Source organism: Allobosea sp. RIT-PG3_2 (assembly GCF_057321085.1).
Window position 1 is genome coordinate 172,065 of the sequence record NZ_JBXWCA010000002.1, and the last position, 56,661, is coordinate 228,725.

A 56,661-nucleotide genomic window follows, 5' to 3' on the forward strand; every position below is an offset into this window, starting at 1 on the left:
CGAGGCGATCTGCGCCGCGGTCGCCGCCGGTGCAGGCGCCACCGCGATCTCCCGCCTCGTCGCCGCCAACGCCATCGCGGCCGGGCGGCTCGCCACTGTCGCCTTGCCGCTGCCGAAGCGCCGCTTCCTCGCGCTGCGCCACAAGGAGCGCTACCTGGCCAAGGCGGCCGCGGCATTCCTGGCGCTGACGGCGGCGCAGCACATACCGGCCTGACACCCCCTCAACCACGATGCATCGGCAGAGAGCTGCCAGACGAACGGCGGTTGACATTCAAGTAATGTTATAATGTAACAAATTATCTTTCATCAGACCGGACCTTTCCGATGGCCAACCCCTCCCTCCTCGTCGATCGGCGCCTGCCGGTCACGGTCCTCTCGGGCTTTCTCGGCGCCGGCAAGACCACGCTGCTCAACCACATCCTCAACAATCGCGAGGGCAAGCGCGTCGCCGTGATCGTCAACGACATGAGCGAGGTCAACATCGACGCCGATCTCGTGCGCGAGGGCGGCGCCAACCTCTCCAAGACCGAGGAGAGCCTGGTCGAGATGAGCAATGGCTGCATCTGCTGCACGTTGCGCGATGACCTTCTGACCGAGGTTCGTCGCCTCGCCGAGGAGAGGAAGTTCGACTACCTGCTGATCGAGGGCACCGGCATCGCCGAGCCGCTGCCAATCGCCGCGACCTTCTCGTTCCGCGACGAAGAGGACCGCTCGCTCGACGATGTCGCGCGGCTGGACACGATGGTCACAGTCGTCGACGCGCTCAATCTGCTCGATGATTATGACAGCCGCGACTTCCTCGGCGATCGCGGCGAGACTGCCGGCGAAGGCGATGCGCGCACGCTGGTCGACCTACTGGTCGAGCAGATCGAGTTCGCCGATGTCGTGGTCGTCAACAAGGCGGGCGAGGTCTCGCCGCAGAAGCTCGAGAAGGTCAGGCAGGTGGTGCGCGGGCTCAATGCCGACGCCCGCATCGTCGACGCCGATTTCGGCCGCGTGCCGCTCGACGAGGTGCTGGATACCAAGCTCTACAGCGAGGAGAGGTCGCAGACCCATCCGCTCTGGCACAAGGAACTCTACGGCTTCCGCGACCATGTGCCGGAGACCGAGGAATACGGCATCCGCTCCTTCGTCTACCGGGCACGCAGGCCGTTCCACCCGCTGAAGCTCCACGATTTCATGGGCAAGCGCCTGCCCGGCGTGATCCGGGCCAAGGGGCATTTCTGGCTGGCGAGCCGGCCATACTGGGTCGGCGAATATTCGCTGGCGGGCCGCATCACCCGCACCGAGGGCATGGGGCGCTGGTGGGCCGCCGTGCCCAGGGAGCGCTGGCCGGGTTCGGAGGAGTTCCTGTCGATGATGCGCAAGCATTGGTCAACGGCCTGGGGCGACCGGCGCCAAGAGCTGGTCTTCATCGGCGGGCCGGAGATGGACGAGGCGGCGATCCGCGCCGAGCTCGACGCCTGCCTGACCGGGAACACGGCAACGGGGATGACGCAGTCGATGCTGAGGCTGGAAGACCCCTTCCCGAGCTGGGACCGCCAGGCGGCCTGAGCTTTCCGTCATCGCCGCAAAGCCGGCGCCCTCCCTGCCCAATCGAGATATCAGATGACCCAGCCTCGCTTCCGGCCGCGCCATGCCGCGCGCCTTGCCACTCGCCTTGTCGCCCACCTTGCAGCCGGCACGGCCTTCGGCTCTCTCCTGTCCTCGGGCGCGCTGGCACAAGGCGCGATCGTTCTCCCGGAAATCACCGTCACCGCGCCGAGCCCGATCCAGCCGCGCGTGCTGCCGGATGCCGCGCAGGCAGGCGGGGACACCGTGCCCCTCAACCGCAGCTTCTCGTCGGTGACAGTGCTGACCGCGCCGGACATCCTGCGCAATGGCGGGCGCACGCTCGGCGACCAGCTCGCCAACGAGCCCGGCATTACCAATTCCGGCTTCGCGCCGGGCGGCGCCGACCGGCCGGTGATCCGCGGCCTCGATAATGTCCGGGTGCGCATCCAGGAAAACGGCATCGGCTCGCAGGACGTCTCCGACCTCGGCGAGGACCATGGCGTGCCGATCGACCCGCTGGCGGCGCAGCGCATCGAGGTGATCCGCGGCCCCGGCACGCTGCGCTACGGCTCGGAGGCGATCGGCGGAGTCGTGAGTGTCGAGAACAACCGCATTCCCTCCATGCTGATCGCTCCGGGCTTCCATGCCGAGACGCGCTCGTCGGTCTCCTCCGTCGACAACGGCTTCGAGAATTCGGCGCTGATCGATGCCCGCTCCGGCCAGTTCGTCATCCATGGCGACATCTATCACCGCAATGCCGAGGACTACCGCATTCCCGGCGGCCGGCAGTTCAACAGCTTCTCCCGCTCGCACGGGCAGGCGATCGGCGGCACCTATTTCCTGCAGAACGGCTTCATCGGCTTCTCGCTCTCGCATTTCACCAGCCTCTACGGCATTCCCGGCAACGACGCCGCCCAGAGCCGCACCCGCATCGATCTCGAGCAGACGCGGCTGGCCAGCAAGGGCGAGTTCCAAATCGACGGCGGCTTCATCGACACGATCCGCTACTGGGTGGGCGCTCGGTCTATCGCCATGACGAGAAAGGCCTGAACGGCGACGGCCTGTTCGAGACCGCGGCGACCTTCAAGAACCGCGAGGTCGAGGGCCGCGTCGAGGCGCAGCTCAAGCCGGTCGATATCGGGATCGGCCGCCTGACCTCCGCCTTCGGCGTGCAGTTCGGTCGGCAGGAGATCGGCACGGCGGGCGAGGCCGGCGGCCTGCTGCTGCCGGCGACGACGCAGACCGCCGCGCTCTACAACTTCAACGAGCTTCAGCTTCTGCCGGGCACCAAGCTGCAGGCGGCCGGGCGCATCGACTATGCCCGCGTCTCGGGCACCGGCGCGATCTTCCCCGCCGATCTGCTCGGTGCTTCCGGCGACCCGACGGACGATCCGCGCACGCGCCGTTTCGTGCCGCTCAGCGCCAGCATCGGCCTGCTGCAGGACCTGCCCTATGGCTTCGTGGCGAGCCTCACCGGCTCCTATATCGAGCGCGCCCCGAAGGCGGCCGAGCTGTTCTCGCGCGGCGCCCATGATGCGCCCGGCACCTTCGAGATCGGCGATCCCAACCTGAGGAAGGAGGCGGCCAAGACGGTGGAACTCGGCTTGCGCCGCAGCGCCGGCCCGTGGCGCTTCGACGCCTCCCTCTATGCGACGCGCTATGAGGGCTTCATCTACCGGCATGTCACCGGCACCCGCTGCGACGACGAGTTCGCGAGTTGCGGCACCGGCGACGAGCTGACCCAGGTCATCTACAGCCAGCGCAACGCGACCTTCCTCGGCGGCGAACTGAAGACGCAGTACGACCTCTTCGCCATCGGCCCGCACGTCTTCGGCATCGAAGGACAATACGACATCGTGCGCGCGAAGTTCTCCGGCGGCGAGAACGTGCCGCGCATTCCGCCGCAGCGGCTCGGCGGCGGCCTGTTCTGGCGCGGCGGAGAAAACTGGCAGGCCCGCGTCACCCTGCTGCACGCCTTCTCGCAGAAGCGCACCGCGCCCGAGGAAACCACGACCGACGGCTACAACCTGCTGAACGCCGAGCTGAGCTATCGCTTCAAGATCAAGGAGAGTCCGCTTGGCCCGGTGGAGCTGACGGCCGGCGTCAACGGCACGAACCTGCTCAACGAGACGATCCGCAACGCCGTCTCGTTCCGCAAGGACGAGGTGGTGCTGCCAGGCCGCGGGGTCAGGGCCTTCCTGAGCGCGAAGTTCTGAACCTCGCTCTCAGGCCGCGACCACGGCGCTCGGCGCGGCGCGCATCAGCATGCCGAAGAGGTCGCGCGGATCGTCGGGATCCGCGATCAGGTCGAGGTCGACATAGGTGCCGGCCTCGCGGATGCGCTCATAAACGTAGCGCAGCGCCGAGAAATCCTCGATGGCGAAGCCGACCGAGTCGAACATCGTGATCTGCCCGGCGTCGCTGCGGCCCGGCGCGACGCCGGCGATGACCTTCCAGAGTTCCTCGACAGGGTGATCGGCATCGAGTTGCTGGATATCGCCCTCGATGCGGGTCTGCGGGGGGTATTCGACGAAGATCGAGGAGCGCAGCAGCACATCGCGGTGGATCTCGGTCTTGCCCGGGCAGTCGCCGCCGACGGCGTTGATGTGGACGCCGGCGCCGACCATGTTGTCGGTCAGGATCGTCGCATACTGCTTGTCGGCGGTGACGGTGGTGACGATCTCCGCGCCCTCGACTGCCTCCATCGCCGTGGCGCAGCGGGTGATCCTGAAGCCGTGGCGCGCAAGATTGCGGGCGCATTTCTCGGTCGCTGCCGGGTCGACGTCGTAAAGGCGCAGATTGTCGATGCCGAGCAGCGCCCGGAAGGCGAAGGCCTGGAACTCGGACTGCGCGCCATTGCCGATGATCGCCATCGTCGCGGCGTTCTTCGGCGCGAGGTGCTTCGCCGCCACCGCCGACATCGCCGCTGTGCGCAGCGCCGTCAGCAGGGTCATCTCCGAGAGCAGCACGGGATAGCCGGTCGCGACGTCGGAGAGCAGGCCGAAGGCGGTGACGGTCTGCAGCCCGGCCTTCATGTTCTTGGGGTGGCCGTTGACGTATTTGAAGCCGTAGAGCTTGCCGTCGCTGGTCGGCATCAACTCGATCACGCCTTCGAGGCTGTGCGAGGCGATGCGCGGCGTCTTGTCGAAAATCTCCCAGCGCCGGAAATCGTCCTCGATATAGCCGGCGATATCGGACAGCACGCGTTCGATGCCGATAGCATGGACCAGCTTCATCATGTGGTCGACGCTGACGAAAGGCACGACGTTGAGCTGCTGAATCATGGGTCCCCGCGCTGTTCTTATGAAAGACCCATTGTCCGCGTTTTGAGCGGCAGGCGATAGAAGCCAGATTGACCTGATCGATGCCAAGATTGATCGGATCGGCAAAGGTGATTATCCAATATGGACAATGGACGATATCGATCAGCGCCTCATCACCCTGCTGCGCCATGACGGGCGCCGCAGCATCTCGGACCTCGCGGCCGATCTCGGCCTGACGCGGGCGACGGTGCGCTCGCGGCTGGAGAAGCTGGAACAGTCGGGCGAGATCATCGGGTTCACAGTGATCCTGCGATCGGACGCGATCGACCTGCCGGTGCGCGGCATCACCATGATCGAGATCGCCGGCCAGGCGGCGGACGCGGTCACCACAGCGCTGAGCGGCTTCAGCGAGGTCTCCAGCATCCACACCACCAACGGCAACTGGGACCTCGTGGTCGAGCTCGGCACCTCCGACCTGATCGCCTTCGACCAAGTGCTCAGGCGCATCCGCTTGATCCCCGGCGTCACCAACAGCGAGACCAGCCTGCTGCTGGCGACGCCGCGCAGCGTCAAGGCGCGGCTGTAGGCGCTATGGGCAGTTCGTCGCCGGCCTGTCGTGGCTCCCCCGTCATTCCGGGGCGTCGCGCCAGCGAAGAGCCCGGAACCCAGAACCGATACGGTCTCCACGAAGGCGCTGTTGGGTCACCGATCAAATGAATAACGGCATCGGTTCTGGGTTCCGGTCTCAGGCCTGCGGCCTGCCCCGGAATGACGGCTGAGGCTCCGGCAACATCATCTCTGGAAGCTGCCCACACCACCCAGCACTTTCGACAAGGATCGCCGCTGCATGGCCGCCATCCGCAAATGCGACACGGCGCCCCGTGACAGGCGCGCGCCGCCCCCCTAACGTGCCACCTGTCAGACGAAGGCGTCGATGGCGGCCGGCGATGCATGATCGCGCAAGGCCGCCCGTTCGCGTCCGGCATCGACAGTTCCTTGCTCAGGGCATGGACGAACGGCCGCTTCCCGGCCGGGTTCGCGCGCCTTGAGCCAAGACACGATCAGGGAGACCAGACCATGTCGCATGAGCTCGAATTCTACATCGATGGCCAGTGGGTGCAGCCCTCCGGCAAGCGCACGCTGGGCGTCGTCGATCCGTCCAACGAGGAGGTTTTCGCCACCATCGCGCTCGGCGAGCAGGCCGATGTCGACAAGGCCGTCGCCGCAGCCCGCGCCGCCTTCCCGGCCTTCGCCGCGACCTCGAAGGCCGAGCGCCTCGCGCTGATGCGCCGCCTCGCAGAGGCCTACAAGAAGCGCTACGACGACATCGCCGACGCGCTCTCGCGCGAAATGGGCGCGCCGAAGGAGCTGGCGCATCGCGCGCAGGCCGCGATGGGCACCGCCCATCTCGCCAAGATGATCGAGACGCTCGAGAATTTCGAGTTCGAGGAGCTGCGCGGCACCACCCTGATCGCCAAGGAGGCGATCGGCGTCGTCGGCATGATCACGCCGTGGAACTGGCCGCTCAACCAGATCATGTGCAAGGTCGCGCCGGCGCTGGCCGCCGGCTGCACCATGGTGCTGAAGCCCTCCGAGATCGCGCCGCTCAACGCCATCATCTTCGCGGAAGCCATGCATGAGGCCGGCGTGCCGAAGGGCGTGTTCAACCTCGTCAACGGCGACGGCCCGACGGTCGGCGAGGCGATCTCGCGCCATCCGGGCGTCGACATGGTTTCCTTCACGGGCTCGACCCGCGCCGGCATCCTCGTCGCCAAGGCGGCGGCGGATACCGTCAAGCGCGTGCATCAGGAGCTCGGCGGCAAGTCGGCCAACATCATCCTCGACGACGCCGACCTGAAGAAGTCGGTGAAGCTCGGCGTGGAGAGCGTGATGCGCAACTCCGGCCAGTCCTGCAATGCGCCGACCCGGATGTTCGTGCCGGAGAAGCTGCATGAGGAGGCGCTCGCCATCGCCAAGCAGGTCGCCGAGCCGCTCAAGGTCGGCGCTCCCTCGGCGGACGGCGTCTTCCTCGGCCCGGTCGTCAGCGAGGTGCAGTACGAGAAGATCCAGCGCCTGATCGAGGCCGGCATCAAGGAAGGTGCGACGCTGGTCACCGGCGGCCCCGGCCGACCGGAAGGTCTGAACCGCGGCTACTATGTCCGCCCAACGGTCTTCGGCGGCGTCACCGACGAGATGACGATCGCGCGCGAGGAGATCTTCGGACCCGTGCTCTCGATCCTGCCCTACAAGAGCGACGACGAGGTGGTGGAGCGCGCCAACGACACGCCCTACGGCCTCGCTTCCTATGTCCAGTCTGGCTCGCAGGATCGCGCCCGCAAGATCGCGGCGCAGATGCGCTCGGGCAACGTCTATATCAACTATCCGGCCTGGGACGCGGGCGCGCCCTTCGGCGGCTACAAGCAGTCCGGCAACGGCCGCGAATACGCCGATTTCGGCCTCGAGGAGTTCCTTGAGATCAAGGGCACGGTCGGCTACGCCGCGGCCTGATCGGATAGCGACCTGACAGACGCAAGGCCCGGTGGACGCAAAGCCACCGGGCCTTCATCTTATCGACCATTCAATCGATTGAGAGAGACAGGCCATGGCCAATCCGAACCGCTATGACGCGATGCGCTATAATCGCTGCGGCCGCAGCGGGCTGCAGTTGCCGGCGCTCTCGCTCGGCCTCTGGCAGAATTTCGGCGAGACCGGCAGCCGCACCAACATGCGCGAGATCTGCCGCACGGCCTTCGATCTCGGCATCACCCATTTCGACCTCGCCAATAATTACGGCCCCCCGCCCGGCTCGGCAGAGACCGCCTTCGGCGAGATCCTCGCCCAAGATTTCGCTGATTATCGCGACGAGCTGTTGATCTCGACCAAGGCCGGCTACCGGATGTGGCCCGGCCCCTATGGCGAATGGGGCAGCCGCAAATACCTGATCTCCAGCCTCGACCAGAGCCTGAAGCGGATGAAGCTCGACTATGTCGACATCTTCTATTCGCACCGCTTCGACCCGAACACGCCGCTGGAAGAAACGATGGGTGCGCTCGACGCCATCGTCCGCCAGGGCAAGGCGCTCTATGTCGGGCTCTCCTCCTACAATTCGAAGCGGACGCAGGAAGCGGTCGCGATCCTGCGCCGGCTCGGCACGCCCTGCCTGATCCACCAACCGAGCTATTCGATGCTCAACCGCTGGATCGAGCAGGACGGGCTGCTCGACACGCTCGATGCGGAGGGCATCGGCTCGATCGTGTTCTCGCCGCTGGCGCAGGGCATGCTGACCGACAAGTACCTCAAGGGCGTGCCGGCCGGCAGCCGTGCCGACAAGAAGGCGCCTTCCTTCCGCGAAGGTTTCCTCAGCGAGGACAATCTCAGGAGCATCGCGGCGCTGAACGAGATCGCCAACGCGCGCGGCCAGAGCCTCGCCCAGATGGCGATCGCCTGGGTGCTGCGCGGCGGACGCGTGACATCGGCGCTGATCGGCGCGAGCCGGCCGGAGCAGGTGAGCGATTGCGTCGCGGCGCTGAAGAACCCGGAATTTTCCGCCGACGAGCTGGCGGCGATCGACAGGCACGCCGTCGATGGCGGCATCAACATCTGGGCGGCTTCGGCAGAGCGGTAGAACAGCCGCCATCGTCATTCCGGGGCTTCGCGCAGCGAAGAGCCCGGAACCCAGAACCGATGCATCTTATCGAGAGCGCAGCAGTCGCGCCGCTTCATTTAGATCCGGTATCGGTTCTGGGTTCCGGGCTCATGCCGATGGCATGCCCCGGAATGACGATGTGTTTCTCCGCCCGTCCGACTCCCCTCAATCCTCCTCAGCCACTGCCGCGATCGGCAGGGCGCTGGAGCGCTTGACCTGGCCCAACGCGAAGCTCGACTCGATCGAGGCGACGCCGTCGAGGCGGGTGAGTTTGTCCTTGAGGAAGCGCTCATAGGCCGGCAGGTCGCGCACGACGATGCGCAGGAGATAGTCGCGCTGCCCGGTCATCAGATAACAGTCGACCACCTCCGGCCAGCGCGCCACGGCCTGCGAGAAACGGTCTAGCTCGTCCTCGCGCTGGCGCTCCAGCTTGACCGAGGCGAAGACGCTGATCGGCAGGCCGACCTTGGTCTGGTCGATGATCGCGGCATAGCCCTGAATGACGCCGGCCTCCTCCAGCATGCGGATGCGCCGCGCGCAGGGCGAGGCCGATAGACCGATGCGCTGGGCGAGATCCTGCACCGAAAGGCGCGAATTGATCTGCAGTTCCGCGATGATCTTGCGGTCGAGCGCATCGAGGCGCAGGCGTGCCATTCCCTGTCTCCGTCTCGGCTGACATCGCCCTTTTACAGGAGCCGCCGTTGATCGCCATGGGCATCACCGTGGGAAGAGCGCGACACGATACAACTGGCGCGAAGGCGCCGGTCGCGCTAAGCGATACCTACAATCCCGCGAATGTATGGAAGCCCGCGCTGCGATGGCCGAAGGCGATGAAGCGATCCGCTGGATCAGCCGGCTCGATCCGGCGGCAGGGCCACGATACCTGCAGATCGTCGCGCAGCTCGAACAGGCCGTGACCAAGGGGCTACTCCGGCCGGGGGACCGGCTGCCGCCGCAACGCAAGCTGGCCGAACACCTCGCCGTCGATCTCACCACGGTGACCCGCGCCTTCGGCGAGGCACGCGAACGCGGGCTGATCGACGCCGTGACCGGGCGCGGTTCCTTCATCTCGGTCCGGCAGGAGCAGGAAGGGCCGGCGCTCGACCTCAGCATGACGATCCCGCCGGCGCCGAAGGGGCTGCGACTGGGCGAGCTGATGCAGCGCGGCATCGCCGAGATCCTGGCGCGCAGCGATGCCGACCAGCTGATGAACTATCATGGCGGGGCCGGATCATTGGCCGAACGCGCGGCCGGAGCCGCCTGGCTCGCACCGCTGATGGGCGCGCTTGCGCCGCAGCGCATCGCCGTCGTGCCGGGAGCGCAGACGGGGCTGAACGCCCTCCTCTCGCTGCTGGCCCGGCCCGGCGATACGGTCCTGACGGAACCGCTGGCCTATCCCGGCCTGATTGGCGCGGCCCGGCAACATGGGCTTACCATGGCTCCTGTCGCGAGCGATGCCGACGGCCCGCTCCCGGACGCGCTCGACGAGGCTGCCATCCGCTACGGAGCGCGGCTGTTCGCGCTGACACCGACGCTGCAAAATCCGACCTGCATCACGATCAGCGAACAGCGCCGCCGCGAACTCGTCGCCGTCGCCCGCCGACGCGACCTCGTGCTGATCGAGGACGATCCCTACAGCCTGCTCGCCGGGGATGCGCCCCCGCCGCTCGCTGCGCTGGCGCCGGAGCGGACCTGGCATGTCGCGACCTTGTCGAAGGTGCTGACGCCCGGCCTGCGCACGGCCTTCATCGTCATGCCCGAGGGAGCCGACGATGCGCCCTTCCTCGCCGCACTGCGCGCGACAGCCCTGATGCCCGCGCCATTGATGACGGCACTTGCCGCGCACTGGATCAGGATCGGCGTGGCCAAGGATTTGCTGGAGGGCGTGCGGCGCGAAGCGGTCGAGCGGCAAATACTGGCGAGAGGGATTTTGCCCGAGACGATGCAGGGCCATCCCTATGCGCTGCATGTCTGGCAGCCGCTGCCCGCGCATTGGGAGCGCAGCCGCCTGATCGAGCGTGCCCGGATGGCCGGGCTCGGCGTCATGGCGGCAGATGCGTTCAGCACGGGGGGCCAGGCTCCGGACGCGATCCGGATCGCACTGGGGGCGATACCGGAACGGGCGCGGCTGGCCGAAGCGCTCCGGCTTCTAGCGAAGCTCATCGCAGGCAATGAAATGGAGCGACAAGAGGCGCGCCGAACACTCTGAAACCGGGTAGAGGCGTTGCCTTTTTGCGGAAACGCGGGTCGTCCCGGCCGGAGCGAAGCGGAGAGCCGGGATCCATGCCTGAACCTCGACCGGAAGCGCTCCGGCATGGATCCCGGGTCAAGCCGGGGATGACGCCGTGGTTCCGTCGCAGATCAGCAGCTGTTGAAACAGCCTTGTCAGGATCAGGCCGCCGGCTTGTCCTGCGGCGTCGGGCGGGCGAGCCGGCCTTCCTCGGCCTTGTGGAAGAATTGCGAGGCGACGAGCCAGCCCTTCAGCGGCTGGAGCGGCGGAATGCAAGTCAGCAGGATCAGCGGCAGCGTGGTGACGAGATGCACCCAGGTCGGCGGGTTGTAGGTCAGCTCCAGCCAAAGCGGAAAGGCCGCGGCCGGGATGCAGACGAACATCATCACGAAGAAGGCCGGTCCATCCGCCGGGTCGGCGAAGGAATAATCGAGGCCGCAGACCTCGCATTTCGGCTTCAGCTTCAGGAAGCTCTCGAACATCTTGCCCTGCCCGCAACGCGGGCAGCGGCCGCGCAGGCCGGTCTGGAGCGGAGAGAGTGGCGGCCAGTGCTCGCCGGACATGGAATGTCTCCTCGGGACGGCGCCGTTCGATCGGCGTCGCCCCTCAGATCAGCCTCGATACAGACAATGTCAATATTGTATGCATCTTAGCTGGCTGCCTGCGCGGATCGGTCGCGGGGCGTTTTCAGATGTGCAGCGCGTGTCCCAGCGCTTTCATCGCGGCCTCCGGGAAGGCCTCGCCGAGGGTCGGATGGGCGTGGATCGTGCCGGCGATGTCCTGCAGCGTCGCCCCCATCTCAATGGCGAGGCCGAAGGCGGCCGAGAGTTCCGAAACGCCCTGCCCGACCGCCTGGATGCCGAGCACCAATTCGCTGCCGGCCTGCGCGACGACGCGGACGAAGCCCGCCTCGGCATGGCGGGTCATGGCGCGGCCATTGGCGGCGAAGGGGAACTGGCCGATCTTGAGCTCATGGCCGGCGCGCTTCGCCTCGTCAGGGGAAAGGCCGACCGAGACGATCTCGGGATCGGTGAAGCAGATCGCCGCGATGCCGCGCTTGTCCCAGGCCCGCGGCAGGCCGGCAACGATCTCCGCCACCATCTCGCCCTGCGCCATGGCGCGATGCGCCAGCATCGGCTCTCCGGTCACGTCGCCGATGGCGTAGATGCCGCGCATCGCGGTCTCGCAGCGCTCGCCGATACGGATGAAGCGGCCGTCCCTGTCGAGAACGAGGTTCTCAAGCCCGAGATCGTCGGTGACCGGCTTGCGGCCGACCGTGACTAGGATCTTGTCGGCCGGCAGCGCACGCTCGGTGCCATCGGCCGTCTCGATGCGCAGCCCGTCGCCCTTCGGCGTTGCCCCAAGCGCCTTGGCGCCCGTGAGCACCTCGACGCCGAGCGCAGTCAGGCGCTTCGAGACCGGGCCCGTCAGTTCGGTGTCGTAGAGCGGCAGGATGCGCTCCTGCGCCTCCACCACCGTGACCTTGCTGCCGAGCTTGGCGAAGGCGGTGCCGAGTTCGAGCCCGATATAGCCGCCGCCGACCACGACGAGGCGCTTCGGCAATTCGGTCAGCGCCAGCGCGCCTGTCGAGGAGATGACGTTGCCACTGAGCGGCAGGAAGGGCAGTTCCACCGGCGCGGAGCCGGTGGCGATGACGATCGCCTCCGCCCTGATCGTGCGCGGGCCGGTCTCGGTTTCGACCACGACGGTCTTGCCGTCGCGGAAACGCGCCTTGCCGTGGACGATCTTGACCTTGGCCTTGCGCAGCAGCGCGGCGACGCCGTTGTTGAGGCGCTGGACGATGCCGTCCTTCCAGGCGACGGCCTGCTTCAGGTCGAGCTTAGGCTCCGCGGCGGTCAGGCCGAAGGGCGTCTTGCCGGCGGCTGCTTCCGCCGCCTTCTCGAACTCCTCGGCGACATGGATCATCGCCTTGGAGGGAATGCAGCCGACATTGAGGCAGCTGCCGCCGAGCTTCGTGCTCTCGACGATGACGGTGTCGATGCCGAGCTGGCCGGCGCGGATGGCGCAGACATAGCCGCCGGGCCCGGCACCGATGACGAGGAGCTTGCAGGTGATCTCGGTCATGCGCGGTCCTCACCACAACGGGTCGGAATCATGCGGTGGAACCTCGCCGTCATCCCGGCTGGAGCGAAGCGGAATGCCGGGATCCATCGTAGAGCACCGCGTTCTACGATGGATCCCGGAGCTGCGCCGCTGACGCGGCTCGTCCGGGATGACGCGGTGTTTCCTCGCCCCATCACGTCACAGATCCACGAAGAGCGTGGCCGGGTTTTCCAGCAGTTCCTTCAGCCGCTGCACGAAGACGGCGGCGTCCCAGCCGTCGATGACGCGGTGGTCGAAGCTGGAGGAGAGGTTCATCATCTTGCGCGGCACGAAAGTCGTGCCGTCCCAGACCGGGCGTACGACCATCTTGTTGACGCCGACGATGGCGACCTCCGGATAGTTGATCACCGGCGTCGTGGCGATGCCGCCGAGCGCGCCGAGCGAGGTGATGGTGATGGTCGAGCCGGTCAGTTCGTCGCGGGTCGCGGTGCCGTCGCGAGCGCGCTCGGCGAGCCGGTTGAGCTCGATGCCGCAGCCCCAGAGATCGCGCGCCTCGGCGTGCTTCACCACCGGCACGACGAGGCCGGACGGCGTCTGCGTGGCAATGCCGATATTGATCGCGGCATGCTGGTGCACGACCCCGGCATCGTCTTCGTAGAGCGCGTTGAGCGCCGGCTGCTCGGCCAGCGCCTTGACCATGGCGCGCATCAGGAAGGGCAGCATCGTCAGCTTCGGCCGTTCCGGCGTCGGCTTCTTGTTCAGCGTCGCGCGCAGGTCTTCCAGCGGCGAAACGTTGATCTCCTCGACGATGGTGATGTGCGGGATACGCGACTTCGACAGCGCCATCTTCTCGGCGATGCGCCGGCGCAGGCCGACGACCTTGATGTCGGTGACCGCATTCTGCTCGACCAGCCCGCCGCCACGGACCGGCTCGGGGCCGCGCAGCAGGAAGGCGTCGATATCCTCATGGCTGATGCGGCCGGCCGGTCCGGTGCCCTGGACCTGCCGCAGATCGACGCCGGCCTCACGCGCCTTGAGGCGAACGGCCGGCGAGGCGAGCGGTTTCTCGCCCGGCGCACGGCGCTGGGCCGGCGTGGTACCGACGCGCGCCGGCTTCGGCGGCGGCGGGGCAGCCGGTTTAGCAACGGAACCACCGCCGTCATTCCGGGACTTCGCGCCAGCGAAGGGCCCGGAACCCAGAGCCGCTGGGTTGTCGGAGGTTGTCGCCCCGCCACCGGCGCCCTTGCGAGGAGACGCATCGGTTCTAGGTTCCGGGCTCAGGCCTTCGGCCTGCCCCGGAATGACGGACTGGCTCCCTGCGACATCGTCGCTCTCCGCGCCATCCGCACCCGCAATCTTGAGCTTCACGATCGGTGAGCCGATCGCGACGGTGTCGCCGACCTCCGCGCCGACCCAGGTGACCTCGCCCTCGACGGGAGAAGGAATTTCGACCGTCGCCTTGTCGGTCATCACGGCGGCGAGCAGATCGTCTTCGCGGACGATGTCGCCGACCTTGACGTGCCACTCGACGAGTTCCGCCTCGGCGATGCCCTCGCCGACATCCGGCAGCTTGATGATGCGCTCGGCCATCAGCGTGCCTCCATGATGTCGCGCAACGCCTGTCCGAGGCGGGCGGGACCGGGGAAGTAGTCCCATTCCTGTGCATGCGGATAGGGCGTGTCCCAACCGGTGACGCGCATCACCGGCGCCTCCAGATGGTAGAAGCAGTGCTCCTGCACCAGCGAGGCCAGCTCGCCGCCGAAGCCGGAGGTCAGCGTCGCCTCGTGCAGCACGATGCAGCGGCCGGTCTTCTCGACCGAGGCGATGATCGCCTCCAGATCGAGCGGGACCAGCGTGCGCAGATCGATGACCTCGGCGTCGATGCCGGTATCCTCGGCGGCCGCGAGGGCGACATGCACCATGGTGCCATAGGCGATGATGGTGACGGCACTACCCTCGCGCCGCGTCACCGCCTTGCCCAGCGGCACGGTGTAATGGCCGTCCGGCACCTCGGAGAGCTCGTGCTTCGACCAGGCCGTTACGGGTCTGTCGTGATGGCCGTCGAAGGGGCCGTTATAGAGCCGCTTCGGCTCGAGGAAGATCACCGGGTCCGGGTCCTCGATAGCGGCGATCAGCAGGCCTTTGGCGTCGTAGGGGTTGGATGGGACGACCGTCTTCAGGCCGGAGACATGGGTGAAGAGCGCTTCCGGGCTCTGGCTATGGGTCTGGCCGCCGAAGATGCCGCCGCCGGTCGGCATGCGGATCACCATCGGGCAGGTGAAATCGCCGGCCGAACGGTAGCGCAGGCGCGCGGCTTCGGAGACGATCTGGTCATAGGCCGGATACATGTAGTCGGCGAACTGGATCTCGACGCAGGGGCGAAGGCCATAGGCGGCCATGCCGACCGCGGTGCCGACGATGCCCAGTTCGTTGATCGGCGCATCGAAGCAGCGCGAGACGCCGTATTTCTGCTGGAGCCCATGCGTGCAGCGGAAGACGCCGCCGAAGAAGCCGACATCCTCGCCGAAGACCACGACATTGTCGTCGCGGCCCATGGAGACATCCATGGCGGAGCGGATCGCCTCGATCATCGTCATGCGGGACATCAGCCGAGCCCTCCGAAGTGCTCAACCCGTCTTTCCGGGGCGCCCCGCAGGGGCGAGCCCGGAACCCAGAACCGATGCCGGGAGCAAAGGAAGCGCGGCGGCGCAGCACTCATTTCTTCAACGCCTGCGGTTCTGGGTTCCGGGCTCATCGCTGCGCGATGCCCCGGAATGACGGAGAGGTTCTCGTGCGAGATAGGCATGATCTCACACCCCGATCTGCTGGCGCTGGCGGCGCAGATGCGGCGGCAGCTCGGCATAGACATCCTCGAAGATGTCGCGTGCCGAGGGCTTGCCGCCGGAATGCAGCGTGCCGAAGCTCTCGGCCTCCTTCTGCGCGGCGATGACGGTGGCGAGGATCTCGGCCTCCGCCTGCTTGTGGCGCTCCTCCGTCCAGGCGCCGACCGCAATCAGATGCTGCTTCAGCCGGATCAGCGGGTCTCCGAGCGGCCAGTCGTCGGATTCGTGCTTGGGGCGGTAGGCGGAAGGGTCGTCCGAGGTGGAATGCGCGCCGGCGCGGTAGGTGACGTATTCGACCAGCGTCGGCCCGAGATTGCGGCGGGCCCGCTCGATCGCCCATTGCGCCACGGCATAGGTGGCGAGGTAGTCGTTGCCGTCCACACGCAGGGCCGGGATGCCGAAGCCGAGGCCGCGCGCCGCGAAGGTGCCGGAGCCGCCGCGCGCGATGCCCTGGAAGGTCGAGATCGCCCACTGGTTGTTGACGACGTTGAGGACGACCGGGGCCTTGTAGGTCGAGGCGAAGACCAGCGCGGCGTGGAAATCCGATTCCGCCGTCGAGCCGTCGCCGATCCAGGCCGCGGCGATGCGGGTGTCGTTCTTGATCGCCGAGGCCATCGCCCAGCCGACGGCCTGGACGAACTGCGTCGCGAGATTGCCGGAGATCGAGAAGAAGCCGTGATCCTTCGACGAGTACATGATCGGCAATTGCCGGCCGCGTAGCGGATCGCGCTCGTTCGAGTAGATCTGGCACATCATGTCGACGAGCGGATAGTCGTTCGCGATCAGGAGCCCGGCCTGGCGATAGGTCGGGAAGTTCATGTCGCCGGGCTGGAGCGCGATGCGGAAGGCGCAGCTCACAGCCTCCTCGCCCGTGTGCTGCATGTAGAAGGAGGTCTTGCCCTGCCGCTGCGCCATCTGCATGCGCGCATCGAAGGTGCGCAGCGTCATCATGTGGCGCAGGCCGCGGACGAGATCGTCCTTGCCGAGATCGGGCGCCCACGGGCCTACCGCCTCGCCCTCGCGGTTCAGCACGCGGATGATCGAATAGGCGAGATCGCGGATATCCTTGGGGTCGACATCGACAGGCGGCCGCGCGACCGAGCCCGCCTGCGGGATCACGACATGGGAGAAGTCGGGCTTCTCGCCAGGCCGGCTCGCCGGCTTCGGGACATGGAACTTCAGCGGCTGGACCGTCGCCGACGCATTGTCGGCCTTGTCGCTGCTCATGAGCGTCTCCATCCCTGTCGCCACCAGCATTCCGCCTTCGCGTGCATCCGGCAAGGCGCCTCTCGTCGGCGCCGCCATGCACAGCAACCGCAGCCGGCCCGCGATCGTTCCCCTTGCAACCAACGCTAACGCTGCGCGGCCGGAGGTTCCTTCCGAATTTGCGGACGTCCTCGATATAAGGCAGAAGATACTGCTGCCTTTGTTGAAGAACGCAGAATGATCTCCCGGTGAATAAAAAGAGCCAGAACGGTCCTGCTCTCGATCTGATCGATCGCAAGATTCTCGCTGCGTTGCGGGAGGATGGGCGATTGACGACGCAGGCGCTGGCCGAAAAGGTCGGCCTCTCGCCTTCCCCCTGCTGGACGCGGGTGAAGCGGCTGGAGGAATCCGGCACGATCGAGAAATACGTCGCGCTGCTCGACCACAAAGCGCTCGGCTATAATAACGTCGTCTTCGTCGAAATCACGCTCGACAAGCATGACGACAAGGTGCTCGACCAGTTCGGCGAGGCGCTGGTCCGGGCGCCGGAGGTGGTCGAGGCCCATCTGGTCACCGGCGAATACGACTATCTCGCCAAGGTCGTGGTCAGCGGCACCGACCATTACGAACGCTTCCTGCGCGAGACGATCTACCGCATCCCGGGCGTGCGCCAGACGCGCACGACCTTCGGGCTGAGGGCGCTTAAGCGGACGCTCTCGGTCGATCCGTTGAAGGTGGTGGGGTGAGCAAGCTGCAGGAACAGCCGTCATGCTCGGGCCTGACCCGAGCATCTCCTGCCGAAAGAGGCTCCTTGAGCCTCATCCTGCCTGAGATTCTCGGGTCTACGCTTCGCTTCGCCCGAGAATGACGGCCTTTGCGAACGCTCTACGCCAGCATCCCCCGCACCATCGGCACGACCTTCTCGCCATAGAGCCTGATGCATTCCATCATCCGTTCATGCGCCAGGGCGCCGGCGCTGTACTTCAGCTGGAAGCGGGCGATGCCCAGTCCCTTCACCGTCGCGGCGATCTTGCGCGCCACCGTCTCGGGCGAGCCGAGATAGAGCGAGCCGCGCGCGACCTCCTGCTCGAACTCGTCTCGGCCCATCGGCGGCCAGCCGCGCTCGGCGCCGATGCGGTCCCGCATCTGCTTGTAGGCCGGGAAGAACTCTTCCCGGGCCTGCTCGTCGGTGGCCGCGACATAGCCCGGCGAATGCACGCCGACCGGCTTCGCCGGCTTGCCGAGCTGGCCATAGGCGCGGTGGTAGAGATCGACGAAGGGTTTGAAGCGCAGCGGATCGCCGCCGATGATGGCAAGCATCATCGGGAGATCGTAGCGCGCCGCCCGCACCACCGATTCCGGGCTGCCGCCGACGCCGATCCAGGTCTTGAGCGGCCCGTGCTCCACCGGCGGGTAGACCAGCTGGTCCTTCAGCGGCGGACGGATCGAGCCCTGCCAGGTCAACGGCTCCTGCGGCAGCAGCGCGGCGAAGAGATCGAGCTTCTCCTCGAAGAGCTTTTCATAGTCGCGCAGGTCGAAGCCGAAGAGCGGGAAGGATTCGGTGAAGGAGCCGCGCCCGAGAATGACCTCGGCACGCCCGTTCGAGAGCGCGTCCACCGTCGAGAAGCGCTGGAAGACGCGGATCGGATCGTCCGAGCTCAGCACGGTGACCGCGGAACCCAGCTTGATGCGGCTGGTGCGCGCGGCCATCGCCGCCAGCACGGTCTCGGGCGACGAAACTGCGAAATCGGCGCGATGATGCTCGCCGACGCCGATGAAGTCGATGCCGACCCTGTCTGCCAGCACGGCTTCCTCGACGAGGTTGCGGATCACCTGCGCATGCGGCAACGGCTTGCCGTCCGCCCCATGGGTGACGTCGCCGAAGGTGTCGAGCCCGAATTCCAGTTCCTGCGCCATGATCATCCCCAGGCCTGCTACGGCCCGTTGTTTGCCGGCCATCCCGGCCAGACGCAGTTAGGAGCGCCATTGCCCGGGCGCAATTCTCCGGGTGTTGCCGCTGCAGCAACAGCCTGTTTGCACGGCTGCAACCGCAGCGCTTGCAAGCGGCGCCGGCTATGCCGATGCTCGGCGGCCGCGGCGACATCAGCCGCATCCGAAACGACGCCATGATCATCCGCCAGCTTGTCTATCTCGACGCGCTCGCCCGCGAGAAGCATTTCCGCCGCGCGGCCGAGGCCTGCCATGTTTCGCAGCCGACTCTGTCAGCGGCGATCGTGCAGCTCGAGGAGGAGCTCGGCGTGATGATCGTCGAGCGCGGCCGGCGCTTCCAGGGCTTCACCAAGGAGGGCGAGGTCGTGCTCGCCCATGCGCGCCGCATCCTGGCCGAAGCCGAGATCATGAAGGACTCCATCGCCGAGCTGCGCGAGGGCGTGTCCGGGCGCATCCGGCTCGGCGCGATCCCGACCGCGCTGCCGATGATCGCGCACATCACCGCGCCATTCTCGGAGCGCTATCCGGCGGTTTCGCTGACCGTGCTGTCGCTGACCTCGCAGGAGATCCAGGAGGGCATCGACAATTTCGAGCTCGATGTCGGGCTGACCTATCTCGACAACGAGCCGCTCGACCGGGTGATCTCGAAGCCGATCTACCAGGAATCCTATGTGCTGCTGACCCGCGAGGACGGCCCGCTCGGCCCGCGCGACACCATCAGCTGGGCCGAGGCGGCCGAGCACAAGCTCTGCCTGCTCACCGGCGACATGCAGAACCGGCGCATCATCGACGGCATTTTCCGCTCGGTCGGCACCGCGCCGCGGCCGATGATCGAGACCAACTCGATCTTCAATCTCTGCTCCCATGCCGGCATCCAGGGCGTCGCCAGCATCGTCTCGCTGCAGTTGCTCGAATTCTTCGGCGTGCCGCTCGGAACGAAAGCACTGTCGCTGGTCGAGCCCGAGGCGCAACGGACGATCGGCCTGATCGTCGCCGACCGGCAGCCCGTCGCGCCGCTCGCCCGCAACCTGCTGATGATGACGAAGCCGGTGACGGATGCGCGGCTGCCGCGACGAACGATCGTGCGATAGTCTCAACCTATCGTCTTAGAGCCCGCATCGAATTGTGCAGCGCAAAACGGCTCCGCCGCGAAACTTTCGGACTGCCTCTCCGGCGCAGGCGGCCATCCCACTCCGCTTGCAAGCGAGTTTGATAGGCCCAGACTATCATGCAGTTGAAACAAACGATTTGAAATCATTCCAGGATAGACCACCTTTTCCTCAAGATGTGCCCGGTGAACCGGGCCGGATGGAGGAAAGATGGCCGGATACCCCGCCTGGAATCAGGAGAGCGCGCGCTCGATCATCGCGGGCCTCGCGCATCTGGAAGGCGCGACCCTGCCGATCCTGCACGCCCTGCAGGAGGAGTTCGGTCATGTCGACGCGCAGGCGGTGCCGCTGATCGCCGAGGCGCTGAACCTCTCCCGCGCCGAAATCCATGGCGCGATCTCGTTCTATCATGATTTCAGGGCCGCCCCGCCGCCGCAGCGGGTGATCAAGCTCTGCCGGGCCGAGGCCTGCCAGGCGCTCGGCTGCGAGGCGCTGGTCGAAGAGCTCGCCCATGAGCACGGCATCGCCGTCGATGGCGGGCCTGCCGACGACGCCGTGGTCGAAACGGTGTATTGTCTGGGCAATTGCGCGCTCGGGCCAGCAGCCCTGGTCGATGGCGAACTGATCGGGCGCGTCGACGCCGCCCGCATCGCCGGGCTCTGCCAGCACGGAAGGGCGCAATCATGAGCGCCGCACCCGTCAGGATCTTCGTGCCGATCGATGCGGCCGCGCTTTCGGTGGGGGCCGAGGCGGTCGCCCAGGCCGTCGCGCGCGAGGTCGGGGAGCGCGGCCTCTCCGCCGAGATCGTCCGCAACGGTTCGCGCGGCATGCTCTGGCTGGAGCCGCTGGTCGAGGTCGAGACAGCGGAAGGCCGCATCGCCTACGGGCCGGTCGCGGCAAAGGACGTGCCGGCGCTGTTCGATGCCGGGCTTGCGACAGGCGGCGCCCATCCGCTGCGCCTCGGCAAGACCGAGGAACTCGACTGGATGAAGCGCCAGCAGCGGCTGACTTTCGAGCGCGTCGGCGTCATCGACCCACTCTCGATCGCCGATTATCGCGCCCATGGCGGCTTTGCGGGCCTGCAAAAGGCGTTTTCGCTCACCGGCCAGGACATCGTGCAGACCGTCAAGGCCTCCGGCCTGCGCGGGCGCGGCGGCGCCGGCTTCCCGACCGGCATCAAATGGCAGACGGTCCACGATGCCAGGGCCGATCAGAAATACATCGTCTGCAACGCCGACGAGGGCGATAGCGGCACTTTCGCCGACCGCATGCTGTTCGAGGGCGACCCCTACCTCGTGATCGAGGGCATGGCGATCGCGGCCATCGCAGTCGGTGCGACGCGCGGCTACATCTATCTGCGCTCGGAATATCCGCACGCGTTCCGCACGCTGCAGCGCGCGATCCTCAAGGCGGAAGCGGCCGGCATGATCGGCGCCTCCGTTCTCGGCAGCGGGCACGCCTTCCATCTCGAGGTCCGGCTCGGCGCCGGCGCCTATATCTGCGGCGAGGAGACCTCGCTGCTCGAAAGCCTGGAAGGCAAGCGCGCCATCGTCCGCGCCAAGCCGCCGCTGCCCGCCTTGCAGGGCCTGTTCGGCAAGCCGACGATCGTCAACAACGTGCTCTCCTTCGCCGCCGTGCCGTGGATTCTCGACCATGGCGCGCAGGCCTATGCGGATTACGGCATGGGCCGCTCGCGCGGCACGCTGCCGATCCAGCTCGGCGGCAACGTCAGGCGCGGCGGGCTGATCGAACTCGCCTTCGGCATCTCGCTGCGCGAGATCATCGAGGATATGGGCGGCGGCACACTCTCGGGGAGGCCGATCCGGGCCGTGCAGGTCGGCGGGCCGCTCGGCGCCTACCTGACCGCCGGGCAGCTCGACGTGCAGATGGATTACGAGGCATTGGCCGCGATGCGCGCCATGCTCGGCCATGGCGGCATCGTCGTCTTCGACGACAGCGTCGACATGGCCAAACAGGCGCGCTTCGCCTTCGAATTCTGCGCCAAGGAAAGCTGCGGCAAGTGCACACCCTGCCGCATCGGCGCGACGCGCGGCGTCGAGGTGATGGACCGCATCATCGCGGGTGCCGAAGTGCCGAAGAACATTGCCGTGCTGCGCGATCTCTCGAAGCTGATGACCGACGCCTCGCTCTGCGCGATGGGCGGGCTGACGCCGATGCCGGTGATGAGCGCGCTCAACCATTTCCCCGAGGATTTCGACCGTCCTCCCAGCCCACTGCAAGAAATTGCGATGGCAGCCGAGTGAGGAGGCAGCGATGAGCCTGATCAAGGAAATCGACTACGGCACGCCGATCCGGCTTTCCGAGAAGACGGTGACGCTGACCATCGACGGCCAGAGCGTGACGGTGCCGGCCGGCACCTCGGTGATGGCTGCGGCGATGAGCCTGGGAACCAAGATCCCCAAGCTCTGCGCCACCGACTCGCTCGAACCCTTCGGCTCCTGCCGGCTCTGCCTCGTCGAGATCGAGGGGCGGCGCGGCACGCCCGCCTCCTGCACGACTCCGGCGGAAGACGGCATGGTTGTGCGCACCCAGTCGGAGAACCTGTCGGGCCTGCGCAAGGGCGTGATGGAGCTCTACATCTCCGACCATCCGCTGGACTGCCTGACCTGCTCCGCCAATGGCGATTGCGAATTGCAGGACATGGCCGGCGCCGTGGGCTTGCGCGAAGTGCGCTACGGCTACGAGGGTGAGAACCATGTCTTCGCCAAGAGCAAGGACGGCGCGGTCAACGAGAATTGGCTCGCGAAGGACACCTCCAACCCCTACTTCACCTACGACCCCTCGAAATGCATCGTCTGCAATCGCTGCGTGCGCGCCTGCGAGGAGGTGCAGGGCACCTTCGCGCTGACGATCACCGGCCGGGGCTTCGACTCGCGCGTCGCCGCGGGACCGACCGATTTCCTCGGTTCCGAATGCGTCTCCTGCGGCGCCTGCGTGCAGGCCTGCCCGACGGCGACGCTGATGGAGAACAAGGTCATCGAATACGGCCAGCCGGAGCATTCGGTGGTCACGACCTGCGCCTATTGCGGCGTCGGCTGCTCGTTCAAGGCCGAGATGCAGGGCGACCGCGTCATCCGCATGGTGCCCTACAAGGACGGCAAGGCGAATGAGGGCCATAGCTGCGTCAAGGGCCGCTTCGCCTGGGGCTACGCCACCCATACCGACCGCATGACCAAGCCGATGATCCGGGCGAAGATCACGGATCCCTGGCGCGAAGTGTCATGGGAAGAGGCGATCAATTACGCCGCTTCCGAGTTCAAGCGCATCCAGGCGAGATACGGCCGCGAGTCGGTCGGCGCCATCACCTCGTCGCGCTGCACCAACGAGGAGGTCTTCCTCGTCCAGAAGCTGGTGCGCGCCGCCTTCCGCAACAACAATGTCGATACCTGCGCCCGCGTCTGCCACTCGCCGACCGGCTATGGCCTGAGGACGACGCTCGGCACCTCGGCCGGCACGCAGGATTTCAAGTCGGTCGCCAAGTCCGACGTCATCCTGGTCATCGGCGCCAACCCGACCGACGGCCACCCGGTCTTCGCCTCGCGGATGAAGAAGCGCATCCGCCAGGGCGCAAGGCTGATCGTGGCCGATCCGCGCCGGATCGACATGGTGCAGTCGCCGCATATCAAGGCGGACTATCATCTGCCGCTGAAGCCCGGCACGAACGTCGCGCTGCTCAATGCGCTCAGCCATGTCGTCGTCACCGAAGGGCTGATCGACGAGGCCTATGTCCGCGAGCGCTGCGACCTCGGCGATTTCGAGCACTGGGCCCGCTTTGTCGCCCGCGAGGAGAATTCGCCGGAGGCGAGCGAGCAGTACACCGGCGTGCCGGCGGCCGACGTCCGCGCCGCGGCGCGGCTCTATGCGACGGGCGGCAACGGCGCGATCTATTATGGGCTCGGCGTCACCGAGCACAGCCAGGGCTCGACCACCGTGATGGCGATGGCCAACCTCGCCATGGCGACCGGCAATATCGGCCGCGACGGCGTCGGCATCAATCCGCTGCGCGGGCAGAACAATGTGCAGGGCTCCTGCGACATGGGTTCCTTCCCGCACGAGTTCTCGGGCTACCGCCACGTCTCGGACGACGCCACGAGGCAGGTCTTCGAAATGATGTGGGGCGTGCCGCTCGATGCCGAGCAGGGCCTGCGCATCCCCAACATGCTGGACGAGGCGGTCGAGGGCACGTTCAAGGGCCTCTATGTCCAGGGCGAGGACATCGCCCAGTCCGACCCCAACACCAAGCACGTCACGGCGGGGCTGGCCGCGATGGAATGCGTCGTCATCCAGGACATCTTCCTGAACGAGACGGCGAAATACGCCCATGTCTTCCTGCCGGGCGCCTCCTTCCTGGAGAAGGACGGCACCTTCACCAATGCGGAGCGCCGCATCAACCGCGTCCGGCAGGTGATGGCGCCGCTCCCCGGCAAGGACGAGTGGCAGGTCACTATCGATCTGGCGCGGGCGCTCGGCTACGAGATGTCCTACGCCCATCCCGGCGAGATCATGGATGAGATCGCTCGGCTGACGCCGAGCTTCGCCGGCGTCTCCTACGACAAGCTGGAGAAGCTCGGCTCGGTGCAGTGGCCCTGCAACGAGAAGGCGCCGACCGGCACGCCCCTGATGCATGTCGACCGCTTCGTGCGCGGCAAGGGCAAGTTCATGATCACCGAGTTCGTGCCGACGGAGGAACGCACCGGGCCCCGCTTCCCGCTGCTGCTCACCACCGGCCGCATCCTGTCGCAATACAATGTCGGCGCGCAGACGCGGCGCACCGAGAACGGCGCCTGGCATGACGAGGACGTGCTGGAGATCCACGCCTTCGACGCCGAGAGCCGCGGTATCCGCGACGGCGATCTCGTCGCGCTCGCCAGCCGTTCCGGCGACATCGCGCTCAGGGCCGTGATCTCCGAGCGCATGCAGCCGGGCGTCGTCTACACCACCTTCCACCACGCCAAGACGGGCGCCAACGTCATCACCACCGACTTCTCGGACTGGGCGACGAACTGCCCGGAATACAAGGTCACCGCCGTCGAGGTCCGGCGCACCAATGCCTGGTCCGCCTGGCAGGAGAAGAATTTCGAGGAAGACGTGACCCTGCGGCGGATCGCGGAGCGCCTGCCCGATGCCGCGGAATAACCCGCCCGCCCAGCCGCCGGCCTCGGCCGCCGTCGCGGCACAGCCGCTGCGCTTCGGCGCGGCGCGCGAGGGCGGCCGCGAGATCGAGGTCGCGGTCGAGACGCCGGTCAACATCGTCTACGGCAACATGCCCTATGCGGTAATGATGGCGAGCCCGTCCGACCTGGAGGATTTCGTCACCGGCTTCAGCCTGACCGAAGGCATCGTGCGCGGCGCCGATGAAATCCGCACTATTGCCGTCGAGCCGAAGGACGAGGGCGTCATCGTCACCGTCACGCTCGCGCCCGGCCGCTTCCGCGAGCATCTGGCGCGCCGGCGCAACCTGTCAGGCCGGACCTCCTGCGGGCTCTGCGGCGTCGAGACCATCGAGGAGATTCCGCTCGCCGATGCCGCAACGCGGGCTTCCCGTGCCGTTGCCGCCTCGGCGATCGAGACGGCGCTTGCCGCGCTCGACAAGCATCAGCCGCTCAACCAGCTCACCCGCGCCGTCCATGCCGCCGCCTGGTGTGATGCAGCCGGCACCGTCCTCGCGGTGCGCGAGGATGTCGGCCGGCACAATGCGCTCGACAAGCTGATCGGGGCGCGGCTGCGCGCCGGGGCCGATGCGGGCGACGGCTTCCTGCTCGTCACCAGCCGCGCCTCGTTCGAGATGGTCGAGAAGGCGGCGATCTTCGGCGCGGGCACGCTGGTCGCGATCTCCGCGCCGACCTCGCTCGCGATCGAGCGGGCGAAGCATCTCGGCCTGACGCTCGCCGCCGTGGCGCGCCGCGACGGCTGCATCGTCTTCGCCGGCGCGCTCGCGCCCGAGCCGGAGACCATCGCCCGATGACGGAGGCTAGGCTGACCGAAGGGCACGACGCGGCCGATCACCACGAGGACAACGTCGCGAAGCTCCGGCGCATGGCCGGCCAGATCGCCGACTTCTTCAAGGTCTATCCGGAGGAGGAGGCTGGCGCCTCCGTCGCCGATCACATCAACCAGTTCTGGACGGCGCGGATGCGCGGGGATTTCCTCGCCGCCTTCGCCGCACGTCCGGAGGACCTCCCGCCCCTTTTGCGGCGCGTGCTGCCGCGGATCAAGCCGGGGCGCGGCGGTTAGCAGGCCAGGCGCGGCCCTTCGGGCGGCGCGGAGATTGCAACGAGCCGGGAACCTACCCGGCCCGACAGCGAAGCTTTGGGGAAAGGAAACGGGGAATGAGCATCGCACAGGATATCGGTCAGGTCGGAGGCGGCGTCGGCCTGCTCGACCGTGAACGGACCATCGCCAAACCGAGCTTCAACCGCTGGCTCGTGCCGCCGGCGGCCTTGTGCATCCATCTGTGCATCGGCATGGCCTATGGCTTCTCGGTGTTCTGGCTGCCGCTGAGCCAGGCGATCGGCATCACCAAGCCCGTCGCCTGCGCGGCGGATGTCGGCCTGATCGGCTCGCTGTTCACGACAGCCTGCGACTGGAAGGTCGCCGATCTCGGCTGGATGTACACGCTGTTCTTCGTCTTCCTCGGCTCCTCCGCGGCAATCTGGGGCGGCTGGCTCGAGCGCGTCGGCCCGCGCAAGGCGGCCTTCGTCTCGACTTTGTGCTGGTGCGGCGGCCTGCTGATCTCGGCGCTCGGCGTCTACTGGCACCAGCTCTGGCTGATGTGGCTGGGCTCCGGCGTGATCGGCGGCATCGGGCTTGGTCTCGGCTACATCTCGCCGGTCTCGACGCTGGTGAAGTGGTTCCCGGACCGGCGCGGCATGGCGACGGGCATGGCGATCATGGGCTTCGGCGGCGGCGCGATGATCGGCTCCCCGCTCGCCGACATGCTGATGAACACCTTCAAGACCCCGGCCTCGGTCGGCGTCTGGCAGACCTTCGTCGCCATGGCCGCGATCTACTTCGTCTTCATGATGGCCGGCACCTTCGGCTACCGCGTGCCGCCGGCCAACTGGCGCCCCGACGGCTGGACCCCGCCGGCGACCCAGAACGCCATGATCACGTCGGGCCATGTCCATCTCCAGAACGCGCACAAGACCAAGCAGTTCTGGCTGATCTGGGCGGTGCTCTGCCTCAACGTCTCCGCCGGCATCGGCGTGCTCGGCATGGCCTCGCCGATGCTGCAGGAGATCTTCGCGGGCTCCCTGATCGGCAAGCCCGAGATCGGCTTCGCCGCGCTCGACGCCGGGCAGAAGACGCAGATCGCCACGATCGCGGCGGCCTTCGTCGGCCTGCTCTCGCTGTTCAACATCGTCGGCCGCTTCTTCTGGGCCTCGCTGTCGGACAAGCTCGGCCGCAAGCTGACCTATGCGACCTTCTTCGGGCTCGGCATCCTGCTCTATGCGCTCTCGCCCTGGGCGGCGCATGCGGGGTCGCTGGCGCTGTTCGTCGGCTTCTTCTGCATCATCCTGTCGATGTATGGCGGCGGCTTCGCGACGGTGCCGGCCTATCTCGCCGACATGTTCGGCACGCAGTTCGTCGGCGCCATCCATGGCCGCCTGCTGACGGCGTGGTCGACCGCCGGCATCATCGGCCCTGTGGTGGTGAACTACATCCGCGAGGCGCAGATCAATGCCGGCGTGCCGCGCGCGCAGGTCTATGACCGCACCATGTACATCCTCGCGGGCATGCTGGTGCTGGGCTTCCTCTGCAACCTGCTGGTCCGGCCCGTCGCCACGAAGTGGTTCATGAAGGATGCCGAGGTCGCCGCCCTGCAGGCGCGGTCGGCCAATGCCAGCGCGACCACCCATTACGGTTCGCACGGCATCGGCAAGGGCGGGCTCAACGGCGGCGCCCTGCTCGCCTGGGCGGTGGTCGGCCTGCCGATCGCCTGGGGCGTCTGGATCACGCTGTCGAAGTCGCTGGCGCTGTTCCGCTGAGCACAGCGCGACACTGGACCGTGTTGATTGTCCACGAACCCCCCGCGTCATCCCGGACAAGCCGCGCAGCGGCGCTGATCCGGGATCCATCGTAGAGCTCCGCGACCCGTCGATGGATCCCGGGGGAAGCCCGGGATGACGACGTGGTTCCGAGAAAAATCAGCACGCTCCAATCTATACTGGGGCCCGCATCGAGCGATCGGTGCGGGCTTTCTCCATGGCCGCAAAGCGTTCGGCCTTGGGGAGACCGCGCCTATTTCAGCGACAAGGCTACCGATCCGGCGATCGGGTCGGTGACGCCGAGGCCGCCTCCCAAATCGTCGAGCGTCTGACGGAAGCTATTGAGCGTGGCGATCATCTGCGGACGGGCCTCCGCCAGCGCCTCGACGCTCTCCCATTCGGCGATAATGCAGTAGCGCCCATCTCCGGCCCCAATGATGTTCGCATGCCGCAGGCCCGGCCAGTCCGCGGCGACATTGCGATGAGCATCGAGAAAGGCGGTCTCCATCCCCGGCTTTACCTTGAAGCGAACGGCATTGAATGCGGTCATGGCAGCCTCCAGCGTTCGGGACCATGACCTTACGGCAATCCAGCCTGCTTGTCCTCCTGACTAGCGGGCACCGGTGAACCCGACTCGCCTTGGGCCGTTGTGAAAGGGTAGCGTTCCAAGCGCAGCATACCCATCCGAACCAGAACAGGAGACGGCGTCATGGCGATCAACAAGACAGGCTCGGCCCATTGGGAAGGTGGCATCAAGGATGGCAAGGGCTCGATCTCGACCGAGACCGGCGCGCTCAGCGCCTATCCTTACGGCTTTTCCAGCCGCTTCGAGGGCAAGCCCGGCAGCAACCCCGAGGAGCTGATCGGCGCTGCACATGCCGCCTGCTTCACCATGGCGCTCTCGCTGATCCTGGGCGAGGCCAATCTCAAGGCCGACGCGCTCGACACCACGGCGCGGGTGACGCTCGACAAGCTCGATGACGGCTATGCCATCACCGCGATCCATCTAACGCTGAAGGCCAAGGTGCCCGGCACCGACCAGGCGACCTTCCAGTCGCTGGCCGACAAGGCCAAGGCCGGCTGCCCGGTCTCGAAGCTGTTCAAGGCGCCGATCACGCTCGAAGCGACACTGGTGGGCTAAGCCTGCTGGCTTCTGACGGAAACAGGGCGTCATCCCGGACAAGCTGCGAAGCAGCGCCGATCCGGGATCCATCGTAGAGCTCCAGGGCCCTCCAATGGATCCCGGCTCAAGGCCGGGATGACGCAGCGGTCCCGAGGATAGTCAGAATGCTCACGCCTCAGGCGAAGTGGCAGGACACCTCGACACCGCCCATCGGCCGCAGTTCCGGCGGCTCGATGCGGCAGCGATCGGCGGCGAGCGAGCAGCGCGGGTTGAAGCTGCAGCCGGGCGGCGGGTTGATCGGGCTGGGCACCTCGCCCGACATCGGCCGGCGCTCCCGGTTCGGCCGTTCGACATCGGGAATCGTGTCGAGCAGCAGCCGCGTATAGGGGTGGCGCGGCCGGGTGAAGACCTCCTCGGCCGGCCCCGCCTCGACGAAACGTCCGAGATACATGATGGCGAGATCGTCCGACATGTGACGGACGACCGAGAGGTTGTGGCTGATGAAGAGATAGGTCAGCCCGAATTCCTTCTGGAGCCGGACCATCAGGTTGAGGATCTGGGCCTGGACGGAGACATCCAGCGCCGAGGTCGGCTCGTCGCAGACGAGGAAGTCGGCCTCGGTCGCGAGCGCTCGCGCGATCGAGATGCGCTGGCGCTGGCCGCCGGAGAAGGCGTGCGGGTATCGGCTCGCATCGGTGCGCGAGAGGCCGACGACCTCCAGAAGGTCTCCGACGCGCTGCTGCGTGCTCTCGGTGTCCGGCCGCAGCTTCAATTCGCGGATCGGCTCGGCGATGATGTCGCCGACGCGCCAGCGCGGATTGAGCGAGGCATAGGGGTCCTGGAAGATCATCTGCACGCGCGGCGGGCCGAACGACCCATCGGCGCGGCGGATGTCGCGGAAATCGAGCATGCCCTGGGTCGGCCGCTGCAGGCCCACGACCATGCGCGCCAAAGTCGATTTCCCGCAGCCGGATTCGCCGACGATGCTGAAGGTGGTGCCGCGCTTGACCGTGAAGGAGACATTCTCGACCGCGCGCAGGATGCGGCGGGGCTCCTTGGAGAACAGGCGTGACAGCGCCGGCGCCGAAACGTCGAAGCGGCAGGAGGCGGAGGCAACATCGAGGATGATGTCGCCGCCGGGCGCCGTATCGATCATGGCCGGCTGCGGCATGGCCTCACCCCGCGTGAGCGTCGTCACGGTATCACGCATGCACGGCCTCCTTCAGCGGGAAATGGCAGGCGGCGGCATGGCTCGACACGGGCAGCCCGGGCTTGTGATCCCGGCAGAACGGCTCGACCCGGCCGCAGCGCGGATTGAAGGCGCAGCCGGAGGGGATTGCGTTGAGGCGCGGCATGGCGCCGTCGATCTGGTTGAGATGCTCGTGGCGGACATGGACGCTCGGGATCGAGGCCATCAGCCCGGCGGTGTAGGGATGGTGCGGCCGGCGCGTCACTTCTTCGACCGGGCCGATCTCGACGACGCGGCCGGCATACATCACCGCGACGCGGTCGGCCGTCTCCGCGATGACACCCATGTCGTGCGTGACCAGCATGATCGCCGTGCCGTGCTCGCGGCAGAGCCGCTTCAGCAAGGTGGTGATCTGCGCCTGAATGGAGACGTCGAGCGCGGTCGTCGGCTCATCGGCGATGATCAGCGAAGGCTCGGCGCAGAGCGCGAGCGCGATGACGACGCGCTGGCGCATGCCGCCGGAAAACTGATGCGGGTAGCTGTCGATGCGCGACTCGGCCGCGGGGATGCCGACCTCCTTCAACAGGTCGAGCGCACGCTTGCGCGCCTCCGCCCTGCTCACCGGCAGATGGGTCAGGATCGTCTCGACGATCTGGTCGCCGACCTTGAGCAGCGGATGCAGCGAGGTCAGCGGGTCCTGGAAGATCGCGCCGATGCGCCGGCCGCGCAGCCTGCGCATCGCCTCCGCCGGGAGGTTGTCGATGCGCTGCCCGGAGAGGTAGATCTCGCCGCCGGCAATGCGCCCCGGCGGATCGAGCAGGCCGATCACCGCCGTGCCGGTCAGCGACTTGCCGGCGCCGGACTCGCCGACCACGCCGAGGATCTCGCCCGGCGCGATGTCGAAGGAGACGCCGTCCAGCGCCGTCAACGCGCCGTGGCGGCCGTCGAAGACGATGCGCAGGTCGCGCACCGACAGAAGAGGCGCTGCGGCGGGAGCGGTCATGCAAGGACCTCGCTGCGTTCGATCGCGTAGCTCGACGAGAAGATTTCGCTCATCGGCGGGTGGCCCAGGGTGCGCTCGGGATAGCGCGCCATCACGCCCTCGAACTGCTTCTGGGCACGGGCGTTGTCGGCCGCCTCGTCCTGCGCCGGGATGGTCCGGTTTTCCATGACGAAGCGCCCGTCGATCACCACCGTCGAGAAATCGCGGCCATGGCCGGTCAGCATCATCGTCTGGATGGGATCGATGACCTGCCCGCTATGCGGCCGGTCGAGATCGAAGACGGTGATGTCGGCCCGCGCGCCGGGCTGGAGGCGGCCGAGATCGGGCCGCTGCAGCGCGTCGGCGCCGCCGGTGGTCGCGGCGTCGTAATAATCCTCGGAGCGGACGGCGGCGACATTGCCGGCCATGGTGCGGGCGAGGATCATGCCGGTCTGCAGGTTCATCACCATGTCGGGCGGGCTCGTATCCGTGCCCATGGCGATATTGAGCCCCATGGCGCGGTAGCGGCCGAAATGATCGATGGCATTGCCGTGCCGCCCGGAGACCAGCGGGCAATGGACGATGCTCGCGCCGGAATCGCGGATGATATCGAGGTCGCGGCCTGGCCGGTCGATCAGCCGGCTACCGGAGACGACAGTGCCGTGTGGCAACAGGCAGCGCTCGTTGAGGAAGCCGAGGCTCTCCAGCCATTCCGGCGGGCTCATGCCGTGCTGGGCGAGGACAAGGTCGTATTCGATCTTCGACTGGCAGCAATGCAGCCGAACGGGAACGTCGAGCTCGCGCGAGGCCGCCGCCGTCCGGCGCAGCAGCTCGGCCGTCGAGGTCTCGATGCGATCCGGCGCGAACATCGCGCGGATCAGTCCGCCGGCCACGCCCTCATGGTGCTTGGCGAAGTCGATGGCGGCGTCGAGCTCCGCGAGGCCGCGCGCCTCGTCGTAATAGGTAACGACGCGACCATCGGCCTCGACGAGCTGGTTTCCGGCGCGATAGGCCGGGCCGAGATAGGCGCGCAGGCCGAGATCGGCAGCAGCCTCCGCCGCATCCTCGAATTCCTGCACCGTCTCGCCCCAGGCGCGGTAGAACAGCGAGGCGATCGGCAGCGCCGTGGTGATGCCGTTGCGGATCAGCTGAGAGAAAGCGTAGCGCTTCTGGAAGGCCAGCTCCTCGCGCGTGTACATCTCGTAGGGACCGGCATCGAGATAGCTGCGCGGCCAGACGCGGCCCTTCTTCCAGGCCGGCTGGTTGTCATAGGCGAGGATGGTGGTGTCGAGGTCGGAGAGCGCGTCGCAATCGACGAAGCCCGGCCCGACCAGCGCATTGCCGTAATCGATGCGCCTGGCGACCTCGCCCGGGAAGCCGTGGCCTACGAAGACGATCTCACCGTTCTCGAAGACGACCTCGCCGTCTTCGTAGAGCCGGTGGCGGCCATCCTTGTGGCCGACGACCCAGCGCGCGGTCATCAGGATGCGGCCCTCGGGCCGCCTGGCTGCCTGCAGGCTCACGGAGCGGTCCTCACCGAGACGCCGTCGCGTGCGACGATCCGGCCGCGCTTGACCACGCGGCGCTTGGGCGAGCGGGTGACGATCAGCTCCGCCAGCGTCTCGCCCGGCATGACAACGAAATCAGCCGCCTTGCCTTCGGCGAGCCCATAATCGGCGATCTCCATCACCTTGGCGCCTTCGGTGGTGCAGACGTCCAGGCCGAGCTTGAGCTCGTCATCGCGGCGGAAATTGTTGCGCAGGCCGATAAACATGGCGCGCTCGACCATGTCGGCATTGCCGTAGGGGCCCCAGGTGTCGCGGATGCCATCGGAACCCGAGCAGACGCGCACGCCGGCCTCCAGCAGCTTCTTGACCGGGGGCGCCGCGCTGCGCGACGGAGCCGTCGTCATGATCGCGATGTCGAGTTCGGCGAGTTGCGCGATCAGCGGGTCGACCAGCGCCGCATCGGGCGATCCCAGGCAGAAGGCGTGGCTGATCGTGACCTTGCCGTTCATGCCGAGCGCGCGGGTGCGCTCGATGATCAGGTCCATCGAGAAGGCGCCCATCTCGCCGGGCTCGTGCAGGTGGATGTCGAGCGGCTTGCCGTAGCTCTGGCAGAGCGCGAAGACCGCATCGAGATGGCCCTTCGGGTCGCGGTCGATGCCGCAAGGGTCGAGCCCGCCGACGATCTCGCAGCCCGCCTTCATCGCCTGGTCCATCAGCTCCAGCGTGCCGGGGCGGCGCAGCAGGCCGGATTGCGGGAAGGCGACCAGCTCGATGTCGACGATGTCTCGGTAGGCATCGCGGGTCTGCATCACGCCCTCGACGCCCCAGAGCCCGAGATCGGTATCGACATCGACATGGCTGCGGATATGGGTCGTGCCCATCAGGGAGGATTGGATGGTCTGGCGCGCCGACTGGCGGGCCGGATCGATGTCGAGGCGCTTCTTGTTCAGGCGCTCGTTGTCGATCTTGTCGAGCAGCTTCGGGCCGACCTCATTGACGTACCAGGGCTGGCCCCAGAGGCTCTTGTCGAGATGGGTATGCGCCTCGACGAGGCCGGGGATGACGATCTCGCCGCGTCCGTCCTCCACCGCGACGCCGGCGGGGGCTGTCAGGTTTGCTCCGACCCGAGCGATCTTGCCGTTTTCGATCAGCATATCGGTGGCGGGGCCGGCATGGGGACGGACATTGCGCAGCAGCAGGGAGGCGGTCATCGCAGGCTTTTCCTCGTGATCTCGTTCTTTGGCCGTGGGCACACGCCGTCATTCCGGGGCGCTGCGCAGCAGCGAGCCCGGAACCCATGAACACAGGTGGCCTTTGTTGGGGCACGACGATGCGCGCGCCTCTTTGAGCAACTCCGGTGTTCATGGGTTCCGGGCTCAGGCCTGCGGCCTGCCCCGGAATGACGGCGTGGTTCGAGAGCGGGCATCATCACCGCAGCTTCGGGTTCAGCGCGTCGCGCAGCCAGTCGCCGAGCAGGTTGACCGAGAGCACGATCAGCCCGAGCTGCAGCGAGGGGAAGACGACGAGCCACCAGGAGCCGGAGAACAGGTACTGGTTGCCGATGCGGATCAGCGTGCCCAGCGAAGGCTGGGTGATCGGCATGCCGACGCCGAGGAAGGACAGCGTCGCCTCAGAGAGGATGGCGAGGCCGAGATTGAGCGTGGCCGAGACCAGCACCGGCGTCATCGTGTTGGGCAGGATATGGCGGCCCATGATGCGGGTGGCGGGCACGCGGATGATCCGGGCGGCCAGCACATATTCCTTGCGGCGCTCGACCATGGTGAGCGCGCGCACGGTGCGGGCGTACTGCACCCAGCTCGTCAGCGCGATCGAGAGCACGAGCACCACGGCGGCGAAGGGCTCGCGCAGGGCCGGCGGCAGCATCTCGCGGAAGATCGCGGAGACCAGGATCGCCATCAGCAGCGTCGGGATCGAGAGCACGGTGTCGCCGAGGCGCATCAGCAGGTTGTCGACGCGCCCGCCATAGAAGCCGGCGCAAAGCCCGATCGAGACGCCGACCAGCATCGACACGACGACGGCGGAGAAGCCGATGATCAGCGAGATGCGCGAGCCGTAGAGGATGGCGGAGAGCACGTCGCGGCCCTGCGGATCGGTGCCGAGCAGGAAGGGCCACTCGCCGCCCTCCTGCCAGATCGGCGGGATTTCGGCCTTATCGATGAAGATCTGCGTGAGGTCGTAGGGATTCTGCGGCGCGATCAGCGGTGCGAAGAGCGCGCTCAGCACCAGCAGCGCCAGCACCAGCGCCGAGAGCCAGGCGACCGGGGTGTGGCAGAAGCTCCAGCCGATGTCGCTGTCGAGGAAACGGCGCAGGCGGCCGGGTTTCTTGACGATGTCAGCGGGCCGGGTCTTCTCAACGAGCATTGACGCCTCCCGTGAGCGCGTCCTCGCGCAGGCGCGGATCGATCCAGGCATAGGTCAGGTCGACCAGCGTGTTGAGCGTGACGAAGATGAAGGAGACGACGATCAGATAGGCCGCCATCACCGGGATATCGACGAAGGTCACGGCCTGGACGAAGAGCATGCCCATGCCCGGCCACTGGAACACGGTCTCGGTCACCAGCGCGAAGGCGATGAGGTTGCCGATCTGCAGGCCGGTGACGGTGATGACCGGCATCAGGCAGTTGCGCAGCGCGTGGCCGAAATGGACGGCGCGGGACGGCAGGCCGCGCGCCCTGGCGAAGCGGATGAAATCGGTGCGCATCGTCTCCAGCATCTCGGCGCGCACGAGGCGCATCACCAGCGTGATCTGGAAGAGCGAGAGCGTGATGCCGGGCAGGACCAACGCCTTGCGGCCGGACGATGTCAGGAAGCCGGTGCTCCACCAGCCGAGCTGGACGACCTCGCCGCGCCCGAAGGCCGGCAGCCATTGCAGCGAGACCGAGAAGACGAGGATGAAGAGGATGCCGAGCGCGAAGCTCGGCAAGGAGACGCCGAGCACCGAGATGAACTGCAGCGCCTTGGCAAGCCAGCTGTCGCGTCGGATCGCGGTGTAGACGCCGAGCGGAATGCCGATGGCGAGCGAGAGGAAGGTGGCGACCAGCACGAGCTCGAAGGTCGCCGGGAAGCGTTCCGAGATCAGCGTGAAGACGTCCTGCTGGTTGCGGTAGGAAATGCCGAAATCGCCCCGCGCGGCATTGCCGACGAAGGTCGCGAACTGCATCACGAAGCCCTTGTCGAGCCCGAGCCGGGTCCGCAGCTCGTCGCGCTGCTGCTGGCTCGCCTGCTCGTTCAGCATCAGCTCGACGGGATCGCCGACGAAGCGGAAGATCAGGAAGGCGAGGAAGGCCACCGCCAGCATGACGCCGGCGGCGTTGAGCAGTCGCTTGAAGAGGAAGGCCGGCATCGGGTGGGCTCCTGTTCCCCTGCCGTCATTCCCGGGCTTCGCAAAGCGAAGACCCGGGAATCTCAGGACGAGAGGGCGCTGGTTTCCGAGATGGCCGGGTCAAGCCCGGCCATGACGTCGCCGCCGCCTCACTTCATCATGGTCAGCCAAAGCCGCGGCTTGTTGTCCGAGGCCTGCACGGTCGAGGCGACGGTGGAGCGCATCGCCCAGGCCATCGGCTGCTGGTGCAGCGGGATGAAGAGATGCTCGGCCTTGGCGATCTTGAGCGCCTCCTTCATCATCGGGATGCGCTTGGCGTCGTCGAGCTCGACGCCGGCCTTGTCGATCAGCGCGTCGATGCGCGGATCGCCCCAGTTGCCCCAGTTGAAGACGCCGCCGGTGCCGCTCTTCGAGCGCATCACCTGCACGAGCAGCGAATAGGCGTCGATCATCGGCTCGTTCGCCCAGCCGAAGGAGATCACGTCGAACTCGCCCTTCACGCGCTTGGGCGCCTGCTGGCTGCGCGGAGCCATGCTGAGATTGGGCTTGAGGCCGGCGCGCGACCACATCGAGGCGACCGCCTGGCAGAACTCCTCCTCGTTGACGAGGGAGTCGCTCTGGCAGTTCATCTGGAAGGAGAAGCCGTTGGGGTAGCCGGCATCGGCCAGGAGCTTCTTGGCGCCGTTCAGGTCGAAGGGCAGCCGGTCGTCCTGCGAGAGCTCATAGCCGGGGATGGCGGGAGCGACGAGCGCGCCGGTGTTGCGCGAGAGGCCGCGCATCGCCCGCTTCTGGACCGCGTCGATGTCGATGGCGCGATAGAGTGCTTCGCGCACCTTGATGTCCTTGAAGGGGTTCTTGTCCTTCATGTCGCTCTCGAAGAGCTTGTCGGTCAGGTTGAAGGCGAAGAAGACCGAGCGCAGTTCGTTGGTCTGCAGCACCTTGACGTCCGGCGAGGCGGAGAGGCGCGGCAGGTCCTGCAGCGGCGCGACGTTGGTGAAGTCGATCTCGCCGGAAAGCAGCGCCGCGACCCGCGTCGAGGACGAGGTGATCGGCGTGAATTCGATCTTGTCGATGTTGTGCTGCGGCTTGTCCCACCAACTCGGATTCTTGGCAAAGACGGTCTTGGAGTCGGCGCGGCGGCTTTCGACGAAGAACGGGCCGGTGCCGTTGGCGTTGTCGGTGGCGTAGCCCTTCACGCCCTTGCCGGAATCGGTGGGGAGCAGCGAGTTGTTGGCCTCCATCCACTCCTTGTCGAAGATGAAGATGTTGGTGAGGTCGTTGAGCAGCAGCGGATAGGGGCCGTTGACCTCGATCTCGACGGTGTAGTCGTCGATCTTCTTCGAGGATTTATAGGCCGGCAGGTTGCCCTTGAGCGGCGAGTCCGCATGGGTGACGCGGGCCAGCGAGGCGATGACGTCATCGGCGGTGAACGGGTTGCCGTTGTGGAACTTGACGCCCTGGCGCAGCTTGAAGCGCCAGACGGTCGGCGACACCGTCTCCCATGATTCTGCCAGCGCCGGCTCGATCTTGAGGTCGCCGGTATAGCGCACCAGCCCCTCATAGACGTGGTTCAGCACCGAAAGGGTGAAGGTCTCGCCGAAGGAATAGGGGTCGAGCGAGGCGATCTCGCGCGCCGCGCCCCATTTGAGCGTCTTCGCCTCGGCGGAACCCACCAGGGCAAAGGCGGCAACGGCCGCCAGCAACCAGGCCTTCTTCATCCAACTCTCCCCTTTTTGTTGACGGCCCGCCGCAGCACGCGGCCGGACCTCGATCGTCATCTGCCGCCTCTTTAGGCACCGTGGCGTTTTGATCGCCATCTCGTGTGCGATTAGTAATCAAACTTGCATACGATATGAAGATCGTATTGTATGCGATTATTGAGCACAAGCGGAAACTGGATCGGAGCCCGCGATCGTGACATTGACGCTCCCGCAAACTGTCAGATCAGGACGAGGGAAGGCCGATATGGGCGAGCGTCGCACGCCGGTTCTGCGGGCCGAATCCGTATACAGGGCGCTCCGGCGCGCCATCATCGAGCAGGCCTTGAAGCCGGGCATCAAACTGCCGGAAGATTCGATCGGCGAGCAGCTCGGCGTCAGCCGCACGCTCGTGCGCGAAGCCTTCGGGCGCCTTGCCGTCGAAGGGCTGGTCGAGCTCAAGCCCAATCGCGGCGCCTCCGTCGCCTATCCGACGCTGGAGGAGGCGCGCGACGTCTTCGAGGTCCGGCGCGGGCTGGAGCGGCTCGTGGCGGAGAACCTCGCCGGGCGCCTGACGGCGGCCCAGGCGGCCGAGCTCGAAGCCCATGTCGAGCAGGAAGAGAAGGCGCATGAGCAGGACGGGCCGGAATCGATCCGCCTTTCCGGCGAGTTCCACATCAAGCTCGCGATGATGACCGGCAACGCGCTGCTGCTGCGCTATGTCCAGGAAGCGTCGTCGCGCTGCTCGCTGATCCTGGCGATCTATGGGCGTCCCCATTCCAGCGAATGCGCGGTCTCCGAGCACCGCCAGCTCATCGAGGCGCTGCGCTCCGGGGACGCAGCGCGCGCCGCCGATTTGATGGACCACCATCTGCGCGCCGTCGTGACCCGTGCCCTGCTGACCCCGCGCGTCGAGCGGGACATCCGCGACGTGCTCGCCCCCTACGCCCGCAGCGAAGGATTGACCCCATCGTGACCGCCCACCCCACCGGACAGCCGCGCGCCGAAACCGCCCCCGGCATCGTCACCTTCGACTTCGCGGCACTGACCCCGCGCGAGCGCTACAAGCTCCTGATCGGCGCGGTCGTGCCGCGGCCGATCGCGCTGGTGACCACGGTCGACGAGCACGGCACGGTGAATGCCGCGCCGTTCTCCTTCTTCAACTGCCTCTCGGCCGATCCCGCAATCCTGGCGCTCGGCGTCGAGTACCGTCCCAGCGGCGCGCAGAAGGACACCGGCCGCAATGTCCGCCAGACCCTGGCCTTCACCGTCAACATCGTCTCCGACGCGCTGGTCGAAGGCATGAATGTCTGCGCGGTGCCTTTCGAGCCGGGCGCCGACGAGCTGGCGGAAGCGGGCCTGACAGCCATGCCCGGCGTCAAGGTGCCCTGCCCCTGGATCGGCCAGGCGCCGGCGGCCTTCGAATGCCGGCATCACACCACGCTCGGCATCGGCAATTCGCGCGAGATCATCCTCGGCGAGGTCGTCTACGCGCATTTCCGCGCCGATACGATCGATCCGCAGAAGCTCTATGTCGATCCCGTCGCGCTCGACGCCGTCGGGCGCATGGGCGGCCAGGGCTACGCGACGACGCGCGACTATTTCGACCTACCCACTCTGCCGGTCGAGACCTGGCGCACCGATCCCGGCGCCGCAAACCGGCGCAGCCGACGGAAATCGTAGCGAACACGCCTCGCCTCGCGGCTCCCCGGCAGACACGGGCGCAAAGCTATGCACCAGACGCAGGCCAATTAGTCTTTGGTCTATTTGCTCTGCGCCGAGAACATTCCGCCCCCTGCACTCACGCCATGGCAGGGGCGGCCCTGATGCGCCATCCTGACACGAACCGGTCCAATCGGCCAGATCAAGGCCGGAATGACCGGAGGGCGGGCGACCTCACGTTTCAGGGAGAACGGGGCCATGTTCGAGACCATGTGCGCCGGGCGCAGAACCTCACGTCGCCTTCCGCGAGGTGACGCATGACAGCCACGACCGAGATCATCGACTTCAAGGTCGAGACGCCCGACGGCGCGGTGCTCCATGCCTTCAAGGAGGGGCATGGCCAGCCGCTGCTGCTGGTCAGCGGGCTGAGCGGCACGGCAACGTTCTGGACGGAGATCGCCGCGACGCTGTCGCGCTCCTTCCAGGTGATCCGCTTCGACCAGCGCGGCATCGGCTCCAGCACGCGCGGCGAAGCGCCCTGCGACATCGAGCTTCTGGCCCGCGACAGCCTGGCGGTCCTCGACGCCGCCGGCATCGAGCGCGCGGTCGTGCTCGGCCATTCCACGGGCGGCTGCATTGCCCAGCGGATCGCCAAGCTCGCTCCGGGGCGCCTCGACGGCCTGATCCTGAGCGCAAGCTGGCTCTCGCCCGGCCGGTTCCTGAGCGCCTTGTTCGGGGCGCGCCGCGCTATCCTCGACGCGGACCCCTACGCCTACGCCGCGATCTCCGTGCTCAGCGGCTATCAGCCGCGCTGGATCGAGCAGAACTGGCACATCTACGACGATGCGCTGGCATCGGCGCCCGTCAGCGAGCAGGCGAGGATCGTGACGCATGAGCGCATCGATGCCCTGCTCGCCTTCGACGGCTCGGCCGATATCGGCTCGCTGATGATGCCGGTGCTGGTGCTCGGCACGCGCGACGACATCGTCGTGCCCGTCTACCATCAGGAAGCGCTCGCCGCCGCCCTGCCCGGCTGCAGGCGCACCATCATGGAGACCGGCGGACATCTCTTCCCGGTCTCGCGCCCGGACGCCTTCACCGCCACCGTCGCGGAGTGGATCGGCGAGCTCTGAGGTGCGCGGCGAAAGGACCCATGCCGCCGCCGCGCGGCTTCGGGTTATGTAAGAATGCCTCCAAGTCGAAAAGACCTGACCATGCGAGCCATTCTCCCGAGCCTCCTCCTTATCCTGCCGTTCCTCAGTCAATCAGCCACCGCGCAGGACGCCGCGGCGGGCGAACGATCCTTCAACAAATGCCGCGCCTGCCACCAGATCGGCGAGGGCGCGCGCAACCTCGTCGGCCCCGAGCTCAACGGCCTGATCGGCCGGCATTCGGGCGCGGTCGAGGCCTACAGCTATTCCGCCGCCAACAAGAACTCCGGCCTGACCTGGGACGAAGCCACCTTCAGCGACTACATCAAGGACCCCAGGGCCAAGATCCCCGGCACCAAGATGATCTTCGCCGGCATCAAGGGCGAGAAGGAGATCAACGACCTGATCGCCTTCCTCAAGCAGTTCGACAAGGACGGCAAGAAGCTCTGAATTCCACTGCGACATCTGCAGATTTGGTCATATCGATAGGCCTGTCGTATCTCCTTCTGCTCGATCCACAGAGGAGATCATGATGGCCGGCCCCGCTGCACGGACGAGACCCCTTTCCGCGTTGCGGGAGTTCCTGCACAGCGAGGCCTCCGGCGGCATCGTGCTGATGGCGGTCGCGGCGCTCGCCGTCGTCATCGCCAACTCGCCGGCGGCGCCATTCTATTTCGCCGCGCTGAAGAGCTATGTGCTCGGCCTGTCGGTCCTGCACTGGATCAACGACGCGCTGATGGCGGTGTTCTTCCTGCTGGTCGGGCTCGAGATCAAGCGCGAGATGCTGGACGGGCAGCTCTCGAGCTGGGGGCGACGGGCGCTGCCCGGCTTCGCCGCGCTCGGCGGCATGGTCGCGCCGGCGCTGATCTATGTCGCCCTCAACCGCGGCGCGCCCGAGAGCCTGCGCGGCTGGGCGATCCCGACAGCCACCGACATCGCCTTCGCGCTCGGCGTGCTCTCGCTGCTGGGGCCGCGCGTGCCGGCCTCGCTCAAGGTCTTCCTGACCGCGCTCGCCATCCTCGACGATCTCGGCGCGGTGATCATCATCGCCGTGTTCTACACCTCCGGGCTGTCGGAGCTGTATCTCGGCCTCGCGGCATTGACGCTCGTTGCGCTTGCTGTCCTCAACCGCCTCGGCGTGACACGGCTCGCGCCCTATCTGCTGCTCGGCATCGCGCTCTGGATCTTCACGCTGAAATCCGGCGTGCATGCGACGCTGGCCGGTGTCGCGCTGGCGCTGACCATCCCGCTCAAGGCCTCCCCGGCCAGGCCCGACGACGCGGGCTCGCCGCTGCACCGGCTGGAGCACGGGCTTCACCCCTATGTCGCCTTCCTGATCATCCCGATCTTCGGCTTCGCCAATGCCGGCCTTCCCTTCAGCGGCCTCGGGCTCGCGACGCTGGCGGAGCCGCTGCCGCTCGGCATCCTGCTCGGCCTGTTCGTCGGCAAGCAGATTGGCATCTTCGGCTTCGGCTGGCTGGCGATCCGGGCCGGGCTCGCCGATCTGCCGGCCAGAGCCTCCTGGGCTCAGTTCTACGGCATCGCCCTGCTCTGCGGCATCGGCTTCACCATGAGCCTGTTCATCGGCCTGCTCGCCTTCCCGGATTCGGAGATGCTTCAGAACCAGACCAAGATGGGCGTGATCGCGGGCTCGCTCATCTCCGGCATCGGCGGCTGGCTGCTTCTGCGGTTCTCCGCCAGCGACGATATGCACAGGAAGCAAGGCTGACGCGTTCACTTTTTCGGCAGAATGCCTCTTCCAATTTTACGCAGCGATGCAATATTTATTCGCTCCGGCGAACATTATGATTCGGAGCCGGACGAATGTGCAGCCAAGAAGGGGCTTCCAGCGTCGATGAAGAAGGCCAAGCGGAAACCGGGGGAGAAGCGGTCGCAGATCGCCGCCATGCCGATCCGCCGTGCCGCCGACGGCTCGACCGAAATCCTGCTCGTGACATCGCGGACGACCCGGCGCTGGATCGTGCCCAAGGGCTGGCCGATGAAGGGGCTGAAGGATCGCGACGCCGCGGCGCGCGAGGCCTATGAGGAGGCCGGCGTGCTCGGCCGCGTCAGCCGCGATCCGGCCGGGCGCTACACCTACTGGAAGCGCATGAGCGACCATTTCGCGCTCTGCGAGGTGAAGCTCTATCTGCTCGAGGTCGAGCAGCAGCTCGACAACTTCGCCGAGCAGCACCAGCGCGACCTGCACTGGTTCAAGCTTGCCGACGCCGCCGACCTGGTCGACGAGCCGGAGCTCAGCACCGCCATCCGCAAGCTGGGAAACACGCCCGCCCTGGCGGCGTAAGGCGCTCCTTTCCAACCGCATATCGGCGTCACGCCCGGCCCGGCTCCCGCGTCATGCCCGGGCTTGACCCGGGCATCTCCTGACGAGGAGGCGCCGGAGCCTTGTCCGGCCCGGGATTCCCGGGCCTCCCTTCGGTCGCCCGAGAATGACGCGCGTGCTTTCACCCGCCCGCGCTGCCGCACGAGCGCTTCGAAATTCGAGGGGCAGCGGAGCGCCGCGAGGCGCGGGGGTATCGGGCCGCTTCCATTAAGCCAGGATGCGGCGCGGAAGGATTGAGCCACCTTCCGCACGCCCCGTGGCGCTCCGCCTATCGGCGTTCTCATCTAGACTTCGGGCCGCGCTTCTACGGCTCTCCGGTTCCGGTCCCGCTCGCCTCGACGCCAGTTCGGCACGGAGCGCGCTGCGCTCCGCTTTGTCTCGTGCATCGGATGATCCCGAAAAGTGGTTCGCACTTCCCGGTCCGATGCCGGCCTCGTCGCGTCTCGGGTTGCAGAACCTTCCCCTTCGAGCCTCCCAGCGAGCTCCTCGCGCAGGGGCCGTAGTACCCCCAGAGCGGTGCCCCGAAGCCTCCCGGGACTGGTTCGTAACACCAGCCGCAGGCGCCGACCTCACCCCGCCACTGGCATACCTCCGGATGGCTGCCCCTCAGGGATGAGGTGGGCCGAGGATAGGGGCGACGCGGGAGGGCGGGGATAAGTTTTGCACCCCGGTTTCGCGACATGGAACATCCCTCGCTCGTGCAGGTTACCGCGTTGACGTAAGGTTAGTTATCGTAGAGCCAAGGCCAGACGATGCCCGACCAGACGCGCCATGACGCATGGCAGGCCGGCGACAGTTATGATCGCTATATGGGGCGCTGGAGCCGCCAGCTCGCGCCGCGCTTTGTCGACTGGCTGAATCCCCTGCCCGGCTTCGATTGGCTCGACATCGGCTGCGGCACCGGCGCGCTGACCGAGGCGCTGCTGGGCGAGGCCGTGCCGGTCAGCATCGTGGCGATCGACCCCTCCGAAGGCTTTCTGGCGCAGGCGCAGGCGCGCGTGACCGACCGACGCGTCACCTTCGGGCTCGGCAGCGCCGAGGCGCTGCCGCTGGAGAACGCCAGCGCCGATGCTGCCGGCTCCGCGCTGATGCTCAACTTCGTGCCGGACCGGGGCAAGGCGCTGGCCGAGATGCGGCGCGTGCTGCGGCCGGGCGGGCTCGTCGCCTTATATGTCTGGGATTATCCGGGCGGCGGCATCCAGTTCATGCGCGCCTTCTGGACCGCCGCGGCGGCGCTCGACCCCAATGCGCGCGAGCTCACCGAGGACAGGCGCTTTCCCTTCTGCACGCAGGAGGGACTGACCGAGCTTGCCGGCGCCGCGGGGCTGGTCGACATCGCCTGCGAGGCGATCACCGTGCCGACGCTGTTCCGCGATTTCGACGATCTCTGGCAGCCCTTCACGCTCGGCGCCGGCCCGGCCCCCGGCTATTGCGCCAGCCTGCCGGCCGAGGCGCGCGAGCAGCTGCGGCTCAAGCTGCGCGAGAGCCTGCCGATCGCCGCCGACGGCACGATCCCGCTCGAAGCGCGCGCCTGGGCGCTGCAGGCGATCTCGCCCTGAGGCGGGCGGGCCCCTGTCTTCCGTTCAAGGCGTGCGTATGAACCGGGACGGGAACCTCTCCCGAGATGGGAGAGGGGTTCCCCGCGCTTACTCCACGGCCCAGAACGCCCGCGCGCCGGGCGGCAGCTTGTCCAGCGCGCGCTCGAAGGCTTGCGGCTCGACATGCTTCCGCACCGCCCGGGCGACATCGGCGATGCCGCTTTCGGGCAGGATGCTGTGGTCGGCGCGAAACGCCATCGCCTCCCGCGCCAGCGTCGCGCGGTCACCGAAGGGCTTTGGCGGCTGCGCGGTATCCCAACCCTGCAGGAGCATCCCCGCGAGCAGAGGCGGCAGCGCATCGGCGAAGGCGAGCCCCTCGGCCGGCGTCCAGCCGCGCCCGGAAGGTGGCGAGCACGGCTAGCACCGACTGCAAGCTCTGATGCGTGGTGGCATGGCCAAGCTCATCGCGCGCATCGAGCAGGAAGCCTTCGAGATCGCGCGAAGCGTGGACGAAGGTTGAGGGGACGGTCATGGCGGCAACACCGCCTAGCTAGCCTTCGCGGCGGCGTTTTGCGTGGCCTCATACGCAGTCATGAAAAGCTCTTCCGCATCTGTCGGGATAATAGTTCGATTTACCGCCTCTTTTAGATCCTCCTGCGCCAGGACAAGCACGCCAAGATTTTGAGCGTGACTAACATCTGCTACAATCTCGGAACGATTTCGAGATGTCACGATGACTGGAAGAACCTTTAGGTGACTATTACCGCTTCTCACGAGCCTATCTCTGATTGCACTTGATCGCATAACAAGAAGAGGCAGCTTATTTTCAGCTCTTAAAGTCCCCGTTGTACATTCGATAACGGCGATATTTCCCATGGGAGACATCACCACAAGATCCGCAGCTTCTTGTGTTTTAGCGGTTCCACCAAGATGCGCGGCGCTAAATCCGAGCATCCAAAGCAGCCACGCAACACCCGATTCAAGATCCCGTGCATTTCCCTTACCCGCTCCTTTCTCAATAAATTCGAGCAAACAGGTAAGGTCTCGATCAAATGTCTCATAAGCTAGCCTTCTAATATTTTGAGATAATTCAGCGTCAACTATCCAATAAAAATGGTAAACTACACCATCATAACCCGCAAAACACTGCAAAACGCCTCCGGGTTGAATGGGAATTGAACACCGACCGACTTGTATTCCGCCGATGTTCTCCCAAATCATATCCTTTCCTTGAATTTTCCCTCTCTCTAAAGCCTCACCTTTTGCAACAACCTTGTATCCCAATGTAGCCTTTTCGCGATCTAGATTTGAAAACAGACGAACTGAAACGTTTCCAATCCCCTCCGCGATAAAAGATCGAGAATCTATGTCGATAACATTATATGATATAACCTCAATTTTGGAATTTTTGTTTATATCCGGACCGATTCTATATGAAGAAAGCAAATCTAAAACATCATTAAACGGGGTATCATTAGATTTTAATTCCCAATCCATGTCAGGTTGTTGAGCAATACCGCCGCAATCAAGACCACTTATCGATAAGACATTAAGTCTGTACTGATTTTTTAATCCCTCTGAATGAAATTTATCGAAATTGAATTTGTATTCTCCCGATCCTTCCGGGTCGAATATTAGGTCTCCATGGGGAGTACTAATCACACCGGTCAATGCCTGAGACACCAACTCAGCAGGCTCAATCCCCATCCCCTGCATGGAATACAAGCCAGCCCTTATATTCTCTGATTGAAAATGGCTTTCTTTTTGAACTATATCAAGATTACTATAAAAAATACGCGCGTTCGTTAAATAAAAATTCTTTCCTCGGCGAACAGCAAAATAATTAAACGTTATATTCTTTGAATCTATATTGAAATTTCGTACATATTCAAAAAAGTCACTGACATTTTTATGCATCAAAAACCTCTTTGCTAGTTTGCTCGCTCATCTCCGCCGCCGCCTCTCCCCCGCCCCTTTCGGCCGCGATTCCGGCACCGGCCCCATCTCGTCCAGGGTCGGCTTGCGCACCCGTGAGGTACCCGTCAGCAGCGGGTTCGGCTTCTCGCCGGCTTTCGGCCGGCCCTCGCCGCCGCCGAGATTATGCGGGCCCATGTCTTCGTCCGTGGGCTTGCGGGCGCGGGTCGGCGGCAGGTTGGCGCTGGAGCCGTAGCTGCGCTCGCCCTTGTAGCGGCCGGCGCTGGCCTCGACATCGCTCTGGCGGGCGAGCGGGTCGTCCGAGATCGCCAGTTCCGTCGCCTGCAGGCGCTTGATCTCGTCGCGCAGGCGGGCGGCGGTCTCGAATTCGAGGTCGGCCGCGGCCTCGCGCATACGCTTCTCGAGATCGGCGATCGCGGCCTTGAGGTTGTGGCCCGAGGCCGGCGCCACCAGCCCCTTGTCGACCGTGACATGGTCGCGCTCATAGACCGAGCCGAGGATGTCGCCGATGGCGCGCTTGATCGTCTGCGGCGTGATGCCGTGCTCTTCGTTATAGGCGACCTGCTTCTCGCGGCGGCGGTTGGTCTCCGCCATCGCCCGCTCCATCGAGCCGGTGATGTGATCGGCATAGAGGATGACCTTGCCGTCGACGTTTCGGGCGGCGCGGCCGATGGTCTGGATCAGCGAGGTCTCGGAGCGCAGGAAGCCCTCCTTGTCGGCGTCGAGGATGGCGACGAAGCCGCATTCGGGGATGTCGAGGCCCTCACGCAGCAGGTTGATGCCGACCAGCACGTCGAAGGCGCCCAGCCGCAGGTCGCGCAGGATCTCGATGCGCTCGATCGTGTCGATGTCGGAGTGCATGTACCTGACGCGAATGCCGTTCTCGTGCAGGTATTCGGTGAGGTCCTCGGCCATGCGCTTGGTCAGCACGGTGACGAGGGTGCGGTAGCCCTTCTCGGTGACTTCCCTGATCTCGTCGAGCAGGTCCGCGACCTGATGCTTGGCCGGGCGGATCTCGACCGGCGGGTCGATCAGCCCCGTGGGCCGGATGACCTGCTCGGTGAAGACGCCGCCGGTCTGGTTCATCTCCCAGCCGCCGGGCGTGGCCGAGACATGCACCGACTGGGGCCGCATCGCGTCCCATTCCTCGAAGCGCAGCGGCCGGTTGTCCATGCAGGAAGGCAAGCGGAAGCCGTATTCGGCCAGCGTCGCCTTGCGCCGAAAGTCGCCGCGATACATGCCGCCGATCTGCGGCACGGTGACGTGGCTCTCGTCGGTGAAGACGAGGGCGTTGTCGGGCAGGTATTCGAACAAAGTCGGCGGCGGCTCGCCCGGCTTGCGGCCGGTGAGATAGCGCGAATAGTTCTCGATGCCATTGCAGGAGCCGGTGGCCTCGATCATCTCGATGTCGAAGGTGCAGCGCTGGTCGAGACGCTGCGCCTCCAGATAACGGCCCATGCGGTTGAGCTCGTCGAGCCGGCCGCGCAGCTCCTCCTTGATCGACTTGACCGCCTGCGTCAGCGTCGGGCGCGGCGTGGTGTAGTGCGAATTGCCGTAGACCTTGATGAATTCGAGCTCGCCGGTCTTCTGGCCGGTGAGTGGATCGAACTCGCTGATGCTCTCGACCTCGTCGCCGAACAGGCCGATGCGCCAGGCGCGGTCCTCATAGTGCGCCGGGAACAGCTCGATCACGTCGCCGCGCACGCGGAAGGTGCCGCGGGCGAAATCGCCGAGGGTGCGCTTGTATTGCAGGGCGACGAGATCGGCGATGAGCTGGCGCTGCTCGATGCGCTCGCCCAGCTTCACCGAGAAGGTCATCGCCGTATAGGTCTCGACCGAGCCGATACCGTAGATGCAGGAGACGGAGGCGACGATGATCACGTCGTCCCGTTCGAGCAGGGAGCGCGTCGCGGCATGGCGCATGCGGTCGATCTGCTCGTTGATCGAGGATTCCTTCTCGATATAGGTGTCCGAGCGCGGAACGTAGGCCTCGGGCTGGTAGTAGTCGTAATAGGAGACGAAGTACTCGACCGCGTTGTCGGGGAAGAAGCTCTTGAACTCGCCATAGAGCTGCGCCGCCAGCGTCTTGTTCGGTGCCAGGACCAGCGCCGGGCGCTGCGTCTTCTCGATGACCTGCGCCATGGTGAAGGTCTTGCCCGAGCCGGTGACGCCGAGCAGCACCTGGTCGCGCTCCTGCCGGCGGATGCCGTCGACGAGATCGGCGATCGCGGTGGGCTGGTCGCCGGCCGGCTCGAAATCCGAATTCATGCGAAAGCGGATGCCGCCTTCCGATTTCTCGGGGCGCGGCGGGCGATGCGGCGTCCAGGCCTTGCCCGGATCGATGAAGGGGCTGCCGGTCTCCAGCAGCGCCTGCAGCGAGGTCGCGGTCGCGGCCGCCGCACCCTCGGCGCCGGCAAAGGCGGAATCCGCCTTCTTCGAGAGCTTCTTCTTCGGCCTGTCATCGCCATCGCCCGGGCGCGCTTCGGCCTCGTAGCCGGCCTGCGGCGTGTCCTTGAAGCCGGAGGCCCCGCCCGGCACCGCCGTGCCGCGGTTGATCGCGGGGTTCAGCAGATCGGCGAGATAGCCCTCGAGCGGCTTCAGCTCGGGCTTCGACGCCTTGGAGTTCGGCGTGCGGGCGCTGGCCGGCTTCTTCACGGCTTTCGGCTTGGTCGCGGTGGTGTCGGAGCTTTTCGGCATGGCCGCAATATGGGGCGGAACGGCCTGGGATGCGAGGGGGCACGACGCCTCGCGGACGCGATTGGTGACAGCAGTTGACAGGACAGGCTTATGCAATCTTAGATTGCATATCTGAGTATAATACAACCTGAGGAGACGGGCCATGTCGGGGGGCGGGTCCGAGGCGGATGCGGCGGAGGTCGAGGCCTTCATCGCCCGCTGGCGCGTATCGGAAGGGGCGGAGCGCGCGGCCTATGCGCAGTTCCTGAGCGAACTCTGCCGGCTGATCGGCGTCGAGGCGCCGCTGCCGCCGACCAGCGATTCCGACGCGGTGACCTATCGCTTCGAGTATCCGGTGCGCTTTCCGGATGGGCAGGGCGGCTCCACCACGGGACGGATCGACCTCTACCGGAAAGGCGCCTTCGTCCTCGAAGCCAAGCAGAGCCGGATGAAGGGGCAGGCGAAAGAGGTGCCGCCGGCGCAGGGCGCCCTGCCCTTCGCGGAGCCCGCCGGCCCGCGCGGCCGGCGCGGCGCCGACCGGGCCTGGGACGTGCTGATGCTGAATGCAAGGCGCCAGGCTGAGGATTACGCCAAGGCGCTCCCGGCCGCGCATGGCTGGCCGCCCTTCCTGATCGTCTGCGATGTCGGGCACTGCTTCGAATTCTACGCCGACTTCACCGGCCAAGGTAAGAACTACGTCCAGTTCCCGGACCGGCAGAGCTACCGCGTCTATCTCGACGATCTACGGGATGAGGCCGTGCGCAAGCGCCTCGCCGCGATCTGGAACGAGCCGCTCGCGCTCGACCCGGCCCGCCATGCCGCCCGCGTCACCCGCGCCATCGCCGAAAGGCTGGCCGCGGTCTCGAAGGCGCTGGAGCGCGCGCATGATCCCGAGGAGGTCGCGCTCTTCCTGATGCGCTGCCTGTTCACGATGTTCGCCGAGGATGTCGGGCTGATCCGCAAGGACGCCTTCAAGGCGCTGTTGCGCGAGTGCCGCGACGACCCCGCCTCCTTCCTGCCGCTGGTCGCTGAGCTCTGGCAGGCGATGGACAAGGGCGAATACTCGACCTCCGTGCGCGAGAGGATGAAGCGCTTCAACGGCAAGCTCTACGAGGATGCGAGGGTGTTCGCGCTCGGGCGCGAGGAGATCGGCGAGTTGCTCGCCGCGGCCGAGCATGACTGGAAGGAGGTCGAGCCCGCGATCTTCGGCGCGCTGCTGGAACAGGCGCTGGACCCGGAGGAGCGCGCGCGGCTCGGCGCCCATTACACGCCGCGCGCCTATGTCGAGCGGCTGGTCGTGGAGACCGTCATCGGCCCGCTGCGGGAGGATTGGCGGGCCGTCCTCGGCGCGGCGCAGCAGGCACGCGACGGCGGCGACGCGCGCAAGGCGCTGGCTCTGGTCGAGGAATTTCACGAGGCGCTTTGCACCACGCGGGTGCTCGATCCGGCCTGCGGGACGGGAAATTTCCTGCACGTCGCGCAGGAGCTGATGAAGAAGCTGGAGGGTGAGGTGCTGGATGCGGCGGGCGAGCTCGGCCGCAACGAGGAACTGTCGGGCTTCGCCGCCCACCATGTCGGGCCGCATCAATTCCTCGGCATGGAAACCAACCGTCGCGCCGTCGCCATCGCCGATCTCGTGCTCTGGATCGGCCATCTGCAATGGCATTTCCGGACCCGTGGCTTCGCACCGCGCGAGCCGATCCTGGAGAAGCTCGACCATATCCACAAGCGCGATGCGGTGCTGTGCTGGGATGGCTGGCCGGTCCCGCAATGGCGCGACGGCGGCGAGGCCTTGCCAAATCCGCGCCGGCCGGAATGGCCGGAGGCCGAGTTCGTCGTCGGCAATCCGCCCTTCATCGGCGGCAAGGATCTGCGGAACCGGCTCGGCAGCGTCTATGCCGAGTCGCTTTGGGTGGCGCATCCGCAGATGAAACGAGAGCGCCGATCTGGTGATGTATTGGTGGGACCGGGCCGCCGAAATCCTGACCCGGCCAGGCACGAGGCTCAGGCGTTTCGGCTTCGTCACCACCAACTCGATCACCCAGCTTTTCCAGCGCCGGACCGTGGAGCGGCACCTCAACGGCAAGCGGTCGCTCTCACTCGTCATGGCGATCGCGGATCATCCCTGGATCAAGGTGGGCAAGGACGCAGCCGCGGTGCGCATCGCGATGACGGTGGCGCAAGCCGGACGGTGCCAGGGCAAGCTGTTCGAGGTCGTGTCGGAGTCCGGACTCGACACCGATCAGCCACAGATCGAACTGAGCGAACGGGAAGGACGGATCAATTCCGATTTGACCATCGGAGTGGACGCCGGCACAGCCGCAGGTCTCCGGGCTAATGCCGCTCTCAGTTCCCGCGGGGTGATGCTGTTCGGGGCCGGTTTTATCGTCAGCGCACAACAGGCGCGCACTTTAGGACTTGGGCGGCGGACGGGATTGGAACATCACATTCGCGCCTATCGAAACGGCCGCGACCTGACCGCTCGCCCTAGAGATGTGATGGTCGTCGACCTTTATGGTCTCAAACCGGACGAGGTCAGGGAGCGCTATCCCGAGGTCTATCAGCACCTGCTCCGAACTGTGAAAGTAGAGCGCGATCGCAACAGAGATGCCGACATCAAAGCGCGCTGGTGGCTATTCGGCCGGACGCGCGATGAAATTCGTCCCGCCCTCGCTCACCTCCAACGCTACATCGCCACGGTGGAGACGGCGAAGCACCGCGTTTTCCAGTTCCTCGACGCGTCGATTCTGCCTGACAACAAACTCATAGCCATTGGCCTTTCAGATGCTTACGCGCTCGGGGTATTATCGTCCTCGATCCACGAAAATTGGTATCTCGCGAGCGCGGGCAAGCTCGGCGTCTACGCCCGCGATGCTGTCTACGTGAAATCCCGCTGCTTCGATCCCTTCCCGTTCCCCGATGCAAGCGATCTTCAGAAGGAAGCCATTCGCCAGCCCGCGGAGGCGCTGGATGGCTTGCGCAAGCAGGTTCTGGCCGATCATCCCGACCTGACGTTGACCAAGCTCTACAATGTGCGCGAGGCGATCCGGGCGGGGCGTACGCTGACCGCCGCCGAAGACGATATTCGCGACCGTGGGCTGGTTCTGATCCTGAACGAATATCACGACGCCATCGATGCGGCGGTGGCAGCTGCCTATGGCTGGCCGGCCGATCTGGCCGAGGAGGAGATTCTGGCGCGGCTTGTCGCCCTGAACCGCCTCAGGACGCAGGAGGAGACACGGGGCACCGTGCGCTGGCTCAGGCCGGACTACCAGCGCCCGCGCTTCGGCGGCGCCGGCAAAGGAGGCGAGCAGATCGAGGCGGATGGGCTGGTCGCGGCGCTTCCGGCCAATGCCGGGCGTCCGGTCTTCCCGACCGACCCGGTGGAGCGGGTGGCGAGCGTGCTGTCCGCGCTGGGCTCCGCCCCGGCCGCGCTCGATGCGGCGGCGATCGCCGGTCGCTTCCGGCAGGGCCGCAAGGTGGAGCGCGCGGTGCGCGATATCCTGGTGTCGCTGACGCGAGTCGGTGAAATCTCCACGACGGATGGCGGCGTGAGCTTCGTGCGCAGGCTGATGGCGACCGGCTGAGGCTTGGGAGCTTGCTGGGTTTTGACGGACCACACGGTCATCCGGGCTTCGCGTCAGCGAAGAGCCCGGAACCTATAAACAAGGAGCGGGCGAGAAGATTCGTCCGATCGGCGCCCTTTTAATGGGCTGTCATGTTCATGAGTTCCGGGCTCGGGCCTGCGGTCCGCCCCGGAATGACGGCGTGGTTCCGCATAGACCAACGTGCTCCAGCGGCATCAGGCGCGCTTCTGCTCCTGGTCGCCGGCCCGCTCCAGTTCGGCCTTCTTGCGCTCGCACCAGTCGCGGCCCTCGTCGCCGCCCCAGAGCAACCAGGCGATCCAGCCGGCCGAAGGGTTGTCCCTGTCGCCGAAGCCCTTGGCCTGACAATCGACCGCGTGACGCGCGAAATAGCTCGCCATGCGCCGGACGGTGTCCTCGCTCAATGTCCGTCGATGGCTGAGGTCGCGGGCCCGCGCGACGCCGATCTGCGTGCCGCCGCGATTGAATTGCTGGCGCAGCCTGAGGCCTTTCGCGGCCGCCTTGGCGACGGCCTCGGGCGGGGTGAGATCGACATGCTTCATTGCAGCCGCTCCAGCTCGGTATGGGATTTGAGCGCGTAGCCGCCATGGGCCTGCGTCACGAGATAGGCGGGTTTCGCCTCGGTCGCATTGCGGCGGACACGCGTGCCCTTGATCGTGCGGCTCACCGGCCGGGTGAAGACCTGCTCGACCCGGCCGCGCGCGCGATGAGCGCCCCAGCGCCATGTGACATCGGTTCCCGGCTTCAAGGCCTCGGTCATGCCCGGACTCTCCTGCTGCGATGCTGAAGCAACGCAGCGGGCGGGCCGAGGTTCAGCCGCGATCGCCGGGCCCGCGCAACCAGCTTTCGATTCCCGCGGCCGCGGCGACGCCCGTGGCGAAGCAGCCCTGCAGCAGATAGCCGCCGGTCGGCGCCTCCCAGTCGAGCATCTCGCCGGCGACGAAGATTCCGGGCAGGCGCTTCAGCATGAAACCGGCATCGACCGCGTCGCGCGCGACACCGCCGGCCGTCGAGATGGCGCGGGCGATCGGCATGGCTGCGCCGAGACGCAGCGGCAACGCCTTGATCAGCACAGCCAGGCGCTCCGGCTCATCATGAAGCGCGGTTCCAGCGACCTCACGCAACAGGCCGACCGCAACCGGCGAGAGGCCCGCGGCCTTGCGCAGATGGTTGCTCAGCGTCTCGCCCTTGCGGCGCTTCGCGAGGCGGGTGGCGAGGGCTTCCGCCGTGAGGTCGGGGCGCAGATCGACCTCGATCTCCGCCGCGCCGTCGCGCAGGACCGCCTCGCGGATCGGGCCCGAGAGCGCGTAGATTACGCCGCCCTCGATGCCCTCGGCATCGATCATGGCCTCGCCGGCCGCCTGCTCACCCGCGAAACGGACGACGACGCGCTTCAGCGGCTGGCCGGCGAAGCGCTCCTTCATCAGTTGCGACCAGGCGACCGCGAAACCGCCATTGGCGGGCTTCAGCGGGGAAACGGCGACATCGCGCTCCGCCAATAGCGGCACCCAGCCGCCATCGGAGCCGAGCCGCGGCCAGCTCGCGCCACCGAGCGCGAGCAGCGTCGCGTCGGGGCGGATGGCTTCGGTTTCACCACTCGCCAGGCGGAAGGTCAGCGCGCCCGCTGCATCCCAGCCCGTCCAGCTCCTGCCCGCCGCGAGACGCACGCCCAACCCATCGAGCCGGTCGAGCCAGGCGCGCAGCAGCGGAGAGGTTTTCATGGCGCGCGGGAAGACCCGGCCGCTGGAGCCGACGAAGGTGTCGGCGCCGAGTTCGTCGGCCCAGTCGCGCAGGGCCTGCGGCGGGAAGGCGTGCAGGGCCGGTTCGAGCCAGCCGCTGGCTTCGCGATAGCGCCGGAGAAAGGCGTCGAGCGGCTCGGAATGGGTCAGGTTCAGGCCGCCGCGCCCGGCCAGCAGGAACTTGCGGGCAGGCGAGGTCATGCGCTCGTGGATCGTGACGCGGTGCCCGGCCGCGGCCAGCCGCTCGGCGGCGATCAGGCCGGCCGGGCCGGCGCCGATGATGTCGATATCGGGCATGCGTCAAACCTTCATCAATCATCCCGGGTGACGAGAGGGAGACCCGGGATCCACGCCTGAACCTTCGGAAGAAGCGATCTGGCATGGATCCCGGATCGGTGCGGCTGAAGCCGCTTGTCCGGGATGACGGCGTTGTTTCTGTAAGGCATGGCTTTAGACTGGCGCACCCGCCGCGCAAAGCCCCGAACGCCCATGCCCGCCATCGCCGCCTATATCGGCGCCGCGCTCTGCGAGCCGGATCGCGGGGACCTGACCGGCGGGATCGTCTGCCTCACCGGAGCCGCGATCATCCTCGCGGCGCCGAGGTGACCCGGCGCCGGCTTACCCGGCTCTCAAAGCTCCACCGTCATTCCGGGGCATTGCGCAGCAATGAGCCCGGAACCCATGAACACCATAGGTGCCGGAGCGGAACGACGGCTGCCGCGCCTTGCTTCTTTTCCGAGACGTCGTGTTCATGGGTTCCGGGCTCGGCCCTGTGGGCCGCCCCGGAATGACGACACCGTTGTGGAGCGCGCGCTCTACCCCCCCGAATGGGGCGACGGAATGAGCACGGTCGGCGTCTCGCGATTGCGGGCCGCTTCCTTGGTCTCACGCAGGCGGCTCTCGCGCAGCTCGTGGGCGCTCTCGAGGATCGGATAGGCGATCGAGACGACGTGGCCGTGGATGCGCTTGAGGTCGCGGATGATGTCGAGATGGATCGCGCTGGTCTCGATCGATTCCGGCCGGCCGGAGCGCAGGCGCTGGAAATGGCTGTCGGCGGCGTGGCGCTCGGCCTCGCGCATCGCCGCCTTGTCGGCGAAGAGCTGGCGGGCGAGCACGAGGTCGCGGGTGGCGAAGACGTTGAGGGCGAGCGCCAGCGCCGAGGCGACGCGCTGATGGAACTGGCGGATCTCGCCGAGCCCCTCCGGCGAGAAGGTGTAGCGCTTGCGGATCTTCTTCTCGGCGAGCTCGCGCAGATTCTTGTCGATGATGTCGCCGATATGCTCGAGATTGGTGATCAGCGTGATGATCTCGAACAGGCGGCGGCTCTCCTCCTCGGTCAGCTCGTTGCGAGAGACCTTGACCAGATAGAGCTTGATCGATTCGTGGATGGTATCGACGCCGTCATCGGCCTGGGCGATGGCACGGGAGAGCTTGAGCTCGTCCTTCTCCAGCAGGGTCATGGTGTCGCGCAGCATGACCTCGACGCGGTCGCCGAGACGTAGCGCCTCGCGCATGGCGCCGGCCAGAGCCTCTGTCGGGCTGTCGAGCGCGTTGGGGTCGAGATAGCGCGGCGCCACGGCCTCGGCCTTATCGTTCTTGCCGGGCATGAAGCGCTCGACCAGCGATGAGATCGGCTTGACGAAAGGCAGGAAGACGAGCGCACCCACAAAGTTCAGCGCGACGTGGAACTCGATCGCGAGGCGCGCATCGGCAGAGGGCAGGCTGAGCAGCCAGGCCGAGAGCGGGCCGACGAAGGGCAGCACGGCGATCGCCAGCACGAGCCGGGTCAGCAGGTTGCCGACGGCGGCGCGGCGCTGGGCGGCGGGCGCGCCAAGCTGGTCGAGCACCGGGATCAGCGCATTGCCGAGATTGGCGCCGATGACCAGCGTCAGAGCCGTCGCCGGCGGGAACAGGCCTGAGGAAGCGAAGGTCGCGACCAGCAGGATGATCGCGATGCTGGAATGCACCATCCAGGTCGCGGCGATGGCGACGAGCACGGCGAGCAGCGGCTCACTGCCGAGGGCGCCGAGCACGACGCGGAAGGTCGGCGACTGGGCGAGCGGGGCGGCGGCCGTATTCAGTTCGATCAGCGAGAGCAGGATCAGGCCGATGCCGACGAGGACGCGGCCGATATTGCGCGGGCGCTCCATCGCCTCGCTCGACAGATACATCGCGACGCCGATGGCGATGCACAGGCCCCAGAGCCAGCCGAGATCCATCGAGATGACGAAGGCGGCGAGCGCCGTGCCGAGATTGGCACCGAGCAGGACCGCGAGCGCCATGGCCGAGCCGATC

49 protein-coding genes and 1 pseudogene (2 of these 50 running past the window's edge) are annotated in these 56,661 nt (G+C 66.5%); 27 read left to right on the plus strand and 23 right to left on the minus strand.

Annotated features, from left to right (window positions below):
• From AC2FAN_RS06585 to AC2FAN_RS06600, 4 genes are all read left to right on the plus strand, one after another.
• Nucleotides 1-214: the 3' end of a LysR family transcriptional regulator gene (locus AC2FAN_RS06585; protein WP_485173151.1), read on the plus strand. The gene continues 677 nt to the left of window position 1, outside the view; 214 of the gene's 891 nt are visible here — the last part of the coding sequence; the start codon falls outside the window, past its left edge; it ends in the stop codon at nt 212-214.
• Nucleotides 215-324: 110 nt separating this feature from the next.
• Nucleotides 325-1,554, plus strand: coding sequence for a GTP-binding protein (locus tag AC2FAN_RS06590; RefSeq protein WP_485173152.1), 1,230 nt, complete (start codon nt 325-327; stop codon nt 1,552-1,554).
• 54 nt (nt 1,555-1,608) lie between these two features.
• Nucleotides 1,609-2,604 carry a TonB-dependent receptor plug domain-containing protein gene (locus AC2FAN_RS06595; RefSeq protein ID WP_485173153.1) on the plus strand — a complete coding sequence of 332 codons (996 nt, stop codon included), beginning with the start codon at nt 1,609-1,611 and terminating at the stop codon, nt 2,602-2,604.
• 101 nt (nt 2,605-2,705) lie between these two features.
• Nucleotides 2,706-3,770, plus strand: coding sequence for a TonB-dependent receptor (locus AC2FAN_RS06600; RefSeq protein ID WP_485173720.1), 1,065 nt, complete (start codon nt 2,706-2,708; stop codon nt 3,768-3,770).
• A gap of 9 nt (nt 3,771-3,779) precedes the next feature.
• On the opposite strand, the gene AC2FAN_RS06605 is transcribed toward AC2FAN_RS06600, so the two are convergent.
• The gene (locus AC2FAN_RS06605) at nt 3,780-4,838 is read right to left on the minus strand and encodes an ornithine cyclodeaminase (RefSeq protein WP_485173154.1); all 1,059 of its coding nucleotides are present in this window, start codon (nt 4,836-4,838) and stop codon (nt 3,780-3,782) included.
• Nucleotides 4,839-4,965: 127 nt separating this feature from the next.
• On the opposite strand from AC2FAN_RS06605, the gene AC2FAN_RS06610 reads away from it, so the two are divergent.
• The 3 genes from AC2FAN_RS06610 (at nt 4,966) to mgrA (ending at nt 8,442) form a co-directional block, all read left to right on the plus strand.
• The gene (locus AC2FAN_RS06610) at nt 4,966-5,403 is read left to right on the plus strand and encodes an Lrp/AsnC family transcriptional regulator (protein WP_265051665.1); all 438 of its coding nucleotides are present in this window, start codon (nt 4,966-4,968) and stop codon (nt 5,401-5,403) included.
• A 491-nt stretch (nt 5,404-5,894) separates the two neighbouring features.
• A complete protein-coding gene (locus tag AC2FAN_RS06615; protein ID WP_265051664.1) occupies nt 5,895-7,325 on the plus strand; it encodes an aldehyde dehydrogenase family protein in 1,431 nt (476 codons plus the stop codon).
• Nucleotides 7,326-7,419: 94 nt separating this feature from the next.
• Nucleotides 7,420-8,442, plus strand: coding sequence for an L-glyceraldehyde 3-phosphate reductase (gene mgrA, locus AC2FAN_RS06620; RefSeq protein ID WP_485173155.1), 1,023 nt, complete (start codon nt 7,420-7,422; stop codon nt 8,440-8,442).
• Nucleotides 8,443-8,628: 186 nt separating this feature from the next.
• On the opposite strand, the gene AC2FAN_RS06625 is transcribed toward mgrA, so the two are convergent.
• Nucleotides 8,629-9,117: an Lrp/AsnC family transcriptional regulator gene (locus AC2FAN_RS06625; protein WP_265051662.1), complete on the minus strand. Its 489-nt coding sequence runs from the start codon at nt 9,115-9,117 to the stop codon at nt 8,629-8,631.
• Nucleotides 9,118-9,280: 163 nt separating this feature from the next.
• Between AC2FAN_RS06625 and AC2FAN_RS06630 the strand changes: the two genes are divergently transcribed.
• Nucleotides 9,281-10,672 carry an aminotransferase-like domain-containing protein gene (locus tag AC2FAN_RS06630; protein ID WP_485173156.1) on the plus strand — a complete coding sequence of 464 codons (1,392 nt, stop codon included), beginning with the start codon at nt 9,281-9,283 and terminating at the stop codon, nt 10,670-10,672.
• Between the two features lie 182 nt (nt 10,673-10,854).
• Here the strand turns inward: AC2FAN_RS06630 and AC2FAN_RS06635 are convergent, their stop codons facing one another.
• From AC2FAN_RS06635 to AC2FAN_RS06655, 5 genes are all read right to left on the minus strand, one after another.
• Nucleotides 10,855-11,256 (minus strand): DUF983 domain-containing protein, encoded by a 402-nt coding sequence (locus AC2FAN_RS06635; protein ID WP_265051660.1) that lies wholly within the window; start codon nt 11,254-11,256, stop codon nt 10,855-10,857.
• A 124-nt stretch (nt 11,257-11,380) separates the two neighbouring features.
• Complete coding sequence (lpdA, locus tag AC2FAN_RS06640) at nt 11,381-12,778, minus strand: dihydrolipoyl dehydrogenase (RefSeq protein WP_485173157.1); 1,398 nt, start codon at nt 12,776-12,778, stop codon at nt 11,381-11,383.
• Between the two features lie 177 nt (nt 12,779-12,955).
• Entirely contained in the window at nt 12,956-14,347 is a 1,392-nt protein-coding gene (locus AC2FAN_RS06645; RefSeq protein WP_485173158.1) for a dihydrolipoamide acetyltransferase family protein, read from the minus strand.
• The gene (locus AC2FAN_RS06650; protein ID WP_485173159.1) at nt 14,347-15,363 is read right to left on the minus strand and encodes an alpha-ketoacid dehydrogenase subunit beta; all 1,017 of its coding nucleotides are present in this window, start codon (nt 15,361-15,363) and stop codon (nt 14,347-14,349) included. Before AC2FAN_RS06650 ends, AC2FAN_RS06645 begins: the two co-directional genes overlap by 1 nt.
• 204 nt (nt 15,364-15,567) lie before the next feature.
• A complete protein-coding gene (locus AC2FAN_RS06655) occupies nt 15,568-16,827 on the minus strand; it encodes a thiamine pyrophosphate-dependent enzyme (protein WP_485173160.1) in 1,260 nt (419 codons plus the stop codon).
• Between AC2FAN_RS06655 and AC2FAN_RS06660 the strand changes: the two genes are divergently transcribed.
• Together AC2FAN_RS06660 and AC2FAN_RS06665 are read left to right on the plus strand one after the other, a co-directional pair.
• Nucleotides 16,826-17,047 carry a hypothetical protein gene (locus AC2FAN_RS06660; protein ID WP_485173161.1) on the plus strand — a complete coding sequence of 74 codons (222 nt, stop codon included), beginning with the start codon at nt 16,826-16,828 and terminating at the stop codon, nt 17,045-17,047. The genes AC2FAN_RS06655 and AC2FAN_RS06660 overlap by 2 nt on opposite strands.
• A gap of 7 nt (nt 17,048-17,054) precedes the next feature.
• A complete protein-coding gene (locus AC2FAN_RS06665; RefSeq protein WP_265051654.1) occupies nt 17,055-17,552 on the plus strand; it encodes an Lrp/AsnC family transcriptional regulator in 498 nt (165 codons plus the stop codon).
• Nucleotides 17,553-17,691: 139 nt separating this feature from the next.
• On the opposite strand, the gene AC2FAN_RS06670 is transcribed toward AC2FAN_RS06665, so the two are convergent.
• Complete coding sequence (locus AC2FAN_RS06670; protein WP_485173162.1) at nt 17,692-18,723, minus strand: LLM class flavin-dependent oxidoreductase; 1,032 nt, start codon at nt 18,721-18,723, stop codon at nt 17,692-17,694.
• A 158-nt stretch (nt 18,724-18,881) separates the two neighbouring features.
• On the opposite strand from AC2FAN_RS06670, the gene AC2FAN_RS06675 reads away from it, so the two are divergent.
• The 7 genes from AC2FAN_RS06675 to AC2FAN_RS06705 all read left to right on the plus strand — a co-directional run bounded on the left by AC2FAN_RS06675 (nt 18,882) and on the right by AC2FAN_RS06705 (nt 27,874).
• A complete protein-coding gene (locus AC2FAN_RS06675; RefSeq protein WP_265051652.1) occupies nt 18,882-19,847 on the plus strand; it encodes a LysR family transcriptional regulator in 966 nt (321 codons plus the stop codon).
• Between the two features lie 228 nt (nt 19,848-20,075).
• Nucleotides 20,076-20,552, plus strand: coding sequence for an NAD(P)H-dependent oxidoreductase subunit E (locus tag AC2FAN_RS06680; protein ID WP_476806248.1), 477 nt, complete (start codon nt 20,076-20,078; stop codon nt 20,550-20,552).
• Nucleotides 20,549-22,129 (plus strand): formate dehydrogenase beta subunit, encoded by a 1,581-nt coding sequence (locus AC2FAN_RS06685; RefSeq protein ID WP_485173163.1) that lies wholly within the window; start codon nt 20,549-20,551, stop codon nt 22,127-22,129. Before AC2FAN_RS06680 ends, AC2FAN_RS06685 begins: the two co-directional genes overlap by 4 nt.
• 10 nt (nt 22,130-22,139) lie before the next feature.
• The gene (fdhF, locus tag AC2FAN_RS06690; protein ID WP_485173164.1) at nt 22,140-25,022 is read left to right on the plus strand and encodes a formate dehydrogenase subunit alpha; all 2,883 of its coding nucleotides are present in this window, start codon (nt 22,140-22,142) and stop codon (nt 25,020-25,022) included.
• Nucleotides 25,009-25,851 carry a formate dehydrogenase accessory sulfurtransferase FdhD gene (fdhD, locus tag AC2FAN_RS06695; RefSeq protein ID WP_485173165.1) on the plus strand — a complete coding sequence of 281 codons (843 nt, stop codon included), beginning with the start codon at nt 25,009-25,011 and terminating at the stop codon, nt 25,849-25,851. The genes fdhF and fdhD overlap by 14 nt, the downstream gene beginning before the upstream one ends.
• Nucleotides 25,848-26,120, plus strand: coding sequence for a formate dehydrogenase subunit delta (locus AC2FAN_RS06700; protein ID WP_485173166.1), 273 nt, complete (start codon nt 25,848-25,850; stop codon nt 26,118-26,120). Before fdhD ends, AC2FAN_RS06700 begins: the two co-directional genes overlap by 4 nt.
• 95 nt (nt 26,121-26,215) lie before the next feature.
• A complete protein-coding gene (locus AC2FAN_RS06705) occupies nt 26,216-27,874 on the plus strand; it encodes an OFA family MFS transporter (RefSeq protein WP_485173167.1) in 1,659 nt (552 codons plus the stop codon).
• A gap of 253 nt (nt 27,875-28,127) precedes the next feature.
• On the opposite strand, the gene AC2FAN_RS06710 is transcribed toward AC2FAN_RS06705, so the two are convergent.
• Nucleotides 28,128-28,424 (minus strand): antibiotic biosynthesis monooxygenase family protein, encoded by a 297-nt coding sequence (locus AC2FAN_RS06710; protein WP_265051645.1) that lies wholly within the window; start codon nt 28,422-28,424, stop codon nt 28,128-28,130.
• A 159-nt stretch (nt 28,425-28,583) separates the two neighbouring features.
• Between AC2FAN_RS06710 and AC2FAN_RS06715 the strand changes: the two genes are divergently transcribed.
• Complete coding sequence (locus AC2FAN_RS06715; RefSeq protein WP_265051644.1) at nt 28,584-29,015, plus strand: OsmC family protein; 432 nt, start codon at nt 28,584-28,586, stop codon at nt 29,013-29,015.
• Between the two features lie 157 nt (nt 29,016-29,172).
• On the opposite strand, the gene AC2FAN_RS06720 is transcribed toward AC2FAN_RS06715, so the two are convergent.
• From AC2FAN_RS06720 to AC2FAN_RS06750, 7 genes are all read right to left on the minus strand, one after another.
• Nucleotides 29,173-30,153: an ABC transporter ATP-binding protein gene (locus AC2FAN_RS06720; protein WP_485173722.1), complete on the minus strand. Its 981-nt coding sequence runs from the start codon at nt 30,151-30,153 to the stop codon at nt 29,173-29,175.
• 46 nt (nt 30,154-30,199) lie between these two features.
• Nucleotides 30,200-31,189: an ABC transporter ATP-binding protein gene (locus AC2FAN_RS06725; RefSeq protein WP_485173168.1), complete on the minus strand. Its 990-nt coding sequence runs from the start codon at nt 31,187-31,189 to the stop codon at nt 30,200-30,202.
• A complete protein-coding gene (locus AC2FAN_RS06730) occupies nt 31,186-32,649 on the minus strand; it encodes an amidohydrolase family protein (protein ID WP_485173724.1) in 1,464 nt (487 codons plus the stop codon). Before AC2FAN_RS06730 ends, AC2FAN_RS06725 begins: the two co-directional genes overlap by 4 nt.
• Before the next feature lie 38 nt (nt 32,650-32,687).
• Entirely contained in the window at nt 32,688-33,887 is a 1,200-nt protein-coding gene (locus AC2FAN_RS06735) for an amidohydrolase family protein (protein ID WP_485173169.1), read from the minus strand.
• A 217-nt stretch (nt 33,888-34,104) separates the two neighbouring features.
• Nucleotides 34,105-35,058: an ABC transporter permease gene (locus tag AC2FAN_RS06740; protein ID WP_265051641.1), complete on the minus strand. Its 954-nt coding sequence runs from the start codon at nt 35,056-35,058 to the stop codon at nt 34,105-34,107.
• Nucleotides 35,048-36,040 carry an ABC transporter permease gene (locus tag AC2FAN_RS06745; protein WP_485173170.1) on the minus strand — a complete coding sequence of 331 codons (993 nt, stop codon included), beginning with the start codon at nt 36,038-36,040 and terminating at the stop codon, nt 35,048-35,050. Before AC2FAN_RS06745 ends, AC2FAN_RS06740 begins: the two co-directional genes overlap by 11 nt.
• Before the next feature lie 128 nt (nt 36,041-36,168).
• Nucleotides 36,169-37,737, minus strand: a complete 1,569-nt coding sequence (locus tag AC2FAN_RS06750; RefSeq protein WP_265051639.1) for an ABC transporter substrate-binding protein — start codon at nt 37,735-37,737, stop codon at nt 36,169-36,171.
• Nucleotides 37,738-37,984: 247 nt separating this feature from the next.
• On the opposite strand from AC2FAN_RS06750, the gene AC2FAN_RS06755 reads away from it, so the two are divergent.
• From AC2FAN_RS06755 to AC2FAN_RS06785, 7 genes are all read left to right on the plus strand, one after another.
• Nucleotides 37,985-38,692 carry a GntR family transcriptional regulator gene (locus AC2FAN_RS06755; RefSeq protein WP_265051638.1) on the plus strand — a complete coding sequence of 236 codons (708 nt, stop codon included), beginning with the start codon at nt 37,985-37,987 and terminating at the stop codon, nt 38,690-38,692.
• Complete coding sequence (locus AC2FAN_RS06760) at nt 38,689-39,399, plus strand: flavin reductase family protein (RefSeq protein ID WP_265051637.1); 711 nt, start codon at nt 38,689-38,691, stop codon at nt 39,397-39,399. The genes AC2FAN_RS06755 and AC2FAN_RS06760 overlap by 4 nt, the downstream gene beginning before the upstream one ends.
• 296 nt (nt 39,400-39,695) lie before the next feature.
• Complete coding sequence (locus AC2FAN_RS06765; protein ID WP_265051636.1) at nt 39,696-40,511, plus strand: alpha/beta fold hydrolase; 816 nt, start codon at nt 39,696-39,698, stop codon at nt 40,509-40,511.
• An 81-nt stretch (nt 40,512-40,592) separates the two neighbouring features.
• The gene (locus AC2FAN_RS06770; protein ID WP_485173171.1) at nt 40,593-40,979 is read left to right on the plus strand and encodes a c-type cytochrome; all 387 of its coding nucleotides are present in this window, start codon (nt 40,593-40,595) and stop codon (nt 40,977-40,979) included.
• Nucleotides 40,980-41,061: 82 nt separating this feature from the next.
• Complete coding sequence (gene nhaA / locus AC2FAN_RS06775) at nt 41,062-42,258, plus strand: Na+/H+ antiporter NhaA (protein WP_485173172.1); 1,197 nt, start codon at nt 41,062-41,064, stop codon at nt 42,256-42,258.
• 126 nt (nt 42,259-42,384) lie between these two features.
• Nucleotides 42,385-42,834: an NUDIX hydrolase gene (locus AC2FAN_RS06780; protein WP_265051633.1), complete on the plus strand. Its 450-nt coding sequence runs from the start codon at nt 42,385-42,387 to the stop codon at nt 42,832-42,834.
• A 791-nt stretch (nt 42,835-43,625) separates the two neighbouring features.
• Nucleotides 43,626-44,432: a class I SAM-dependent methyltransferase gene (locus tag AC2FAN_RS06785; protein ID WP_485173173.1), complete on the plus strand. Its 807-nt coding sequence runs from the start codon at nt 43,626-43,628 to the stop codon at nt 44,430-44,432.
• Nucleotides 44,433-44,519: 87 nt separating this feature from the next.
• Here AC2FAN_RS06785 and AC2FAN_RS06790 read toward each other — a convergent pair.
• The 3 genes and pseudogenes from AC2FAN_RS06790 to uvrB all read right to left on the minus strand — a co-directional run.
• A pseudogene (locus AC2FAN_RS06790) lies at nt 44,520-44,786 on the minus strand (DUF2267 domain-containing protein); the annotation flags it as partial.
• 171 nt (nt 44,787-44,957) lie between these two features.
• Nucleotides 44,958-46,328, minus strand: coding sequence for a hypothetical protein (locus tag AC2FAN_RS06795; RefSeq protein WP_485173174.1), 1,371 nt, complete (start codon nt 46,326-46,328; stop codon nt 44,958-44,960).
• Nucleotides 46,329-46,355: 27 nt separating this feature from the next.
• Nucleotides 46,356-49,043 carry an excinuclease ABC subunit UvrB gene (uvrB, locus tag AC2FAN_RS06800; RefSeq protein ID WP_485173175.1) on the minus strand — a complete coding sequence of 896 codons (2,688 nt, stop codon included), beginning with the start codon at nt 49,041-49,043 and terminating at the stop codon, nt 46,356-46,358.
• A 142-nt stretch (nt 49,044-49,185) separates the two neighbouring features.
• On the opposite strand from uvrB, the gene AC2FAN_RS06805 reads away from it, so the two are divergent.
• Together AC2FAN_RS06805 and AC2FAN_RS06810 are read left to right on the plus strand one after the other, a co-directional pair.
• Nucleotides 49,186-51,360, plus strand: coding sequence for a type IIL restriction-modification enzyme MmeI (locus tag AC2FAN_RS06805; protein ID WP_485173176.1), 2,175 nt, complete (start codon nt 49,186-49,188; stop codon nt 51,358-51,360).
• 160 nt (nt 51,361-51,520) lie between these two features.
• Nucleotides 51,521-52,609: a hypothetical protein gene (locus AC2FAN_RS06810; protein WP_485173177.1), complete on the plus strand. Its 1,089-nt coding sequence runs from the start codon at nt 51,521-51,523 to the stop codon at nt 52,607-52,609.
• 215 nt (nt 52,610-52,824) lie between these two features.
• Here the strand turns inward: AC2FAN_RS06810 and AC2FAN_RS06815 are convergent, their stop codons facing one another.
• The 4 genes from AC2FAN_RS06815 to AC2FAN_RS06830 form a co-directional block, all read right to left on the minus strand.
• The gene (locus tag AC2FAN_RS06815; protein ID WP_265051620.1) at nt 52,825-53,169 is read right to left on the minus strand and encodes a hypothetical protein; all 345 of its coding nucleotides are present in this window, start codon (nt 53,167-53,169) and stop codon (nt 52,825-52,827) included.
• Complete coding sequence (locus AC2FAN_RS06820; protein ID WP_265051619.1) at nt 53,166-53,387, minus strand: hypervirulence associated TUDOR domain-containing protein; 222 nt, start codon at nt 53,385-53,387, stop codon at nt 53,166-53,168. Before AC2FAN_RS06820 ends, AC2FAN_RS06815 begins: the two co-directional genes overlap by 4 nt.
• 52 nt (nt 53,388-53,439) lie before the next feature.
• Nucleotides 53,440-54,663: a TIGR03862 family flavoprotein gene (locus tag AC2FAN_RS06825; protein WP_485173178.1), complete on the minus strand. Its 1,224-nt coding sequence runs from the start codon at nt 54,661-54,663 to the stop codon at nt 53,440-53,442.
• 518 nt (nt 54,664-55,181) lie between these two features.
• Nucleotides 55,182-56,661, minus strand: partial view of a Na/Pi cotransporter family protein gene (locus tag AC2FAN_RS06830; protein ID WP_265051617.1) — the 3' portion only. Its footprint extends 248 nt past the window's final position; 1,480 of the gene's 1,728 nt are visible here — the last part of the coding sequence; its start codon lies beyond the right edge, outside the window; it ends in the stop codon at nt 55,182-55,184.

Bases quoted from the DNA above. Each gene is read 5' to 3' on its own strand.
- AC2FAN_RS06590 (WP_485173152.1), top strand. From the start codon at position 325: ATGGCCAACCCCTCCCTCCTCGTCGATCGGCGCCTGCCGGTCACGGTC.
- AC2FAN_RS06595 (WP_485173153.1), top strand. From the start codon at position 1,609: ATGACCCAGCCTCGCTTCCGGCCGCGCCATGCCGCGCGCCTTGCCACT.
- AC2FAN_RS06605 (WP_485173154.1), bottom strand. From the start codon at position 4,838: ATGATTCAGCAGCTCAACGTCGTGCCTTTCGTCAGCGTCGACCACATG.
- AC2FAN_RS06610 (WP_265051665.1), top strand. From the start codon at position 4,966: ATGGACGATATCGATCAGCGCCTCATCACCCTGCTGCGCCATGACGGG.
- AC2FAN_RS06615 (WP_265051664.1), top strand. From the start codon at position 5,895: ATGTCGCATGAGCTCGAATTCTACATCGATGGCCAGTGGGTGCAGCCC.
- mgrA (WP_485173155.1), top strand. From the start codon at position 7,420: ATGGCCAATCCGAACCGCTATGACGCGATGCGCTATAATCGCTGCGGC.
- AC2FAN_RS06625 (WP_265051662.1), bottom strand. From the start codon at position 9,117: ATGGCACGCCTGCGCCTCGATGCGCTCGACCGCAAGATCATCGCGGAA.
- AC2FAN_RS06630 (WP_485173156.1), top strand. From the start codon at position 9,281: ATGGCCGAAGGCGATGAAGCGATCCGCTGGATCAGCCGGCTCGATCCG.
- AC2FAN_RS06635 (WP_265051660.1), bottom strand. From the start codon at position 11,256: ATGTCCGGCGAGCACTGGCCGCCACTCTCTCCGCTCCAGACCGGCCTG.
- lpdA (WP_485173157.1), bottom strand. From the start codon at position 12,778: ATGACCGAGATCACCTGCAAGCTCCTCGTCATCGGTGCCGGGCCCGGC.
- AC2FAN_RS06645 (WP_485173158.1), bottom strand. From the start codon at position 14,347: ATGGCCGAGCGCATCATCAAGCTGCCGGATGTCGGCGAGGGCATCGCC.
- AC2FAN_RS06650 (WP_485173159.1), bottom strand. From the start codon at position 15,363: ATGTCCCGCATGACGATGATCGAGGCGATCCGCTCCGCCATGGATGTC.
- AC2FAN_RS06660 (WP_485173161.1), top strand. From the start codon at position 16,826: ATGAGCGTCTCCATCCCTGTCGCCACCAGCATTCCGCCTTCGCGTGCA.
- AC2FAN_RS06655 (WP_485173160.1), bottom strand. From the start codon at position 16,827: ATGAGCAGCGACAAGGCCGACAATGCGTCGGCGACGGTCCAGCCGCTG.
- AC2FAN_RS06670 (WP_485173162.1), bottom strand. From the start codon at position 18,723: ATGGCGCAGGAACTGGAATTCGGGCTCGACACCTTCGGCGACGTCACC.
- AC2FAN_RS06675 (WP_265051652.1), top strand. From the start codon at position 18,882: ATGCCGATGCTCGGCGGCCGCGGCGACATCAGCCGCATCCGAAACGAC.
- AC2FAN_RS06680 (WP_476806248.1), top strand. From the start codon at position 20,076: ATGGCCGGATACCCCGCCTGGAATCAGGAGAGCGCGCGCTCGATCATC.
- AC2FAN_RS06685 (WP_485173163.1), top strand. From the start codon at position 20,549: ATGAGCGCCGCACCCGTCAGGATCTTCGTGCCGATCGATGCGGCCGCG.
- fdhF (WP_485173164.1), top strand. From the start codon at position 22,140: ATGAGCCTGATCAAGGAAATCGACTACGGCACGCCGATCCGGCTTTCC.
- fdhD (WP_485173165.1), top strand. From the start codon at position 25,009: ATGCCGCGGAATAACCCGCCCGCCCAGCCGCCGGCCTCGGCCGCCGTC.
- AC2FAN_RS06700 (WP_485173166.1), top strand. From the start codon at position 25,848: ATGACGGAGGCTAGGCTGACCGAAGGGCACGACGCGGCCGATCACCAC.
- AC2FAN_RS06705 (WP_485173167.1), top strand. From the start codon at position 26,216: ATGAGCATCGCACAGGATATCGGTCAGGTCGGAGGCGGCGTCGGCCTG.
- AC2FAN_RS06710 (WP_265051645.1), bottom strand. From the start codon at position 28,424: ATGACCGCATTCAATGCCGTTCGCTTCAAGGTAAAGCCGGGGATGGAG.
- AC2FAN_RS06715 (WP_265051644.1), top strand. From the start codon at position 28,584: ATGGCGATCAACAAGACAGGCTCGGCCCATTGGGAAGGTGGCATCAAG.
- AC2FAN_RS06720 (WP_485173722.1), bottom strand. From the start codon at position 30,153: ATGATCGATACGGCGCCCGGCGGCGACATCATCCTCGATGTTGCCTCC.
- AC2FAN_RS06725 (WP_485173168.1), bottom strand. From the start codon at position 31,189: ATGACCGCTCCCGCCGCAGCGCCTCTTCTGTCGGTGCGCGACCTGCGC.
- AC2FAN_RS06730 (WP_485173724.1), bottom strand. From the start codon at position 32,649: ATGACCGCGCGCTGGGTCGTCGGCCACAAGGATGGCCGCCACCGGCTC.
- AC2FAN_RS06735 (WP_485173169.1), bottom strand. From the start codon at position 33,887: ATGACCGCCTCCCTGCTGCTGCGCAATGTCCGTCCCCATGCCGGCCCC.
- AC2FAN_RS06740 (WP_265051641.1), bottom strand. From the start codon at position 35,058: ATGCTCGTTGAGAAGACCCGGCCCGCTGACATCGTCAAGAAACCCGGC.
- AC2FAN_RS06745 (WP_485173170.1), bottom strand. From the start codon at position 36,040: ATGCCGGCCTTCCTCTTCAAGCGACTGCTCAACGCCGCCGGCGTCATG.
- AC2FAN_RS06750 (WP_265051639.1), bottom strand. From the start codon at position 37,737: ATGAAGAAGGCCTGGTTGCTGGCGGCCGTTGCCGCCTTTGCCCTGGTG.
- AC2FAN_RS06755 (WP_265051638.1), top strand. From the start codon at position 37,985: ATGGGCGAGCGTCGCACGCCGGTTCTGCGGGCCGAATCCGTATACAGG.
- AC2FAN_RS06765 (WP_265051636.1), top strand. From the start codon at position 39,696: ATGACAGCCACGACCGAGATCATCGACTTCAAGGTCGAGACGCCCGAC.
- AC2FAN_RS06770 (WP_485173171.1), top strand. From the start codon at position 40,593: ATGCGAGCCATTCTCCCGAGCCTCCTCCTTATCCTGCCGTTCCTCAGT.
- nhaA (WP_485173172.1), top strand. From the start codon at position 41,062: ATGGCCGGCCCCGCTGCACGGACGAGACCCCTTTCCGCGTTGCGGGAG.
- AC2FAN_RS06780 (WP_265051633.1), top strand. From the start codon at position 42,385: ATGAAGAAGGCCAAGCGGAAACCGGGGGAGAAGCGGTCGCAGATCGCC.
- AC2FAN_RS06785 (WP_485173173.1), top strand. From the start codon at position 43,626: ATGCCCGACCAGACGCGCCATGACGCATGGCAGGCCGGCGACAGTTAT.
- AC2FAN_RS06795 (WP_485173174.1), bottom strand. From the start codon at position 46,328: ATGCATAAAAATGTCAGTGACTTTTTTGAATATGTACGAAATTTCAAT.
- uvrB (WP_485173175.1), bottom strand. From the start codon at position 49,043: ATGCCGAAAAGCTCCGACACCACCGCGACCAAGCCGAAAGCCGTGAAG.
- AC2FAN_RS06805 (WP_485173176.1), top strand. From the start codon at position 49,186: ATGTCGGGGGGCGGGTCCGAGGCGGATGCGGCGGAGGTCGAGGCCTTC.
- AC2FAN_RS06810 (WP_485173177.1), top strand. From the start codon at position 51,521: ATGGTCGTCGACCTTTATGGTCTCAAACCGGACGAGGTCAGGGAGCGC.
- AC2FAN_RS06815 (WP_265051620.1), bottom strand. From the start codon at position 53,169: ATGAAGCATGTCGATCTCACCCCGCCCGAGGCCGTCGCCAAGGCGGCC.
- AC2FAN_RS06820 (WP_265051619.1), bottom strand. From the start codon at position 53,387: ATGACCGAGGCCTTGAAGCCGGGAACCGATGTCACATGGCGCTGGGGC.
- AC2FAN_RS06825 (WP_485173178.1), bottom strand. From the start codon at position 54,663: ATGCCCGATATCGACATCATCGGCGCCGGCCCGGCCGGCCTGATCGCC.